Here is a 56,378-nt window from a genome sequence, read left to right as displayed (position 1 = left end):
CTCCATCATCGTTTTTGCCGCAGCAAAATCACCCTGCTTGGCCTGTTTCAGCGCCGCATAAGCCAGGCTGCGCGCCTGACCGGAGTTGATGATAAGCCCCATCACCACTTCTTCGAGTTCTTCAGCCTCTGACGGCGTACCCGCTACGTTTTCGAGATCCAACATACGTTTTCCTCTGGTTCAGCCCGGCATGGGGAGACCATGCCGGATTAAATTTAAAATTTCAGTGCGTTAGCGATTTCTTCTTCGCTTTCTTCTTGCTCAATTGCATTCTGCGCTTTGTTGGCGACAACCACGAAAGGCAGATAAATCAGCGTCGCGACGCCCAGGTTGAACAGTGCGACCAGCAGAGCGGCAACGCTGCCGTTGGTGTTAAAGAACGCGCCCAGACCGGTTGGCATCGTCCACGGCGCGATGTTGGTAATCGGCGGGATAATCCCCAGGTAATACGCAATCAGCGTAATGGCGGCCAGAATCGGCTGAACCAGAATGAACGGGATAAACATCACCGGGTTCATAATAATCGGCAGGCCGAACAGAATCGGTTCGTTAATCTGGAAGATACCGGACGGCAGCGCCAGTTTTGCTACCTGGCGGTAATCCGCACGACGCGAGGCCAGGAAGATAGCGATAATCAGACCCAGCGTCGCGCCACTCCCCCCGAGGAAAATATAGGAATCGAGCATCGGTTTCGCCCAGACGTGGAACGTCTTCCCGGCTTCCAGCGCCGCATCCACGGAACCAAACTGCTGATAGATGGCGATGTTTTCCAGCGCCCACGGGGTCATAATACCGCTGTCCAGCGCGGTCAATGCCAACGAGCCGTGAATACCAAAGAACCACAGTAACGGAACAAACAGCACATAGGCCCAGCCGACCACGCTGCCCAGCGATGCCAGCGGTGTAGAAATGGTATCCATAATGATCTGGTGGAAGTTAGAACCGTAGTTCGCCAGCGCCCACGCAATGATCCCCATAATGGAGAGAATAATAAAGCCAGGAATTAACGCCGAGAATGAACGGGAAACCGACGCAGGGACGCTGTCCGGTAATCTAATGACCCAGTTGCGGCGCACAATAAAGGTAAACATTTCCGCCACGACCAGACCAATAATAATACCGGAGATAATATTCGCACCGCCCAGCCAGTTCGCGCCAACCGCATAAGCTTCGCCTACGCTATATGGCGTAACGGTCATAAAGGCCGCCACGGATAACAGCCCCGCCGCCAGCGCATCAACTTTACGCTCTTCCGCCAGCGCCATTCCGATAAAGAACGGCGCCATTAACGACATAATACCGAGCGTACCGTTATAGACGTTTCCGCCAATGCCTTTTAAACCATTCAATGTTTCAATGGTGGAAGCATCAAGCCGAATACCTAAAGAATAAAAAAACGACCCCTCCCCAAAGCTCAGGAAAACGTTGTTGATTAATACAAACATGGCCCCCGCAAGGGTTAACGGCATTAAGCGAATAAAGCCGTTTTTGATTGCATTAACGTGCGGCTGCTTTCCTATTTTAACAGCAAAAGGAAGGAGTACCTTTTCAAGTGAAGCAATGACGTTACTCATAGAAAAATACCCTTAAATACCGCAATAAAATATTGCGGTGAATGTTTATGAAATAACTCTTTGACGGGAAAAATTAAAACAAAAAAAATTAATTTGCGGCGGCTTTTTTAATTGCTGCGACAGCAGCCTTAAGCACGCCTAAACCATCGACTTTGCCGTACAGCAGCGAGTCAATCACTTCCACAGGTTTGTTGGGTAACAAACGTTGAATTTCGGGTAACATATAAGCAATTTGTGGGCCTAATAACACGACATCCGCTGAAAGACCTTTTTCTCCTGCCAGCGTCTCAGGAAATGCTTCAATAATAACCGGCACTTCATATTTCTCAGCCTGAGCGCGCATCTTCGATACCAGTAAAGAAGTCGACATGCCCGCAGAACAAAACAGATAAATGTGTTTCTTTTCCATAAAAACGATCCTCATATGCGATTATCTGTTAGCCAGCCATTCCGCAAGCCTTAACCTGCATCCATGCACTGGACAACTTGCGTAACCGAATTTACTTTTTTAGGTGGCTGAAATGAGTATACGGGATAGAACTGGCGGATGGTATTTCTTTGACTAACAAAATTGTCTCTCATTGACCTGGTGTTATGACCCCTCTCACATTTCAGGCAAATATTTCGCGACAATAAATAAGATTATCCCAGGAACAAAAAAACCGGCACACAGGCCGGTTCATACATATGCTCAGGCAATATACAGTTGTTACTGCTTCGGAGCCTGCGGATCGGTGTCATACTCTGCACAGCTCTGGTAGCCGGAGTTAATCACATGGCCAGTATCATCCAGCGCGACAAAATAGGTTTCAGCTTTACCATCACGTTGACCCAGGATGTAGGTCTGGCAAGTACCGCGCGCGTGAATCATGCTCACTTCAGATGAAGGCTTACCGGCGATCTGCTCAACCTGCGACCGGCTCATCCCTTTTTTCACATCTTTTACTACAGGCTGGACAAATTGGTCTTTTGTACGATCGTACGCCGTACACCCTGCCAGCATAGTCATTACCGCCGCTGCACTCAGAATTCCTGCTATATTCTTGTTCATTTTCCGTCCTCTTGTTTATCAGCGTGTTATATAAGCCTGGAATACATCAGGGCTTTTTTCAAGCCCACAATCGATGCAACAAATCTTTCAGAAAATTCCAATTAAACAAAACGATGTCGTTTTAATGCCGTAAATTGCGCCACTCAGGCCGTGGAGTCTTGTCGTTTAGAGAGCAAAGCGTTAGCTTTAACGCAGTATATTTATTCTGAAAATCTTCGGAGGGGTTAAATGACGCTACAGCAAGAGATAATCCGGGCGCTTGGCGCAAAACCGCACATTAATGCAGAAGAGGAAATTCGCCGCAGCGTAGATTTCCTGAAAGCGTACCTGAAAACATATCCCTTCCTGAAATCCCTGGTACTGGGTATCAGCGGAGGGCAGGATTCGACGCTGACGGGCAAATTGTGCCAGACCGCAATTACTGAACTGCGTGAAGAGACAGGGAACGACGCCCTGCAATTTATTGCCGTGCGTCTGCCATTCGGCGTGCAGGCCGACGAGCAGGATTGTCAGGATGCGATCGCGTTTATTCAGCCGGACAGAGTCCTGACCGTCAATATTAAAGGCGCCGTTCTGGCCAGCGAGCAGGCGTTGCGTGAAGCAGGCATTGAATTAAGCGATTTTGTTCGCGGCAACGAAAAAGCCCGCGAACGCATGAAGGCACAGTACAGTATCGCCGGAATGACCAACGGTGTGGTGGTCGGCACCGATCATGCCGCCGAAGCGGTGACGGGCTTCTTCACGAAATATGGCGACGGCGGTACCGATATTAACCCGCTTTTCCGTCTGAACAAGCGCCAGGGAAAACAACTGCTCGCCGCGTTGGGTTGCCCGGAACATTTATATAAGAAAGCGCCAACGGCGGATCTCGAAGACGATCGCCCTTCTCTGCCGGACGAAGCGGCGCTGGGCGTCACCTATGACAACATTGATGATTATCTGGAAGGGAAAACGCTGGATGCCAGCATCGCGAAAATCATCGAAGGTTGGTATATCCGAACGGAACACAAGCGTCGCACACCCATTACGGTATTTGACGATTTCTGGAAGAGATCATAATCGCCGGATGGCGACGTACCGTCTTATCCGGCCTACATCGCTGTATAACGCCCGTAGGCCCGATAAGCGAAGCGCCATCGGGCGCGAACGTACCGCCTTATCCGGCCTACATCGCTGCATAACTCCCGTAGGCCCGATAAGCGAAGCGCCATCAGGCGCTGTCCTGTTGCACTTACTGGACGGTGTCCGGTGTATAACCCGGCAACCACGTAATCTCGCTAAACAACAGCTGTCCTTCTGGCTTCAACAACCGTAACGTGTGTTTCCCGTCATGCCAGCAGGCGCCCTGATCGGCAGTCAGGAGCTTGTCTCCCAGTTGCCAGGCACCGCTAATAACAAACACAACGCCACCGCGCGAACCGAAGGTCGTAAACGTGCGATCGGCAACCCTGACCTTCGCCTTACAGCGATCGCGTCGGGTCATGATATTGAGATCCATCGACATTTGCCCTTCCGACAGCGTGGCTTTCACAACGCTATCGCCTGCAAACGTGAACGGCTGATGTCGCTTGAGGGTATGGGTAAACGTATTCACGCCTTCCAGCATCACCTCTCCGCCTTCCAGTAACGTAATAACGCGCTCAACCCCAGGAAAAAGGGAAAACTCCCCGTTCCCGGCGATAGACGCAATACTGGCGCGCCAGTGAAAATCCCGCGTCGCCGGAGGAAAACAACAAATCTCGCGCGTTTCGCCCGCACCATTGCGCCAGAGGTTTACCGGCATTTTACGGATATCAAAGTATTCCATTATCACTCCCGAGAAGGACGCAGCGCCATAATATGGCACATTGTTGTTATCGGCAGCAGTGAAGATTTACCTTAACGAGAAGAAAAGAAAAACCGCCGATCCTGTCCACATCGAGAAGAGATGTTGTGAACAGGACCGGCGATCTTGAATGCGTTAGCGTAACGCTGAGGGATTACTCAGCAGGTGGTGTTGGCATTTTACCTTCCGGCGCCGGACGTTCTGTCAGACGCTTCTCAAAATTGGCATTAAACTGTTTTTTCTGTTCCGGCGTCAGAATGTTGTAGATCTTATTCTGCGTTTCCATGTGCGCCAGCATATTGGCTTTGCGCTGTTCTTCCATCTTCGCAATCTGCGCTTCAGCTTTCGCCTTATCGAAGCTGTCGCTGGCGATGATATCGTGCATTGCGCGGCGCTCTTCCAGCGGCGGACGTTTCATCTGGTCACGCTGACCTTTCATAATGTCGCGGATTTGCTGTTTCTGCGCGTCGGTCAGGTTCAAATCTTTGAACATCATGTCATGATGCGGACCGAATTTGCCTTTGTGGTGCATCATCGGCTTCGCATCTGCCGGAGCAGCGGTAGTGGTATCAGCCGCGTGAGCCAGGTTCGCAGCGCCCAGCGCCAGGGTAGAGGCAACAAACAGTGCAGTTAATTTACGCATAATCTATGTCCTTCCTTTCAGTTATTCTTTCGGCGTAGCGCCGTGTTGACGAGATAAACTTTACCGCCTTAATCGTCAATTAGTCAGAGCAACGGTAAAACAATGAAAGTGTAAAAAACAATTTTTCGTCAATTATGAAGAAAAAAAGAATAAATCGAGGAGAGTTGCAATATTTTATTGCAAGCGGATGATTTTGCAGGAAATATGAAGAACTATACCTGACCGATGACTATTAATAAAGCAGTTTACCAGGATTAATCCGTAATAAATCGCGATAGCACACAAAAATAAGACCCTCAGACGTTCGCCTGAGGGGAGAAATAATTACGCGAGTTTTTCCAGCATCAGGCCAGCGCGTAAACCACAGGCCACATTAGGGTTAGGAAAGAGAACATATTCAACATCATGGGTAACGATCACCTGCTCATCGCCATCCTGCGCCAGTAGCGTTCCTTCTTTGAACGGCGTGAAATTCAGCGTCTGGTTATCCATACAGAGAACAAACGCATCGCTGCGGCGTGTAATTTGCGCCACCACGCGATAGCGAACCGGCCTCGTTCCCCCTTCCATCGGCTTTTCTCCCGCCAGCAACGTTGCCAGCGCCTGCGCGGTGGGGGTAAATTGCGTCAGATCGTTGTGCCCAAACGGCAGCGCTTTGCCCAGCTCCAGCGTGCAGGACAACGCGCCAAAATGCTCACAGCTAAAATGCGTAAAGGTGCCGCCCGGCGTTTGATGAAAAACCAGCGCCTCCAGCCCTGCCGCCCCCAGCCATGACAAAAAGTGTTCATCCCAGGGGATCGGCCGTTGCGGCAAAACGCCAAACCGAACGTGGCGGGAGCCGCGAATCGCAGTATGCAGATCGAGATGCCAGCGTATCCGCGTTTTGCGGCGGGAATAAAAATCCTCCAGCAGTTGTTCCAGCTCGCGGGCGCGCAGCGTTTCCCCGCTCTCCTCGAACATCTGCCAGCGCCCGCCGAACATACGGTTCATATCGCTATGGCAATAGCGTACCCCCTCTGCCAGCGCCGGAGGATTCCCCAGAATCACCAGCAATCGCCAGCGCAGGGGGATTTTCCCTTCAAACAGCGCCGAAAGGAGTGCGTCCAGCATTTCCACAGGCGCCGTTTCATTGCCGTGGATGCCCGCAGAGAGTACCAGAGCGCGGTCAACCTCAACGGCAGGCGTAAGTTCAAGCACACCAGGCATCTGCCAGCGCCAGTGAAAGCTCTCCGTTTCCCCTTGCGTAATATCGGGGGATATTCCTGCCAGCGTCTGCGCCAGAAAGTTATCCATTCCCTGCGCCCTCCTGCTGGAAGGGATACACCGATCCCAGGTTAAGCAGTTGCGTCAGCGTATCAAGCGCCTCCCGCCCTTCACGCAGCAATTGCGGATCGGCCAGATCGGCGGCGGTGAGGCGGTCGCGATAATAACGATCCACCCAGTCATTGAGCGTGCTGAACAGGGTATCGTTCATCATCACCGCCGGATTCACCGCCCGCAGCTCATCCTCGGTCAATACCACGCGCAAGCGTAAACAGGCCGGGCCGCCGCCGTTCGCCATACTTTCGCGCAGGTCGAACACGCGCAGATCGCTGATGGGGTTATCAGCCGCCAGCAACGTGTTCAGATACCGCCACACACCGGCATGTTCCCGGCACTCCTGCGGCAGAACCAGCACCATCGAGCCGTCATCGCGGCTTAAAAGCTGGCTATTAAACAGGTACGTGGCGACGGCATCCTGTACGGAAACCTCCCGGGCAGGCACCTCAAGCGGCATAAATCCCGCCACGCGCGACCGGAGCTGGCGCATCAGCTCGCCCTGCTTTGCGAACGCCTGTTCATGGCAGAACAGCACCTGGCGGTTCGACACCGCAATCACATCGTTGTGGAATACGCCGAGATCGATAACGTCTGGGTTCTGCCGGGCAAAGATAACCTGATGCGGATTCACCTGGTTAAGACGCGCCACCGCTTCACTGGCCTCGCGGGTTTGCCGCGCCGGATAGCGCACCGGACGCGTGTCGACGCCCTCTTCACGCCCATAGACAAACAGCTGAATGCCCGGCGCGCCATAATCACCGCCGAGCCGGTTATGGTTGGCAGCGCCTTCATCCCCCAGCAGCGCCACCTGCGGCAGCGCGTCGTGCACTGCGAAAAACTGCGCGTCGCGGAAGATGGCCCGCAACAAAGACGCCGTGGTCGGCGCCTCCAGCGCGCGGTGAAATTTGTTGTTCAGGTTCGCCACCGTCAGATGCACTTTGCCGTCAAGCGCGTCCGCTGAAGGACATACCGTCGCCGCATTCGCCACCCACATCGGCGAAGCGGAGCTGACGCTGGAGAGCCAGTGAGGTGCCTGGCGCGCCACTTTCTCCAGCACCTGCTCGTCCTGCCCGCTAAAACCTAGCTGACGAAGCACGGGAATAAACGGCCGCTCGTGCGGGGGGATGACCGCCTGAGGGAACCCCGCATCCGCCAGCGCTTTCATCTTGAGTAAGCCCTGCTTCGCCGCCAGGCGGGGATTCGACACCTGAAAGCGGTGCTGTATCGACGCCTCATTACCAAAGGACAGCCCGGCATAGTGGTGGGTTAACCCCACCAGACCGTCAAAATTCACTTCATGCGCTTTCATACTGGTTCCTCGCGAGAGAAGTCCAGCCCCGGACTGAGCGAATCGGGCAGTACAAGCGTCGGCGATTCCAGGCTCGCCATCGGCCAGGCGCAATAATCTGCCGCATACCAGGCGCTGGGGCGATGGTTCCCCGACGCGCCAACGCCGCCAAACGGCGCCGTGCTGGCCGCTCCGGTCAGCGGTTTGTTCCAGTTAACAATACCCGCACGCGCCTCCAGCAGTAGCTGGTCGAACTGCTTACGATCGGGAGACACCAGCCCGCACGACAAACCGAAGCGGGTGTTATTCGCCATACGAATGGCTTCATCAAAGCGCTCATAGCGCCAGACGCTCAGTAACGGGCCAAACACCTCGTCATCAGGGACCTGCTTCACGCCGGTCATTTCGATAATGCCCGGCGTCAACAAGGACGTTCCCGCTTTCAGCATACGTGGGGCCAGCAGCGTTCGTCCGCCCATCGCCTCAAGACGCTGCCAGGCCTCATACACATGACGCGCAGCCGGTTCGGAAATCAGCCCGCCGATGAACGGCTGCGGTTCATCATCCCACTCACCCGGCGTTAAACGCTGACTCACCTCCAGCAGGCGCGCCAGAAACGCGTCGCCCTGTTCCCCGCGTTTCACCAGCAAACGGCGGGCGCAGGTGCAACGCTGTCCGGCGGTGACAAACGCCGACTGAATCGTGAGGTGTACCGCCGCATCAATGTCCTCTGGATTCTCAATGATGAGCGGGTTATTCCCTCCCATTTCCAGCGCCAGGATTTTTTCCGGTTGCCCGGATAACTGACGGTGCAACTGATACCCCGTATTCGCGCTGCCGGTAAAGAGCAGGCCGTCAAGCGCGTCCAGCGCGCTGAGCGCCTGTCCCGTTTCGCGCCCTCCTTGCACCAGGTTGAGTACGCCAGGCGGCAACCCCGCCTGTTGCCACAGTTTCATCACCGCTTCGCCAGTCCACGGCGTTAGCTCGCTCGGTTTAAAAATCAGGGTATTTCCGGCCAGCAGCGCCGGAACGATATGGCCGTTGGGTAAATGGCCGGGAAAATTGTATGGGCCAAACACCGCCAGCACGCCATGCGGACGATGGCGCAATGTCGCCGCCCCGTCCGGCAATTCGCTTTGTTGTTCTCCCGTCCGGGCATGGTATGCCTTCACCGAGATAGCGATTTTATTGATCATCGCCGTCACTTCCGTCGCCGCTTCCCAGCGAGGCTTCCCGGTTTCTCGCGCAATAATTGCCGTCAACTCCGCTTTATGAACCTCCAGCAAGGCGGCAAATTTTTCCACGATGGCCTGCCGCGCGGCGAAAGGCAGCCTGGCCCAGGCCGGAAACGCTGCACGCGCCGCACGCCCTGCCTCAGCGACCTGTGTCGCATCCGCGTCGCTGCCCTGCCAGAGCACTTCGCCATTCACCGGATTCGTTTTGACCCGGCGCTCCCCCTGACCAGTTACCCAGTCGCCATTTATCCATAAAGTCATGCGGTTTTCTCCTCAGCGCAAAGACGTACCAGACGAACGCGATCTCCCGCGTGGCATTTGAGCGCATCAAGTTGCGCCGCAGTCAGCACCAAACGTTGCGTATCCGGGTCGGTACGAATCAGCATGGCGCGAAAGTGATGATAATTTTCATTGGCGACCAGACACGCCGGAAACTCGCCCGGCGCGGGCTGGCCTTCCACCACGTCCAGCAGGCGGCTTTTACGGATTGCCCGAACCCGATCAATGTCGCACTCCAGCGTCGGGCCGCCGTCGAAAATGTCGATATAGTTGCGGTAGCGGAAACCTTCTTTCTCCAGTACCGTTCTGGCCGGCGCCGTTTGCGGATGTACTTCGCCAATCACCGCCTGGGCTTCTTCCGATAAGAAATGGGTGTAAATAGGGTGCTTCGGCATCAGTTCAGCAATAAACGCCTTCTGTCCGGTGCCGCATAAATAGTCTGCCCGGCTGAATTCCATGGAAAAAAAGCGCTCTCCCAGGCTTTCCCAGAACGGCGAGTAGCCGTGTTCGTCGATCACGCCGCGCATTTCCGCCACAACCTTTTCATTAAATTTGTCGCGAAACGCCGCCATAAACATAAAGCGTGATTTAGAGAGCAAATAGCCGTTGCCCTCTTTACGCCAGTCGGGATCGAGGAACAGCGTGCACAGTTCGCTGCTCCCGGTGTGATCGTTACTGAGAAACAGCGTCGGCAGCGCGTTATAGACATTCAGCTCTTTAGAAGCATGCACCAGCGTGCCAACGCGATAGTTGTACCAGGGATCGTTCAACCCCACGGCCACCTCAATCGCACAAATTCCCGCAACGCTTCCCGTATCGCTGTCCTCCAGCACGAACACGTAACCCTGTTCGCTTTTCGGCAGTTCGCCACGCCACGTTTTTAGCGCGCGCTCAATACGCGACGTCAGCGTCGCTTCATCTGCTGGCAGAGAGGTCAGGCCGCCGCCGGTTTTACTGGCAAGCTGCATCAACGCACTGACATCACGTCGTTCGACGGGGCGGATCACCATCATGACGAACCTCCTGCTTTGATGCGTTCACAGGCCAGCGCAAAGCGATCCAGCCCGGTTGCCACTTCCTCTTTGCTGACGTTTAACGCAGGTGCGAAACGCACCACGTTAGCGCCCGCAATCAACACCATCACTCCGGCTTTTGCGGCTTCCTGTGAAATAAGTTTAGCTTTTCCGGCAAACTCAGCCTCCAGAACACAGCCAATAAGCAGCCCCAGTCCACGAATTTCACTGAACAATCCGAAGCGTTCATTTATGGCGTTCAGGCGTTCGACAAACCAGTCATGGCGTTGCTTAACGCCGTTCAGCATTTCCGGCGTATTGACGATTTCCAGCAGCTTTCCCGCCACCGCAGAAGCCAGCGGGTTGCCGCCGTAGGTGGTTCCGTGAGTGCCTACCGTCATCACGCAGGCGCATTTTTCAGTGGCCAACAGCGCCCCGATGGGGAAACCGCCGCCCAGCGCTTTCGCAGTGGTAAGCAGATCGGGGGTGACGCCATAATGCATGTAGGCATACAGCTCGCCGGTACGCCCAACCCCTGTTTGTACTTCATCAAAAATCAGCAAGGCATTGTGTCGGTCGCACAATTCGCGCAGCCCCTGTAAGAATGCTTTCGTGGCCGGGAGCACGCCCCCTTCGCCCTGCATGGGCTCCACGATCACCGCGCATGTCGTGTCATCAATCAGTTCGCTGGCCGCGTTGAGATCGTTATACACGGCATGGCGGATATCCGGCGGCAGCGGAGCGAAATCCTGTGAATACGCGGGCTGCCCGCCTGCGCTGACGGTAAACAGCGTGCGGCCATGAAAGGCATTTTTGAATGCCACAATCCCGCTTTTATGCGTGCCAAAACGATCGTGCGCATACTTACGCGCCAGTTTCAGCGCCGCTTCGTTGGCCTCCGCGCCGGAGTTACAGAAGAAGACGCGTTCAGCAAAGGTGGCGTCAATCAGCATCTTCGCCAGTCGCAGCACCGGCTCATTGGTGTAGCCATTTCCGGTATGCCAGAATTTGCTCGCCTGCTCATTCAGCGCCTCGCGTAAAGCCGGGTGCGCATGGCCGAGCGCATTCACCGCAATTCCCCCGGCGAAGTCGATATACTCTTTCCCCTGCTGATCCCACAGGCGTGAGCCTTCTCCACGAACCGGAATAAAAGGTGCCGGGGCATAGACCGGCATCATCCATTCATCAAAATTTTCACGCGTAATTGACAGAGACATAGCGACCTCTTCCGGTAAATAAAAAGTTATTTATATGTTAATAAAATGAGTGTTTGCGCTGTAAATGTAGATTGCACTGTTCGTGCCAGCCAGAGGAAAAAATGCATAAACCGGTTTTGGAAACGAAAAATCAACGGGTTACAACCCGCCGGTATTCACTATTGCTGCATAAAAAGTGAATATATTTGCGAAGAAAAGAACAAATAAGAGGAAAAATCGAAATATTATTCAGTCGCCAAATATAATTCTGGAATTGTGATCGTAGACGAAATTTATCGGAAATTATTGCATCGTTATGACGCACTCCGCCCTGAAACAGTGCAGTTTTTGCTCCATCGTTAAGGCCATTGGCAGTTATCGTTTGATTCGCGCGACAAGTGGCAGTCAGCCCGTCTAATTTCTGCTACCATCCTTGCACTATTCACCTTGCAAAGTGGCAGCGACTATGAAATTTGTCTCTTTTAATATCAACGGCCTGCGCGCCCGTCCTCATCAACTGTCAGCCATTGTCGACAAGCACCAGCCTGACGTGATCGGCTTGCAGGAGACAAAAGTTCACGACGATATGTTCCCTCTCGAAGAGGTAGCAAAGCTCGGCTATAACGTCTTCTATCACGGACAGAAAGGCCATTACGGCGTCGCGCTACTGACCAAAGAGACGCCTGTTTCTGTGCGCCGTGGTTTTCCCGACGACGGCGAAGAGGCGCAGCGCCGTATCATCATGGCGGAAATCCCGTCGCCGCTGGGCAGTATCACCGTCATTAACGGTTATTTCCCGCAGGGCGAAAGCCGTGACCACCCGCTGAAATTTCCGGCAAAAGCGCAGTTTTATCAGAACCTGCAAAACTACCTGGACAACGAACTGAAACGCGACAATCCGGTGCTGATCATGGGGGATATGAATATCAGCCCAACCGATCTGGATATCGGCATTGGCGAAGAGAACCGCAAACGCTGGCTGCGTACCGGTAAGTGCTCTTTCCTGCCGGAAGAGCGCGAGTGGATGGATCGCCTGATTAGCTGGGGGCTGGTGGATACCTTCCGTCACGCGCACCCGGAAACGGTCGATAAATTTTCATGGTTTGATTACCGCTCAAAAGGTTTCGACGACAACCGGGGGCTGCGCATCGACCTGCTGCTGGCGAGCAATCCGCTGGCCGAACACTGCGTTGAAACCGGCATTGACTATGAAATCCGCAGCATGGAAAAACCCTCCGACCATGCGCCCGTCTGGGCAAAATTCCGGGTCTGATAAACGCAGGTGAACGCGAAAAAACGACTGCTCTCAGGTTTTTTAATCATCTGTATCGCCGGGGTGGTGTGGGCTTTGCCCCCCGGTTTTCTCTCCCTTGATACCCTGAAACGCTATCACACGATGCTGGCGGCCTGGCAGCAACAGTCGCCATTCCTGAGCGCCGGTCTCTATTTTCTGGTCTATACGCTGGTGGCGGCCTTATCGATTCCCGGCGCTGCGCTGCTGACGCTGCTCGGCGGCGCGCTATTCGGACTCTGGCAAGGAACGCTGCTGGTCTCCTTCGCGTCAACCCTCGGCGCTACGCTCGCCATGCTGGCCAGCCGCTACCTGCTGCGGGAGTGGATCTCCCGCCGGTTCGCACGCCAGATGCAAACCGTAAATCATGGTATGGCGCGCGACGGCGCCTTTTATCTGTTTGCGCTACGCGTAATGCCGCTGTTTCCCTTTGTTCTCGTTAATTTACTCGCCGGGTTGACGTCAATCCGCGTACGTCAATACTGGTGGATCAGTCAGGCGGGCATGTTTCCGGCAACGGTGATTTATCTCAACGCCGGACGCCAGCTCAGCCAGTTGACATCAATACGCGACATCATTTCCCCCGGTATGCTGGCGGCCTTTGCCCTGCTGGGGCTGTTACCACTGGCCTCCCGTTGGCTGGTTAAGCGTTTTTTACGATCCTAATTTCAGGAGCGATCATGCGTCGTACTCTATTACTGGCGGGTCTGCTGTTGACGGGCCATGTGCAAGCCGTCGAAAACTGGCAGGCGGTGAAAGATGAAGCCAAAGGCCAGACCGTCTGGTTTAACGCCTGGGGAGGCGACAATGCCGTTAATCAGTATCTCGACTGGGTCAGCGGCGAGATGAAAACGCATTACGCCATTAACCTCAGGATTGTCCGGCTTGCGGATGCCGCCGATGCCGTGAAACGCATTCAGACTGAGTCCGCCGCCGGGCGTAAAACCGATGGTTCCGTCGATCTGCTGTGGGTAAATGGCGAAAACTTCCGCACGCTGAAAGAAGCCGGACTGCTGCAAACCCACTGGGCGGAAACGCTGCCAAACTGGCGCTATGTCGATACGCGCAAACCGGTACGCGAGGATTTTTCCATGCCGACGCAAGGGGCGGAGTCACCCTGGGGCGGCGCGCAGTTAACCTTCATTGCTAGCCGGGATATTACGCCGCAGCCGCCGCAAAGCCCGCAGGCGCTACTCGCTTTTGCGAAAGCCCATCCCGGTACTGTCACCTACCCACGGCCGCCGGATTTTACCGGGACGGCGTTTCTGGAACAGCTGTTACTGGCGTTAACCTCTCAACCGGATGCGCTCAAGGTCGTGCCGGATGACGCGACGTTCGATTCCGTCACCGCGCCGCTATGGGCATACCTCGATGCGCTGCATCCCAGCCTGTGGCGGAAGGGAAAAGACTTCCCTCCCTCTCCCGCCCGGATGGACGCGCTGCTGCAAGCCGGTTCGCTGCGCCTGTCTCTGACGTTTAATCCCGCTCATGCGCAGCAAAAGATCGCCAGCGGCGAACTGCCCAAAACCAGCTACAGTTTCGGTTTTTCACAAGGAATGATTGGCAACGTGCATTTTGTCACAATCCCGGCAAACGCCCGCGCCAGCGCAGGCGCAAAGGTGGTTGCCAATTTCCTGCTCTCCCCCGACGCGCAGTTGCGCAAAGCCGATCCGGCGTTCTGGGGCGATCCTTCCGTGCTTGACCCGCATAAGCTGCCCGCCGGGCAGCGGGAAGCGTTACGGTCGCGCATTCCTGACGGGTTGCCGCCTACGCTGGCGGAACCGCATTCCGCATGGGTGAACGCGCTGGAACAGGCATGGCTACGCCGCTACGGTACGCAGTAACCCTGCTGGTCTGGGGCGTGATGGCGGTCATCTGGCTGCCGCTGGTTCCTGCCGCATTCACGCTTATCACGCCCGCGCTCTCCGCTACGCACTGGCTGGCGCTGTTTAGCGATCCGCAACTCCCGCAGGCGCTGCGGGCAACGCTGGTCTCCGTCACCCTGGCGGCAACCGGCGCGCTGGCTATTGCGCTGACGATCGTCGTCGCGTTGTGGCCTGGCGCAAAATGGGCGCGTCTTTGCGCCCGCCTCCCCTGGCTACTGGCCATTCCCCATGTGGCCTTTGCCGCCAGCGCCCTGCTGCTTTTTGCCGAAGGCGGGATGCTTTATCGCCTTTTCCCCTCGCTCACGCCGCAGATGGATCGCTATGGCATCGGGCTTGGGCTCACGCTGGCCGTCAAAGAGAGCGCCTTTCTGCTCTGGGTTCTGTCGGCATTATTAAGTGAAAAACAGCTTTCGCAGCAGGTCATCGTGCTGGATACCCTGGGCTACAGCCGTCTGCAATGCCTGAGCTGGCTGCTGTTACCCGCCGTTGCGCCAGGATTAGGCGCGGTGATGCTGGCGATTGTCGCCTGGTCATTATCGGCAGTGGATGTCGCGATGATTCTGGGGCCGGGCAATCCACCTACGCTGGCAGTGTTAAGCTGGCAATGGCTGAGCCAGGGCGACGCCGACCAACAGGCCAAAGGCGCTCTCGCCAGTTTACTGCTCGTGGCGTTGCTTATGCTGTTTGCCCTGTTCGGCTATCTCATCTGGCGGGGATGGCAACGCACCCTTCCTGCCATCAACGGTTTTCGCCGCCAGCGCTTATCAGGCAGAAGCGGAAAAACGTTGGCGCTGACGCTGCCGTTAAGCGGCATGCTGTGCGTGGCGCTGCTGGCTTATATGGCTGAACCTGCGTCGGTGAACCGCGAAGCGCTGGTGAACAGCCTGCAAATGGGGCTGGCGTCCGCCGTGCTGGGGTTGATGACGCTGTTCTTATGGCTGGAATGGGGGCCGCAAACCGGGCACCGCTGGGTCTGGCTGCCAATACTGCTGCCTGCGCTGCCGTTGGTCGCCGGGCAATACACTCTGGCGCTGCTCGCCGGGCAAGACGGCCAGTACGCTACCGTTATCTGGGGGCACCTGCTATGGGTTATCCCGTGGATGTTATTCGTCCTCAAACCCGCCTGGCAGCGCATTGACCCGCGGCTGGTGCTGATCGCGCAAACGCTGGGCTGGACGCGGGTTCGTATCTTCTGGCGCATCAAGTGCCCACTTTTACTGCGCCCCGCATTGTTTGCCTTCGCGGTCGGTTTTTCCGTCAGCATCGCCCAATATATGCCGACACTCTGGCTGGGCGCCGGACGCCATCCTACGCTCACCACAGAAGCCGTGGCGCTCAGCAGCGGCGGCAGTACCACAATTCTTGCATCGCAGGCGCTATGGCAACTGCTGTTACCCCTGCTGGTTTTCGCGCTGACGGCGCTATGTTCACGCGTCATTGGCCACTATCGTCAAGGACTCCGCTAATGCTCATCGTTCAACATCTCACGCTGCGCCAGGGCAATCACCGCTTATTGAATCAGGTCGCCTTTCAGGTCAAAAAAGGTGACATTGTCACGTTAATGGGGCCTTCCGGTAGCGGAAAGTCTTCGCTGTTTTCGTGGATGGTCGGCGTACTGCCGTCTCAGTTTCAGGCCTCCGGCGAGCTCTGGCTCAACGAACGACGCATCGATACGCTCCCCACCGCGCAACGTCAAATCGGTATTTTGTTTCAGGATGCCCTGCTGTTTGACCATTTCAGCGTCGGACAGAACTTACTGCTGGCGCTGCCTGCCGCGATAAAAGGGGCGGCCAGACAAACGGAAGTGCGGCATGCTCTTGAGCGCGCCGGGCTGGACGGGTTCAGCCGCCGCGATCCGGCGTCATTGTCCGGCGGCCAGCGCGCCAGGGTGGCCCTGCTTCGCGCGCTGCTGGCGCAACCGCAGGCATTACTGCTGGATGAGCCGTTCAGCCGACTGGACGCCGGGCGCCGCGACGCCTTCCGCCGGTGGGTCTTTGCCGAAGTACGGCAACAAAATATTCCGGTGGTACAGGTGACGCACGATATCCAGGATGTCCCTCCCGGCGGCACGGTGCTCCAGATGGAGGCGTGGGCGTGAATATGCCGACAAACTGCGTTAACGCAAAGTTTTTCCCTGCCAGCCAGCAGAGAATGGCGCCCTCTTATTTTAACGTCGGGCTATTCGATGAAACGTGTTTCTCAAATGACCGCGCTGGCACTGGCTTCAGGACTCGCCTGCGCTTCCTCCTGGGCTGCTGATATGGCGCAGTCGCTTACCTTCAGCCAGCTACAGCAAAAACAGGGCGCCGCGATTGATACGCGCCAGAGCGCTTTTTACAACGGCTGGCCGCAAACCCTTAATGGCCCTTCCGGTCACGAACCTTCTGCACTGAATCTGTCAGCCTCCTGGCTCGATAAAATGAGCGACGAGCAGCTCGCCGCCTGGCTGCAACGGCATAAGCTCAGGAAAGACGCCCCGCTGGCGCTGTATGGCAATGACAGTGGCGTACAGGCGGTGAAATCACGTTTACAGAAGGCAGGCTTCAGCCAGATTGCTACGCTGAGCGATGCGCTGACCGATCCTTCCCGACTGCAAAAGCTCCCTCACTTCGAGCAATTAGCATACCCACAGTGGTTGCATGCCCTTCAACAAAACCAGCCGGTTACGGCTAAACCGGCGGGAGACTGGAAGGTGATTGAAGCAGGCTGGGGCGCGCCGAAATATTATCTGCTCAGCCACATTCCCGGCGCCGGATACATCGACACCAATGAGGTGGAAAGCGAACCGCTGTGGAATAAAGTCTCTGACGCGCAGTTGAAAGCGATGCTGGCGAAACACGGTATTCGCCATGACACGACGGTTATTCTGTATGGCCGCGACGTGTACGCTGCGGCGCGCGTTGCGCAGATTATGCTCTATGCGGGCGTGAAGGACGTTCGTCTGCTCGACGGCGGTTGGCAAACCTGGTCCGATGCGGGTCTGCCGGTTGAACGCGGCATGCCGGCTGACGTGAAGCCGGAACCCGACTTTGGCGTGGCGATCCCGGCGCAGCCGCAGTTAATGTTGGATATGGAACAGGCCCGCGCCCTGCTGCACCGTCAGGACGCATCACTGGTCAGCATCCGTTCCTGGCCGGAATTTATCGGCACCACCAGCGGATACAGCTATATCAAACCAAAAGGCGAAATTGCCGGCGCGCGCTGGGGACATGCGGGCAGCGACTCCACGCATATGGAGGATTTCCATAACCCGGACGGCACCATGCGTAGCGCAGAGGATATCGCCGCCATGTGGAAGCAGTGGGATATCCTGCCGGATCAGCACGTTGCCTTCTATTGCGGCACCGGCTGGCGCGCCTCCGAAACGTTTATGTACGCGCGGGCGATGGGCTGGAAAAACGTCGCCGTGTATGACGGCGGTTGGTACGAATGGAGCAGCAATCCGAAAAATCCGGTGTCCACCGGCGAGCGCGGCCCGGACAGCAGTAAGTAGTCGTAATGCGCCTGATGGCGCTGCGCTTATCAGGCCTACAGGGAGGCTCTTTTTCCAGGCCGGATAACCTTCAGCGTCAGGTATCCACTCCAGACCCTTGTCAGGGTGGTCATCCAGCACAACGCGCCAAATACCCACGCCAGAACGGGAAAATAGCGCGGAAACAGGCAGCTCAGAACAAAAAGCAATATTGTCTCGGTGCCTTCGGTCAACCCGCCCAGATAGTAAAACGATTTGTGCGCATAGCCCGGATTATCAATCTGATGCTTCGCCGCCAGCGCCGCAAACGCCAGAAAACTGCTGCCCGTACCGATAAACGCAAACAGCAGCCAGCCCCCTGCCAGCGCGTTTTGTTCCGGTGCGGCCAGAATAAAGCCAAACGGAACCAGTGCGTAAAACAGAAAGTCGAGGGTGATATCAAGAAATCCCCCCGCATCGGTTAACCCTCTGCGCCGCGCCAACGCGCCATCCAGCCCGTCGAACAGGCGATTCAGCACAATGGCCGCCAGCGCGGCCAGATACCAGCCCAGCGCCAGAAACGGCAGCGCCAGCACACCAATGGCAAATCCGAACAGCGTCAGGCCGTCCGGGGTGATCGCCGGTTTATCGAGATACGCAGCACCGCGGTGCAGGAGCGGTTTAACCCGTGGGTGCAGATGCCGATCAAACATGTGGCGCCCCTTTCAATGCGTCACACAGCCCTTGCGAAGGAATATCCAGCGCGGCATTAAAACGCGCCGACAGGTTCTGAAAGGCGATCAGCGCCGTCATTTCGGTAATCGCGTCGTCAGTAAAATAGCGTTTCATCATCGCCTTGAGCGCCTCATCAACCTGCGGCGGCGTGGCGGTCACGGCCTCGGCATAAGCCAGTGCGACACGCTCCTCCTCGCTGAATAGCGTGGACGATTGCCACCCGGCAACGGCCTGTACTTTATCCAGCGCCCCACACCGTTCGGCCAGACGTAAACTGTTGGCATCCACACAGAAGGCGCAATGGCACACCTGCGAAACGCGCGTCATCAACAACGCGCGCATCACCGGCGTTACCCGCGCGCGCTTACGTTCCAGAAACCCGACAAACAGCGCCACCAGCCAGAACAGAAACGGCATTCGCCCCCACCAGCGCGTGGGGTGCAGAACGTCGCCGTAATGTTTTTTCTGCGTAGCGACGAGAGGTTTCAGACTGGAAGGGATATGGGTCAATGGGCTAACCCAGGGTTGTGGATCGTTCAACGCTTGCTCCTGAAGACTTTAGGTCACGCAAAGATAAGGATAGTATGTCACTTTCCGTTGTTGAACCTTGATGAATATGATGAAAACCATTGATGTCGTCGCCGCAATCATTGAGCGTGACGACAAAATATTGCTGGCTCAACGCCCGGAACACGCCGATCAGCCGGGTATGTGGGAGTTTGCCGGAGGCAAAGTGGAGTCCAGTGAGACGCAGCCTCAGGCGTTGATTCGCGAACTGCGTGAAGAGTTGGGTATTGAGGCGGTTGTCGGGCGCTATATCGCCAGCCATCAGCGCGAAGTCTCTGGCCGGCTGATCCATCTGCACGCCTGGCACGTCCCGGCGTTTACCGGCGCCGTCACCGCGCATTATCACCAGAACATGATCTGGTGTTCGCCAAAAGAGGCGCTGCGTTACCCGCTTGCGCCTGCGGACATTCCGCTGTTAGAGGCGTTTATGGCTTTACGCGACGCCAGACCAACGGATTCGTGCTGAGCGTTTTTTCGTCGCGCTGGCATTGCAGCAGCACGCCTTCGGCTTTGATCACCGCCCCTTCCGAATAGTTTTGATCCTGGTAGACGCAGCACTGATTGCAGGGCTGCGCACGCTGCCCGCTGGAGCTGAACACTTCGGGCGGGACGTTAACCTCCACATCCGGGCGATAATGCTGATTCGCCAGCGCGGCAAAAGAGACCATCGCCGCTGCTGCCGCGATAAATAAACGATGCATAGCGTTTCCTTGTTATGAAGCCTACCTTCAGTATAACGGTCGTAAGCGACTGAAACTTTAGCCACTCCATCCATCGCTTTTTATTATGACGCGCGCGCCGTTATTAATTTCCCTGGCACGCCATTTTTTTTTCTTGCTTACCGTCACACTGCTGGTGGTATAGTCAAAAACTGCATAAACACGAAACACAACATTATAAATATAACCATATCAATACATAAGAGGTTCTTATATCTATGGATCAGACATGTTCTCTGGAGTCGTTTCTAAACCATGTTCAACAGCGTGACCCCAATCAGACCGAGTTCGCGCAGGCCGTTCGTGAAGTAATGACCACGCTGTGGCCTTTCCTTGAGCAAAATCCTCGTTATCGTCAGATGTCATTGCTGGAACGTTTGGTTGAGCCAGAACGCGTGATCCAGTTCCGCGTGGTGTGGGTGGACGATCGTAACCAGGTGCAGGTTAACCGTGCCTGGCGCGTACAGTTTAATTCCGCCATCGGCCCGTATAAGGGCGGGATGCGTTTTCATCCTTCCGTTAACCTCTCGATCCTGAAATTCCTCGGCTTCGAGCAGACGTTTAAAAATGCGCTGACCACGCTGCCGATGGGCGGCGGTAAAGGCGGCAGCGATTTCGATCCTAAAGGCAAGAGCGAAGGCGAAGTGATGCGTTTCTGTCAGGCGCTGATGACGGAGCTCTATCGCCATTTAGGGCCAGACACTGACGTACCTGCTGGCGATATCGGCGTGGGCGGACGTGAAGTGGGCTTTATGGCCGGTATGATGCGTAAGCTCTCCAACAACAGCGCCTGCGTGTTCACCGGGAAAGGCCTCTCGTTTGGCGGTAGCCTGATTCGCCCGGAAGCCACCGGTTATGGCCTGGTGTACTTTACCGAAGCGATGCTCAAACGCCACGGTCTGGGTTTTGAGGGTATGCGTGTGGCGGTGTCCGGTTCCGGCAACGTGGCGCAGTACGCTATCGAGAAAGCAATGGCGTTCGGCGCTCGTGTGGTGACGGCTTCGGACTCCAGCGGCACCGTCGTTGATGAGAGCGGCTTCACCGAAGAAAAACTGGCGCGCCTGTGCGAAATCAAAGCCAGCCGTGACGGGCGCGTGGCGGATTACGCCCGCGAGTTTGGCCTGCCCTATATGGAAGGCAAACAGCCGTGGTCAGTGCCGGTTGATATCGCCCTGCCGTGCGCAACGCAGAACGAACTCGACGTGGACGCCGCGCGCGTGCTGATCGCCAACGGCGTGAAAGCAGTGGCGGAAGGCGCCAATATGCCAACCACCATTGAAGCCACCGATCTGTTCCTCGAAGCTGGCGTGCTGTTCGCGCCGGGTAAAGCGGCCAACGCAGGCGGCGTGGCGACCTCCGGTCTGGAGATGGCGCAAAACGCCGCGCGAATGAGCTGGAAAGCCGAGAAAGTGGATGCGCGTCTGCACCACATCATGCTGGATATTCATCATGCCTGCGTGGAATACGGCGGCGAAAACAAACATACCAACTATGTTCGCGGGGCGAATATCGCAGGCTTCGTCAAAGTGGCCGACGCGATGCTGGGCCAGGGCGTGATTTAATTTTCCGTGGCATGCAGGCCTGATAAGCGTTGTAGGCCTGATAAGCGCAGCGCCATCAGGCATTGCCAGATGGCGGCGCAAGTGCCTTATCCGGCCTGTGCGTTATACGCTCGCCTCTTCTGACGGCGGGCTTTTTTTCGCCGCTCGCTTACGGGGCGCGCTCTTTTTCTTCTCGCCGCCACCGCCTGGCGCGACAATGCCCCGGAACTGACGTACCGGCGTGCGTTTAGCCTGATCGATCAACTGAAAAAGCGTGCCGACCAGCGGCTGCATAAAATCCTGATAGCGGCACTGCTTTTCACTGATTTGCGTCAGGACAGACTCCCAGTGCGCCGTCATATCCGGTCGGGCAGCCATCTCCGGTAACGAGTGAATCAGGGCTTTCCCGGCATCCGTTGAATGAATGTAACGCCCTTTCTTGGTCAGGAATCCGCGCCTGAACAGCAGTTCGATAATGCCCGCGCGCGTCGCTTCGGTTCCCAGCCCGTCGGTCGCTCGCAGGATCTTTTTCAGATCTTTATCCTGCACGAAACGGGCAATCCCGGTCATGGCGGACAGCAGCGTAGCATCGGTAAAATGGCGTGGCGGCTGGGTCTGACGCTCAACGACCTCGCCCTTTTCGCACAGCAGTTCGTCGTCTTTCGCCACCACCGGTAACGGCGTACCGTCGTTCTCTTCGTCACGCTCTTTATTGCCCAACAGCGTTCGCCATCCGGCCTCCGCCAGAAAACGCGCTTTGGCGACGAATTTCCCCTTCGCAATCTCCAGTTCAATGACGCATTTGCGAAATACCGCGTCCGGGCAGAATTGCATCAGGTACTGGCGTGCGATCAGGTTGTACACCTTCGCTTCATTGTCGCTGAGGGAAATTGATGAACTGCGCGCAGTCGGGATGATCGCGTGGTGAGCGTCAACTTTTTTATCATCCCAGCAGCGGTTTCGCGTGTCCGGGTCAACCACCGGCTGCGGCAACAAATCCGCGGCATGCACGCCAATGGCGTTCATCACCGCATGGCGTCCGGCAAAATGTTCTTCCGGCAGATAGCGGCAGTCGGAACGCGGATAGGTAATTAATTTGTGGGTTTCGTACAACTTCTGGCAGATATCAAGCACGTTCTGCGCGCTCAGGCCAAAGCGTTTCGCCGCTTCAATCTGCAACGCCGACAGCGAAAACGGCAGCGGGGCAGATTCTGATTCCCGTTTATCGTTATAGCTGGTGACGATCGCGGGCTGACCGTTAATACGATTCACCACATGCTCCGCCAGCGGGCGATGCAGCAAACGCCCCTCTTCATCCTGATACGGTTCGCACGCTTCACTGGGTTGCCAGATGGCGGTAAACCGCTCCTCAGCTGGCGTGACGATATGCGCTCTCACTTCAAAGAAATCTTTGGCGACGAAGTTCTCGATCTCTTCATCGCGGCGAACCACCAGCCCGAGAACCGGTGTCTGAACACGCCCTACCGAGAGCACGCCCTGGTAACCCGCGTTGCGCCCGAGAAGGGTATACGCGCGGGTCATGTTAATGCCGTACAGCCAGTCGGCGCGCGCACGCGCCAGCGCGGAGACGCACAGCGGCACAAATTCGCTGTTGGCGCGCAGCCGGGAAATCGCACGCTCCACCGCCTGCGGGTTAAGATCGTTGATCAGGCAACGCTGCACCTGCTGGCGTTTTTCCGGGGACAGTTGCAGATAATCCAGCACCTCGTCCACCAGCAGTTGCCCTTCGCGATCCGGGTCTCCCGCGTGAATCACTTCGCTTGCGTCATGTAAAAAGCGCTTAATGACATTGAGCTGCTTCGTCACGGAAGGTCGAGGCTGGAGCTGCCACTTTTCCGGCACAATCGGCAGATCGGCCAGATTCCAGCGCGCATAACGACCGTCATACGCGTCCGGCTGCGCCTGTTCAAGCAGATGGCCGATGCACCAGGTCACCACCTGTCCATTCCCGCATTCGATAAAGCCGTCGCCTTTGCGGTGCGGCTTTGGCAGCACATCCGCAATGGCGCGGCCCAGACTCGGCTTTTCGGCAATAAACAACCGCATCGAATTAACGGATCTCTACCATGGCGCGACCGCCACGGGCGTCAACCAGTTCACCAATCGCCGTCAGTTCAATACCAAACTCCGTCGCGGTGACTTTCACTTCCTCTACCGCTTCCGGCGTGACCGCCAGCAGCAGGCCGCCAGACGTTTGCGGATCGCACAGCAGATCACGCACCTCGCGCGGCATGTCGCCCATCAGATGGCCATAGCTGGCGAAATTACGCTCCGTCCCCCCCGGCACTGCGCCAAGTTTAATGTACTCTTCGACGCCCGGCAGTTTTGGAATGTCCTGATAGCAGATCCGCGCCTGCACGCCTGCGCCCTGGCACATTTCGCTGAGGTGCCCCAGCAGACCAAAACCGGTCACGTCGGTCATTGCTTTCACGCCGTCGATATGGGCAAACGACGCCCCCGCAATGTTCATCCGGCACATCACTTCTGTCGCCAGCCCCTGATGTTCCGGCTTGAGCAGTGATTTTTTCTCGGCGGTGGTCAACACGCCAATGCCCAGCGGCTTGGTGAGGAACAGTTTGCATCCGGCCTGCGCGGTGCTGTTTTTCTTCACGCGCTCGGTCGGCACCACGCCGGTGACAGCCAGACCGAAAATGGGCTCAGGCGCGTCGATAGAGTGCCCGCCCGCCAGCGCAATACCCGCCTGACGACAGGCAAAACGCCCGCCTTCGGTGACTTCCCGGGCAATTTCCGGCGACAGTTTGTTGATGGGCCAGCCCAGAATGGCGATCGCCATAATCGGTTTGCCGCCCATCGCGAAGATATCGCTGATGGCGTTGGTCGCCGCAATACGGCCAAAATCAAACGGATTATCGACAATCGGCATAAAGAAGTCGGTGGTGCTGATGATGCTGGTGCCATTACCCAGGTCGTATACCGCCGCGTCATCGCGGGTTTCATTGCCCACAAGCAGGTTCGGGTCGACAAACTTCGCCTGCTCGCTGTGCAGGATGGTTTCCAACACTTTAGGGGAAATTTTACAACCGCAACCGGCTCCGTGGCTGTATTGCGTTAAACGAATAGCGTGCTCGCTCATGGACATCTCCTGTCATTGCAATCGGGCTATGGTAGCGCTCATTCCATGACGTGGTAAGAGAGAGTGTCTGAATTCCGGCGTCTTTGCTCATAATCCAGACAGTTTTGCCGAATAATCGGCAGGCGCTCATCGAAAAAGCCGCCTGCCGGGGCCATGACGCTTAGAAATACGTCACGAAAGGCGTCGGGTCCGGCACGCTGATGGTCGTTGACGCTTTCAGCTGCGGCGTGCCCAGATAGAGGAAGCCTACAATTTTATCCTGTGCGCGACAGCCGAACGCCTCGCGAACCACCGGGCTTTCGGTTAACGCGCCGCTGCGCCAGATGCCGTTGAAGCCTTGCGCAATCGCCGCCATCTGCATCGCCATAACCGCACATCCTGCTGACATCTCCTGCTCCCACAGCGGCACTTTGTGGTTCTCCTCGCATTTCGCCACCACCGTGATGATCAGCGGCGCGCGAAATGGCGCGGTGCGCGCTTTCTCTATCGCTTTCTCATCGCCTTCCGCCGCAATGGCGCCCTGCTCCAGAACAGCGCTGAAGCGCTCACGCCCCTCACCTTCAATCACAAAAAAACGCCAGGGTTGCAGGGATTTGTGATCGGGTACGCGCATGCCCGCGCGCAGAATATTTTGTAACTGTTCACCCGCAGGCGCGGGTTCGGCCAGACGAGAGGCGCTACGACGGTTTACAAGTAATTCGAGTGCGTCCATTTGGTTAACTCCAGCAATGATATTTATTCACAAAATTAACACGAGAGGGGATTTAGTTACAGCACAGGCAGTGATTCCTGCTGACAAGTGCCTGCCTGGTCATTACGATACCCACATCTTATACGCTTTCTCTCTGAGTATGACGGAGATAGCGGAATGTTAATCTGGTAGGGAGAATACATGCGAACCCTGTGGCGATTTATTGCCGGATTTTTTAAGTGGACATGGCGACTGCTGAATTTCGTCCGGGAACTGGTGCTCAACCTGTTCTTCATCTTTCTGGTTCTGGTGGGCGTCGGTATCTGGATGCAGCTTAGCGATGGCAACACCAGCCAACAAACTGCACGCGGCGCGCTGCTGTTGGATATTTCCGGCGTGATCGTCGATAAACCGTCCAGCACCAACCGCCTGGGCGTCATTGGCCGACAGCTGTTTGGCGCCAGCTCTGACCGCCTGCAAGAAAACTCACTGTTTGATATCGTCAACACCATTCGTCAGGCGAAAGACGATCGCAATATCACCGGCATCGTGATGGATCTGAAAAACTTCGCGGGCGCCGATCAGCCTTCCATGCAGTACATCGGGAAAGCGCTGCGCGAATTTCGCGATAGCGGCAAGCCGGTCTTTGCCGTAGGCGACAGCTACAGTCAGGGGCAATATTACCTGGCGAGCTTCGCCAATAAAATCTGGCTTTCTCCGCAGGGTACGGTCGATCTGCACGGCTTCGCAACCAACGGCCTGTATTACAAATCCTTGCTGGATAAGCTGAAAGTCTCCACGCATGTCTTCCGCGTCGGCACTTATAAATCCGCCGTGGAACCGTTTATCCGCGATGATATGTCGCCTGCCGCGCGCGAAGCGGACAGCCGCTGGATTGGCGAGCTGTGGCAAAACTACCTGAACACCGTTGCGGCGAACCGTCAGATCCCCGCGCAGCAGGTCTTCCCTGGCGCGCAGGCTATGCTCGACGGGCTGAGCAAAGTGGATGGCGATACCGCGAAATACGCGCTCGACAACAAACTGGTGGATGCGCTGGCGTCTAACGCCGAAGTGGAAAAAGCGCTGACCAAGCAGTTTGGCTGGAGCAAAGCAGAAAACAACTATCGGGCCATCAGCTATTACGATTATTCGCTGAAAACGCCTGCGGATACCGGTGACGGTATTGGCGTCGTGTTCGCCAATGGCGCGATTATGGACGGTGAAGAGACGCCGGGCAACGTTGGCGGCGACACGACAGCGTCGCAAATCCGCGATGCGCGCCTGGACCCGAAAGTGAAAGCGATTGTGCTGCGCGTAAACAGCCCCGGCGGCAGCGTCAGCGCCTCTGAAGTCATTCGCGCCGAACTGGCCGCTGCGAAAGCCGCAGGCAAGCCGGTTGTGGTGTCGATGGGCGGAATGGCGGCATCCGGCGGTTACTGGATCTCCACCCCGGCAAGCTACATTGTGGCGAACCCGAGCACCCTGACAGGCTCAATCGGCATCTTTGGCGTTATCAACACCGTTGAGAACAGCCTGGATTCGATCGGCGTGCATACCGATGGCGTCGCCACCTCGCCGCTGGCGGACGTTTCTGTCACCAAATCGCTGCCGCCTGAAGTGCAGCAGATGATGCAGCTCAGCATTGAGAATGGCTACAAACGCTTTATCACGCTGGTTGCCGATGCGCGTAAGAGCACCCCGGCGCAGATTGATAAAATCGCGCAGGGGCATGTCTGGACCGGTCAGGATGCAAAAGCGAATGGTCTGGTAGACAGTCTGGGTGACTTTGACGACGCCATCGCCAAAGCCGCAGAGCTGGCTAAACTGAAGCAATGGCATCTTGAGTATTATCAGGATGAACCGACATTCTTCGACAGAATCATGGACAGCATGTCCGGCTCCGTGCGCGCAATGCTGCCGGAAGCCATTCAGGCGATGCTCCCGGCGCCGCTGGCGACAGCCGCCAGCGCGGTAAAAGCAGAGAGTGATAAACTGGCTGCCTTTAACGATCCACAAAACCGTTATGCGTTCTGCCTGACCTGCGCGAACGTGCGCTAAATTGCCATTGCCGGATGGCGATGCTATCGCGTCTTATCCGGCCTACGAGTTTCGCGTAATTTGTAGGCCGGATAAGGCGCAACCGCCTCCGGCAATATAAGAGACTTCACTTCGTAAGAACATTGCCATGCAGAAGAAATCGATTTACGTTGCCTATACCGGCGGTACGATTGGTATGCAGCGCTCGGAACAGGGTTACATTCCAGTATCAGGCCATCTCCAGCGCCAGCTGGCGCTGATGCCCGAATTTCACCGCCCGGAAATGCCGGACTTCACCATTCATGAATATGCCCCGCTGATGGACTCATCCGATATGACGCCGGAAGACTGGCAGCATATCGCAGAAGACATCAAAGCGCGTTACGCCGAGTATGACGGCTTTGTCATCCTCCACGGCACGGACACGATGGCGTTTACCGCCTCGGCGCTCTCCTTCATGCTGGAGAATCTGGGTAAGCCGGTAATTGTGACAGGGTCACAAATTCCGCTGGCGGAACTGCGCTCCGATGGGCAGATTAATCTGCTGAATGCCCTGTATGTCGCCGCGAATTACCCCATCAATGAGGTCACCCTCTTTTTCAATAATCGGCTGTTTCGCGGCAACCGCACGACAAAAGCGCATGCCGATGGCTTTGACGCGTTCGCCTCCCCCAACCTTCAGCCGCTGCTGGAAGCCGGAATTCATATCCGTCGCTTAGGTACGCCGCCCGCGCCGCACGGCGAAGGCGAGCTGATTGTTCACCCAATCACGCCGCAGCCTATTGGCGTCGTCACCATTTATCCGGGAATTTCTGCCGAAGTGGTGCGTAACTTCCTGCGCCAGCCGGTAAAAGCGCTGATCCTGCGTTCTTACGGCGTCGGTAACGCGCCGCAGAACAAAGAGTTCCTCAAAGAACTGGAAGATGCGAGTTCACGCGGTATCGTGGTGGTTAACCTGACGCAATGCATGTCCGGCAAGGTGAATATGGGTGGGTATGCCACCGGCAACGCGCTGGCGCATGCGGGCGTGGTCGGCGGCGCGGATATGACCGTTGAAGCAACGCTGACTAAGCTGCACTACTTGTTAAGCCAGAATCTGGATACACAGACCATTCGTACCGCGATGACGCAAAATCTGCGCGGTGAACTGACGCCAGACGAATAAGGAGCTTTTCATGACGACCCGGGCCTTACTGCTGGTTGATTTGCAGAATGATTTTTGCGCCGGCGGCGCACTGGCCGTCCCTGAAGGCGACAGCACCGTGGACGTAGCAAACCGTCTTATCGCCTGGTGTAAAGCGCGCGGCGACGCGGTGATCGCCAGCCAGGACTGGCATCCTGCCGGACACGGCAGTTTCGCCAGCCAGCATCAGGCACAGCCCTACAGCCAGGGACAACTGGACGGTTTAGCGCAAACCTTCTGGCCCGATCACTGCGTACAAAATAGCGACGGCGCGGCCCTGCATCCCCTGCTCAGGCAGAACGCCATCGACGCGGTTTTCCATAAAGGCGAGAATCCGCAGGTGGACAGCTACAGCGCCTTTTTTGATAACGGACGCCGCCAGAAAACCGCCCTGGACGCCTGGCTTCGGGAGAACGGCGTACAGACGCTGATCGTTATGGGGCTGGCGACCGATTACTGCGTGAAGTTTACCGTGCTGGATGCGCTGCAACTGGGTTATACGGTGAATGTGATTACCGACGGCTGCCGTGGTGTGAATATTCAGCCGCAGGACAGCACGCACGCCTTTATGGAGATGGCGGCCGCCGGCGCCACGCTGTATACGCTGGCTGACTGGGAAGAGACGCAGGGTTAGGTATTCTTACTGCCTGATGGCGCTTCGCTTATCAGGCCTACAAAGCGATGACCAGTAGGCCTGATAAGCGAAGCGCCATCAGGCTACCAACAAAAAAGCGCTACATTACAGTTTCAGCGTCGCAATCGATTTTGGCGCAATGCCAAAATCCTCTTTCAACTGCTGCTTACTTTTCATCACCATCTGACCGTTGGTATCAATGGTCATATGCTGCGCGTCGGTATTGTGCCGCGCCTGCCAGAGCATCACCAGTTGCATGCTGTTCTCTTTTTGCTCCGGCGTCAGCGCAACGCCGTCCGGCCATTTTCCCAGCTCAACGGCGGTAGATAAGCGCTGATAAACTTCCGGCGTCATGCTGTCGATCATCTCATCAAGATTCATGATAAGTCCGCTCCTGTGGAATAATTTGCTGAATCGTTTTTTCAGCCCTTAGTTTGTTCGCCGTTTTCATCATCGGTGAAGCTTAATGAGGCCGAATTGACGCAATAACGCTCACCCGTCGGCTGTGGGCCATCCGAAAAGACATGTCCCAGGTGCGCATCACAGTTGCCGCAGCGAATTTCTATACGCTGCATCCCGTGGGAAAAGTCCTTAATGTAACGGATAGATTCTTCACTGACCGGCTCGTAAAAGCTCGGCCAGCCGCAGCCGGAATCATACTTGGTTTGGGAATGAAACAGCGGCGCGTCGCAGACCAGACAGTGGTAGACGCCATCACGCTTATTATGCAGCAAACGCCCGGTAAATGGCGGTTCCGTACCGTGATTCTGCGTCACGTAGAATTGCATTTCGGACAACTTTTTTTTCAGATCTTCCGCAGAGGGTTGATTAGCCATTTGCTCACATCTCGCTTTAGCCATACTCACATTGCGTGACCGATTCTAACAAAACATTAACACCCCAGTGTGAACTTTTGTTCTAAACTTGATCCTTGCGAAATGGCAGCTTATGAATCGTGATCGGAATCACGTTTTTATCTCAGTTGCCCTTTAAAATTCGGGGCGCCGCCCCCATGTGGTTTCAAGCCGAAAGGAAGAGTGAGGCGAGTCAGCCGTGCAAAGCTTGTACAGAGGATTGATTTGTCGCAATGATTGACACGATTCCGCTTGACGCTGCGTAAGGTTTTTGTAATTTTACAGGCAACCTTTTATTCACTAACAAATAGCTGGTGGAATATATGACTATCAAAGTAGGTATCAACGGTTTTGGCCGTATCGGTCGCATTGTTTTCCGTGCTGCTCAGAAACGTTCTGACATTGAGATTGTTGCAATCAACGATCTGTTAGACGCTGAATACATGGCTTACATGCTGAAATATGACTCCACTCACGGTCGTTTCGATGGCACCGTTGAAGTGAAAGACGGTCATCTGATCGTTAACGGTAAAAAAATCCGTGTTACCGCTGAACGTGATCCGGCTAACCTGAAATGGGACGAAGTTGGTGTTGACGTAGTTGCTGAAGCTACCGGTATCTTCCTGACTGACGAAACCGCACGTAAGCACATCACTGCTGGCGCGAAAAAAGTGGTTCTGACAGGTCCGTCCAAAGACAACACTCCGATGTTTGTTAAAGGCGCTAACTTTGACAAATACGAAGGCCAGGACATCGTTTCCAACGCATCCTGCACCACTAACTGCCTGGCGCCGCTGGCTAAAGTTATCAACGACAACTTCGGCATCATCGAAGGTCTGATGACCACCGTTCACGCGACCACCGCTACTCAGAAAACCGTTGACGGTCCGTCTCACAAAGACTGGCGCGGCGGCCGTGGCGCGGCTCAGAACATCATCCCGTCCTCTACCGGTGCTGCTAAAGCGGTAGGTAAAGTGCTGCCGGAACTGAACGGCAAACTGACTGGTATGGCGTTCCGCGTTCCGACTCCGAACGTATCCGTTGTTGACCTGACCGTTCGTCTGGAAAAAGCGGCTTCTTACGAAGACATTAAGAAAGCGATCAAAGCTGCTTCCGAAGGCCCGATGAAAGGCGTTCTGGGTTACACCGAAGACGACGTAGTATCTACCGATTTCAACGGCGAAGTGTGCACTTCCGTGTTCGATGCTAAAGCAGGTATCGCGCTGAACGACAACTTCGTGAAACTGGTCTCCTGGTACGACAACGAAACCGGCTACTCCAACAAAGTTCTGGATCTGATTGCTCACATCTCCAAATAAGTTGAGATGAGAAATTGATCCCAAAAGGCGACCTCCGGTCGCCTTTTTTTATGGCTAAGAGTTTTCAACTCCAAGGATTGCATCATGATTAACACAATTTTCGCTCTCCCGGTCATCGAACAAATTACCCCTGTCCTCTCCCGCCGCCAGCTCGACGAGCTTGACGTGATCGTCGTCGATCACCCGCAAGTTAAGGCGTCTTTTGCACTCCAGGGCGCACATTTGCTCTCCTGGAAACCAGCAGGCGCCGAAGAAGTGCTGTGGCTGAGCAACAACACGCCGTTTAAAACAGGCGTTGCGCTGCGTGGCGGCGTACCGATCTGCTGGCCGTGGTTTGGCCCCTCTGCGCAGCAGGGTCTGCCGTCTCACGGCTTTGCCCGTAACCTGCCGTGGGCGCTGAAAGCCCACAACGAAGACGACAACGGCGCGGTACTGACATTTGAGCTACAGAGCAGCGAGGCGACTCGCCAGTACTGGCCGCACGATTTCACCCTGCTTGCGCGCTTCAAAGTGGGTAAAACCTGTGAGATCGAACTGGAGGCCCACGGCGAATTCGAAACCACGTCTGCCCTGCACACCTACTTTAACGTCGGCGATATCGCCGCAGTTAAGGTCAGCGGCCTTGGCGACCGTTTCATTGATAAAGTGAACGACGCCAAAGAAGATGTGCTGGCAGACGGCGTCCAGACGTTCCCGGATCGTACTGACCGCGTTTACCTGAACCCGGAAGCCTGTAGCGTTATCCATGATGATGCGCTGAACCGCAACATTGACGTCATCCACCATCACAACATTAACGTTGTGGGATGGAACCCTGGCCCGGCACTCGCCGCCAGCATGGGCGACATGCCGGATGATGGCTACAAAACCTTTGTCTGTGTGGAAACGGCTTACGCCACCGCGCCGCAAAAAGCCAGCGAAGAAAAACCGTCTCGCCTGGTGCAAACAATTCGCGTCGCAAAACGTTAAGGGTTGACTGATGCCGGATGACGATGCTGACGCATCTTATCCGGCCTGCAACCTGTCGGCGCCGCCGTCTGCATACATCTCTGCGCTGGCATTCTCACCCATGTACCACGTCCTGTCATCGCATCCTCCCCATCAATGCACCACCGCAAAGCAAAACAGAGCGCAAGCGCCCTGTTTTGATGCACGAATTGCACTGTAAAAATGCACAATCAGAACTTATAGGTGATCCCGGTTGAGATCAGGCCGGTCCAGGATTTATCAACCATCGGGCTGTCGGTCACTTCATCCGACAAACGGGTATAACGCGCTGTACCGTAAACGCTCCAGTCCCCGAGGAAGTTGTAGTTAGCGCTGATTTCCAGGTACGGGTTCCAGCCGCTTTCTGGATCGTAGCTACGCAGGCCGCTGCGCGAGGACTCTTTGCGCGAAACGCCATAGTAGTATTCGTTCTGGTTTTCGCTGTTCCACTGCACGCCAATACCCGGCGTCAGCGTCAGCGCGCCATTGGTATAGCGGTACAACCAGGCCAGATCCCACACGATGCCGTTGCTGTTATCCAGCGTATCGCCCGCCAGCGTGGTGCGCAGGAAACCGTATTCGGTATTGTGGATGTAAGACAGGCCCGCCATCATGGTGCTCTTACGCTTGTCGAGTTCGCGCAGTCGGCGATCGTCGCTGTCACCCGGCTTAAAGTACAGCGGAGACCAGTACGCGGTAATCGACAATTTATCCGCTTTGTCGTTCCACAGGTAGTATCCGCCGCCCAGGCCCCGGAACCAGAAGTTATCACTTTCATAGTTGATAACCGGCACCGGATACACATCAGCATCGTAATCTTTGTAAGGATGTTCAACCACACCAACGCCAGCGCCCAGCGTCAAGTCGTTTTCAGCTTGCGCTACGCCAGCTGATGTGGCGATAAGCACGCCAAATGCCAGAAGTTTGAGTTTGGTCACAATCCATATTCCTTATTCAAATGTTTAGCGCCAAAAGTGTAACTGCCAATACGTTTCAACCCAACTATTTTACTTATTCGTTTCACTCTCTGTAACCGGTTAATTTCTCAATAGTGGATGACAGTTTGCTTGCAGTCGGATGAACGCGGGATGACTTTCATCTCTTTTCTTTACATAACCATGCACTTTTAGCGGATGAGTTATTGATATGCCATTGAAATTCATTTATGCGCACAGGCAAGTTTTGCAAATGCCATCTACGCTTAATTTTAAGAAGGTGTATCACCGGGCACGTTGATCTCTTGCTCAGCGTTGTGGCATGAGAGTTGCTGTTTAATCAGTAGAGACGTCGTTCAGTTACCTCTTCCGGGAGCCTCTACTATTCATATGAACGGCTCTTACCATGTGCTAAAAAACGAAAGGACGGCATACCATGAATATATTCGATCACTATCGCCAGCGCTATGAAGCTGCCAAGGACGAAGAGTTCACACTGCAGGAGTTTCTTACCACTTGTCGGCAAGATCGCAGTGCTTATGCCAACGCGGCAGAGCGGCTACTGATGGCTATTGGTGAGCCTGTCATGGTCGATACTGCCCAGGAACCTCGACTTTCTCGACTCTTTTCGAACCGGGTCATCGCTCGCTATCCCGCATTCGAAGAGTTTTACGGCATGGAAGACGCGATTGAACAGATTGTCTCTTATCTGAAACACGCGGCTCAGGGGCTGGAAGAGAAGAAACAGATCCTGTATCTGTTGGGGCCTGTAGGGGGCGGTAAATCGTCGCTGGCCGAGCGACTGAAATCTTTGATGCAGCATGTGCCTATTTATGTTCTGAGCGCCAACGGTGAGCGTAGTCCGGTAAACGATCACCCGTTATGCCTGTTTAATCCGCAGGAGGACGCGCAGATTCTGGAAAAAGAGTACGGCATTCCGCGCCGCTATCTCGGCACCATTATGTCGCCGTGGGCCGCGAAACGTCTGCATGAGTTCGGCGGGGATATTACCAAATTCCGCGTCATCAAAGTCTGGCCGTCCATTCTGGAACAGATTGCTATCGCCAAAACAGAACCCGGCGATGAAAACAACCAGGATATTTCCGCGCTGGTCGGCAAGGTGGATATTCGTAAACTCGAACACCACGCGCAAAACGACCCGGATGCCTATGGCTATTCCGGCGCGCTGTGCCGCGCTAACCAGGGGATCATGGAGTTCGTCGAGATGTTTAAAGCACCGATTAAAGTGCTGCATCCTCTGCTGACCGCCACTCAGGAAGGTAACTATAACGGGACGGAAGGTATCTCCGCCCTGCCGTTTAACGGTATTATTCTTGCCCACTCGAACGAATCCGAATGGGTGACTTTCCGCAACAACAAAAATAACGAAGCCTTCCTCGACCGTGTTTACATTGTGAAGGTGCCGTATTGCTTACGCATTTCCGAAGAGATCAAAATCTACGAGAAACTGCTGAATCACAGTGAGCTGACTCATGCGCCATGCGCGCCGGGTACGCTGGAAACCCTGTCGCGCTTCTCGATTCTTTCTCGTCTGAAAGAGCCGGAAAACTCGAGCATCTACTCGAAAATGCGCGTCTATGATGGCGAAAGCCTGAAAGATACCGACCCGAAAGCGAAGTCCTATCAGGAATACCGGGATTACGCCGGCGTCGATGAAGGGATGAACGGTCTGTCCACGCGTTTCGCGTTTAAGATCCTCTCCCGCGTGTTTAACTTTGACCATGCCGAAGTGGCCGCCAACCCGGTGCATCTGTTCTACGTACTGGAGCAGCAAATCGAGCGCGAACAGTTCCCGCAGGAGCTGGCTGAACGCTATCTGGAGTTCCTGAAGGGTTATCTGATCCCGAAATACGCCGAGTTTATTGGCAAAGAGATCCAGACCGCCTATCTGGAATCCTATTCCGAGTACGGACAGAACATTTTTGATCGTTATGTCACCTATGCGGATTTCTGGATTCAGGATCAGGAATACCGCGACCCGGATACCGGCCAGCTCTTTGACCGCGAGTCACTGAACGCTGAACTGGAGAAAATCGAAAAACCGGCGGGCATCAGCAACCCGAAAGATTTCCGTAACGAGATCGTCAACTTCGTTCTGCGTGCCAGAGCGAATAACAGCGGTCGCAATCCAAACTGGACCAGTTACGAAAAACTGCGCACGGTTATTGAGAAGAAAATGTTCTCGAATACCGAGGAGCTGCTGCCGGTGATTTCGTTTAACGCGAAAACCTCAACCGACGAGCAGAAAAAACACGACGATTTTGTCGACCGCATGATGGAGAAAGGTTATACCCGTAAGCAGGTTCGCCTGCTGTGCGAATGGTATCTGCGCGTACGGAAATCGTCTTAACAGCATAAATGGCCCGGAAAATTTTATCCGTTTACCGGGCCAACAATTCTTTTGTACGCGAAACCATTCAAGAGGTATCAAGGCGGCAAATGAGTGAATCCCCAGGAGCGTACATAAGTACGTGACTGGGGTGAGCGAATACAGCCAACGCAGAGACAACTTGAAGGATGAAGCGTAAGTTGGCAAATGCAGTACGGGGGGCTTATGACCTGGTTTATTGACCGGCGTCTTAACGGTAAAAACAAGAGCATGGTGAACCGCCAGCGCTTCTTACGCCGTTATAAAGCGCAAATTAAACAGTCGATCTCCGAGGCCATTAATAAACGTTCGGTGACCGATGTAGAGAGCGGCGAGTCCGTCTCAATCCCGACAGATGACATCAGCGAACCGATGTTTCATCAGGGACGGGGCGGCTTGCGCCATCGCGTACACCCCGGCAACGATCATTTCGTACAGAACGATCGCATTGAGCGTCCACAAGGTGGCGGCGGTGGTTCCGGGAGTGGGCAAGGCCAGGCCAGTCAGGATGGTGAGGGTCAGGATGAATTCGTCTTTCAGATTTCCAAAGATGAGTATCTGGATCTGCTCTTTGAAGATTTAGCGCTGCCTAACCTGAAAAAAAATCAGCAACGGCAGCTTACTGAGTATAAAACCCACCGCGCGGGTTTTACCTCCAACGGCGTTCCGGCCAACATCAGCGTGGTGCGTTCCCTGCAAAACTCTCTGGCGCGCCGCACGGCGATGACTGCGGGTAAACGTCGGGAGCTGCGCGCGCTTGAGGACGACCTGGACATCATCACCAAAAGCGAACCCGCGCAGTTGCTGGAAGAGGAGCGGCTACGTAAAGAGATTGCTGAACTGCGGGCAAAAATCGACCGTGTCCCCTTTATCGACACCTTTGATTTACGCTACAAAAATTATGAAAAGCGCCCTGACCCTTCCAGCCAGGCCGTGATGTTCTGCCTGATGGACGTATCCGGCTCGATGGATCAGGCCACCAAAGATATGGCCAAACGTTTTTATATCCTGCTCTACCTGTTCCTCAGCCGAACCTATAAGAACGTTGAAGTGGTCTATATCCGCCACCATACGCAGGCAAAAGAGGTGGATGAGCATGAGTTCTTCTACTCCCAGGAAACCGGGGGCACTATCGTCTCCAGCGCCCTGAAATTGATGGATGAGGTAGTGAAAGATCGCTACGACCCGGCGCAGTGGAATATCTACGCGGCGCAGGCTTCGGATGGCGATAACTGGGCAGATGACTCTCCGCTGTGTCATGAGATTCTGGCGAAAAAACTGCTGCCGGTGGTGCGCTATTACAGCTATATCGAAATCACCCGCCGCGCCCACCAGACCTTATGGCGCGAATATGAGCATCTGCAATCGACTTTTGATAACTTTGCGATGCAGCATATCCGCGACCAGGATGATATCTATCCGGTCTTCCGTGAACTGTTCCAGAAACAAAGTACGACAAGTAAAGACTAGAAATCAGTCCGTCAGGTCAGTAAAAAGCCAGAACCGTGTTCTGGCTTTTCTTTATTTCCCCTTAACCGAACAGCAGGCAATGTAATTCAACTGATGGCGTTGTGATTTAAAGAAGCGAAACATCTTGATAAAACGGCTGCGATTGTCACGGATGCACAGCCCGTTATAAACAATTTTAAGCGCCCCTTTCAGCCCTTCATCGCGAATCAACCCTCGCGGAGACATCAGCGACATTTCACCGTTCTGCTGTAAAACCTGCTCAAACCCGGAATCCAGCAACAGATCGCGCCAGCCTTGTTTGGTCATCGGGCTTACATTCGATTTCACCACATGCTGAAGCTGGTTCTGCTCACCTTCCGCCAGCTTCTGGCTGGTCAGCATAATATCGTGCGTTAAGAGACGGCCACCCGGCTTCAGAACCCGATAATATTCACCGATCAGCTTTGCTTTCGCTTTGTCGGCATACATGGTGAGCATGGCCTCGTTAATCACGACATCGAAACTGTTATCGGCAAAGGGTAAGCTGTTGGCATTGGCGGCCATGACATGGATGTGATTTTCCAGCCCGTGCGCCGCGACATTGTTCCGCGCGTTTGCCAGCGCGTTTTTATCCATATCGATGGCGTAGACCGAACAACCAAAACGTTGCACCAACTCAATGGCGGTCGTCGCCATATTGCATGCCACTTCCAGCACCTGGCTGCCCGGCGTCAGCTGAGACTGGCTGAACAGCCACTCCGTCGCCTCAATGCCGCCCGGACGCAGACGGGTTTTGCCCAGGCTTGCTAAAAATGTATGGCCCGCTTTTTCATTCGCACTCATCGCGCACCTCCTTCCTGATAAGTTGCATTATAAATACAACATTAAGAGAAAAAGGGGAAGTATGAGAATGATTTTTATTTCATAACACAAAAGAGGACGAAGGCGCTGTTAGAGAGAACATCGCCACTGTGATAAACTGAAGCGTCGCCCTTTGAAAACTGTTATTCATCATGAAATTGCATCATAAAGCGCTCAGGCTCTTTATCTCCGCAAGCGTCATTGTACTGACGTCCTCTTTTCTGGCTTATGAACTGATCGCCAGTGACAGGGCGATGAATGCCTATATGGGCTACATCATCGAAAAGGCAGACTCTTCATTTTTGTATGACAAGTACCAGAATCAGAGCATTGCAGCTCATTTAATGCGCACGTTCACGGAGCCCAAAACACCGCCATCCGATGAACAACAATATGCGTTATGCCGCGGATTTGAAACAGGTCGCAATACCCACGGCATCAATCTCACCACTCATAATAACCCATCGCTACATGGAACACTGCAAACCGCCGAGGCAAACTGCGCGATCGTAGCTGACGACGCTCCTCTGTTGTTCGCTTTTGATCAGGCGGTGGCGGCGAATCGTAACCAGAAGGATTATGGTAAAGGGCTGGGCACTGTAGAAGATAAATTCCACTACTATCTGGATATTAAAAAACGCTACGTCTATTTTTATAACCTGATTGACTCCAGACAATTTTTTATGCACCACTGGTCTTTTCTGCGAAAGGGAACGCTGGGAATCAACCGTAACGATATTGATGGTCAGTTCACAGGGCGAACAGTGCTCTCAAGCATTTATCAGGACGATCTTACGGAAAAAAATGTGATGAGTTTTTTAACTCCCGTTTATCTACATGGAAAGTTAAAAGGCATAGTAATGGTGGATATTAACCAGGATAACCTGAAGAATATTTTTTACACTCAGGATCGTCCACTGGTCTGGCGCTATCTGGACGCGACTCTGTTCGACCTTAATTCAGAGAAAAAAATCATCGTCCATCAGAGCGAAAATAACCTCTTTAATTATGTTAATTATGTTCACGACCTGCCAGGCGGAATCCGTGTCACATTATCTCTCGACATCCTGTATTTTATTGTCTCATCATGGAAACTGTTCGCCTTTTACCTGCTCGTTACCGCTACGTTACTGAACATGGTCAGAATGCATTTTCGCCTTTACCATAATGTCAATCGTGAAAATATCAGCGATGCGATGACCGGCCTCTATAACCGTAAAATCCTGACACCGCAGCTTGAACAGCGTTTGCAGCGACTGGTCAACACAGGCACCTCCGTGACGTTTATCGCCATCGATCTGGATAGGTTGAAAGTCATTAACGACACGCAGGGGCATCAGGAAGGCGATCGCACAATTACATTGCTGGCAAAAGCCATTGAAGCATCGGTGCGTAAAACAGATTATGCAATAAGATTGGGAGGTGATGAATTTTGTGTAATTCTTATCGATTCAGTTGTACCGGCAACAACTTTACCTGAGCGTATTGCCAATAAGTTGCGAATCATCGCGCCAGATAAGGTGATTAGTTTTTCCGCTGGACTTTATCATATGCAACCTGAGGATACGATCCAGGACGCATACAAGGCCTCTGATGAGCAACTCTATCTCAACAAACAACAAAATCATGCACGTTTGTGATACCCTTTTGCCGTTAAAACTTCATCGCAATATTGGGAGTGAATGATGAATGAAGTCGCTAAGGGAATCACGGCTCACCAGCGTTTGATTACCCTTTTATCGCAGGAAGGCGCCACTTATCGTGTACTCAGCCACGAGGCGGTCGGTAAGTGCGAAGCGGTTTCGGAAATTCGCGGCACCGCACTGGGCCAGGGGGCAAAAGCGCTGGTATGTAAAGTGAAAGGCAATGGCGTCAATCAACATGTCCTGGCGATCCTTTCCGCTGACCAGCAGGCCGATCTCGCCCAACTCGCAAACCATCTCGGCGGACTAAGAGCTTCGCTTGCCAGCCCTGCCGAGGTGGATGCGCTGACCGGCTGCGTCTTTGGCGCGATTCCCCCTTTTAGCTTCCATCCTAACCTGAAGCTGGTGGCCGATCCGCTGTTGTTCGAACGCTTCAACGAAATCGCGTTTAACGCCGGCGTACTGGAAAAATCGGTCATTATGAATACCGACGATTACCTGCGCATTGCGCAGCCGGAACTGGTCAACTTTCGCCGAGCGCAATAACGGCTCAGAAACGTCTTTCCAGCACCAGTACGGAAATCACAATCACCGCGGCAATAGCGAAAAATGATGAGGTAATGATCAGTGTTTCAATCAGCATATGATCGTTCATGGTTTCACCCCGTTGTGACAGAGAAAACGGCTCACCTGTTATTGATAAATCGAATTAATGGCAATTTAATGACAGCAAGCCTGATCTGCCCGGAAAATTCTCCTCAGGCATTCGCCTGAAAATGTACCGTTATTGATAAAAAAGCCTGTTCACTCACGTATTTGCGCGTACAGTAAGCAGGCTTATCTTTCTCTGGCAAGGAAACCACGATGTTTGATGTCACTCTGCTGATCCTGCTTGGACTGGCAGCGCTGGGCTTTATCAGCCATAACACCACTGTCGCCGTTTCAATTCTGGTGTTGATCATTGTCCGCGTTACCCCACTCAATACGTTTTTCCCGTGGATTGAGAAACAGGGGCTGACCGTCGGGATCATTATCCTGACTATCGGCGTCATGGCGCCGATCGCCAGCGGTTCGCTGCCTCCCTCTACGCTCATTCACTCCTTCGTCAACTGGAAATCACTGGTTGCCATCGCCATTGGCGTCTTCGTCTCCTGGCTGGGCGGGCGCGGCGTTACGCTGATGGGAAGCCAGCCGCAGCTGGTCGCGGGTTTACTGGTGGGGACGGTACTGGGCGTCGCGTTGTTCCGGGGCGTGCCGGTCGGCCCGCTCATTGCCGCAGGCCTGGTGTCGCTGATTATTGGGAAGCAGTAAGCCCGGCCAGATAACGGCCCGGCGTTTGCCCCAGCCCCTTTTTAAACATGGTGATAAACGCGGTCGTTGAATCATAACCCAGCGTTTGAGCGACGTGCTGCACGCTGTGTCCGTCAATCAGCGCCTGCAACGCCAGAATAAGCTGCAACTGGTGACGCCAGCGACGAAAGCTCAGGCCGGTTTCCTTTACCACCAGTCGGGCAAGATTGCGTTCGCTCATGGCGAACAGGCTCGCCCACTGCCCCAGCGTTTGCCAGCGTGCTGGTTCACGCGCCATCGTCTCCACCATTTGACGTATTTTGGGATGCCCAGAGACCGGGAGCTGCATCTGCTCCTGTGGTTGCTGCGGAAGCTCATCAAACAAGACCTGTGTCAGGCGCTGCGTCATTGGCTCGGTACGCTGAATATCCGTTCTCGCGGCAAGCGCCAGAATCAGCTCCCGACACAATGGCGTTATTTTTAGCGTACAGCAGCGATCCGGCATCACGACCGCATCCGGCTCAATAAACAGAAAACATAATTCCGCCCCCGCCGTGACGTGGTTACTGTGGGGAATTTCGCCGGGAACCCATACCGCATACTGTGGCGGCACCATCCACATGGCGCTTTCTACCTCGCAGGTAATAGCGCCATGCAGCGCCAGGATCAGTTGCCCTTTTCGATGGTGATGCAGCGGACTGAAAAGCTCATCTTCGCGAGCGCGAATGCAAAAGGCCACAGCCGCATCATGGTGAAGGTCAGGCTCGTAGCCATCCAGTCTCAGGCCAATCATCATATTGTCCGATTTTAGCGATAAACTGTCATTTTAGCTTGATTGATCCAGAGAGTAAAAACGGTAAGGTATCGCCTCGCCTGTTGATATGAGAAAACAATGACTATTTCCCCTTCATTACGCGGCAAAAACGGTGCATTACTGATTGCCGGTATTCTGATGATTGCGACGACGCTGCGCGTTACCTTCACTGGCGCTGCGCCGTTACTGGAGACGATTCGTGCGGATTACGGGCTAACTACCGCACAAACGGGCCTCCTGACCACGCTTCCCTTGCTGGCTTTCGCGCTGGTCTCTCCGCTGGCGGCAAACATTGCGCGTCGGTTCGGCATGGAACGTAGCCTGTTTGCCGCCATGCTGTTGATTTGCTTTGGTATTGCCGTGCGCTCGCTGCCTTCTGCCGGCTTCCTGTTTACCGGCACAGCCATTATTGGTTGCGGTATCGCGCTGGGAAACGTGCTGCTCCCCGGGCTGATTAAACGCGATTACTCACAGCATGTGGCAAAACTGACCGGCGCCTATTCATTGACGATGGGCGCCGCAGCAGCGGTGGGTTCGGCAATGGTCGTACCGCTGGCGTTGCATGGCTTTGGCTGGCGCGGCGCGCTGTTAATGCTGATGCTGTTTCCCCTGCTGGCCTTTCTTATCTGGCTGCCGCAGTGGCGCAACACGGCCACCGCCAACCTGAGCAGCTCCCGCGCGTTACACTCGCGCGGCATCTGGCGATCCTCCCTCGCCTGGCAAGTCACCTTATTCCTCGGCATTAACTCGCTTATCTATTACGTTATCATCGGCTGGCTGCCCGCGATTTTAATCAGCCACGGCTACAGTGAAGCGCAGGCCGGATCGCTACACGGCCTGCTGCAACTGGCGACGGCTGCGCCGGGACTGTTGATTCCGCTCATCCTGCACCGGTTCAAGGATCAGCGCAGTATTGCCGCGCTGGTATCGCTCATGTGCGCTCTCGGCGCGGCCGGGTTCTGGTTTGTGCCGGAACAGGCGGTGCTGTGGACGATTCTGTTTGGGTTTGGCTCTGGCGCGACGATGATTTTGGGACTGACGTTTATCGGGCTGCGCGCCAGTTCCGCACACCAGGCGGCGGCGCTTTCGGGCATGGCGCAATCTGTCGGCTATCTGCTGGCGGCATGTGGGCCGCCGTTGATGGGTAAGATTCATGATGCCAACGGCGACTGGCACATCCCGCTAATTGGCGTGGCGGTTCTGGCGGTCGCGATGGCGATATTCGGCCTTTATGCCGGACGCGATCGGGAGATCGCAGCAAAATAACCGAACGGGCAGGCATTGACCTGCCCTTGTTTTTATCCCCGTGCGGCTCGCAGCATCGCCTGCACCAGGGGAACGGGTTTTCCCGCCAGCGCGCCACGTTCATGCTGAAAAAGCGTACCAACGAAAAAGGGATGCGTTACCAGTTCCACGGCACGGATGTCTCCCGCCTCATCCCACCCGGTAACCCGCAAATCGCCATTCTCAAGTTCAGCGGCAAAATCCTCTGATACCCCGTAGTTGCAGTGATACCCTTCGGAGATAACGTCCTGCCCGTAGGCTTTGGCGACCAGCGTATTCGCCCTCAGTTCGATATCATCCGTTTTTTCCACCAGCGAGCAGCTCAACGGGGCGATAACCATCCGGCCGGAAGCATCAGTTTCGGCGTGCGCCGCATCGCGCCAGCCCAGCACGTTGCGGGCATACTCGAGGATCGCGTGCTGGAATCCGCCGCAGGTTCCCAGAAAAGGAATGCTGTTTTCACGGGCATAGCGAATAGCAATCAGTGCCCCTTCGGTATTTTTATAGGGACTGCCGGGAACAACCCAGATGGCATCATAGCCCACCAAATCTTCGTCACTATTGATGTCGGGCGTCGTCAGCCAGTCATAGTCCGCCATTAACTCCAGCACGGCGGCCGCATCATCAATAGCAAGGGGGATGGCCTGGTGCGCCACGATATCGGGGTTGTAATCACCCACCAGCGCAATACGTAGCGTGTCTTTAACAGGGGAAAGTTCCATGAGGCGTTCCTTATGTCAATGCAATGAGGGACAACATAAGGAACCTCAGACTACCGATCTTTTACTGTTATCACAATCCCTTAAATTGAGGAGGTTCGAAGTGCTATAGTGATGACGTTCTACGTTTCAGAAACAGCCTGCTACGTCAGCATGACGCGGCACGATTTTCCGGCAATCAGATTAATGAAGTCATGGCCTGGATTGAGGAGAGAAAAGGATGAAAATTCAGTGTAAACGCGTCTACGACCCGGCAGAAAAAAGCGACGGCTACCGTGTACTGGTTGACAGGCTGTGGCCGCGAGGGGTCAAAAAAACCGATCTGGCCTTTGACGAGTGGGATAAAACGCTGACGCCTTCATCTGAATTACGCAAGGCCTTTCACTCTGAAGTGATTGATTTCAAGAACTTTACTGAGCAATACCGGAGTGAACTCGACCAACAGAAGCAGGAAGGTAAACGGCTGGCGGATATTGCCCGCCAGCAGACGCTGACCCTGCTATATGCGGCAAAGAACACAGAGCAGAATCACGCACTTGTCCTGGCCGACTGGCTACGCGGATTGTGATTCGCACACAAAATCCGCCAAAACACGGCGCACGCGCAAAGCGATGCGCCGGGTGTCACTTACCGCTGGCAGGATGATCTCTGCGCCAGAGATCCCACTCTTCAATCACTTCACCGCCGGGTAGTTTACATTCCGTGCGTACCCCTTGCGGGCTTTGAACGGGCACTCGCGTACCGCCCTTCTGTTCGCAATAGACGGCAGCCGGGTTTGCCATACCTATCTGCGGAGGTTTCGGCGCCTCGGGCTGGGATGACGACGAACAGGCGGAGAGCGCCAACGCGCACGGCAGCGCGACAAACATGAATCTCATATGAACTCCCGTTAACATTACACCCCGACAGGTTAACCCGCCTGCCGTTGTATCTCCATGTTTTCTTGCGATGCGTATCAGAATGAAAAGCGTGACGTTAAAACATCTTTTGTCACGCACGACGCCCTGCTATCCTTGCTCGTCTTCCTATAACGAGAACGGGTGATAGCATGAAATTAGGCATTATTTTTCCTGTCGTAATTTTCATCACGGCGGTGACTTTTTTGGCATGGTTTTTCATCGGCGGCTACGCCACGCCGGGGGCGTAACGATGAAGAAAACGACGCTCATCATGATTGGCATTGCGATTATCGCGGTGGCAGGAACCAACCTGGGCTGGTGGTAACGGGCTTATCAAAATAATAAAGGCCACCAACGGTAGCCTTTTAGTCTTACGAACTACTTCGCTTAACTTTTGATTTTTCTGTAGATAAACAGAACGACAATCGCGCCGATAACCGCTACGGCAAAGCTGCCAAAGTTGAAGCCGTCAACTTTGCCAAACCCGAAGAACGTGCTGATCCATCCCCCTACCACGGCACCGACGATCCCCAGGATGATCGTCATGAAGAATCCGCCGCCATCCTTACCAGGCATAATCCACTTCGCCAGAATACCTGCAATAAGCCCAAAGATAATCCATGAAATAATGCCCATTTTTTCCTCACTTATGTTTGTACGTTAGCGGTTTACTCGCCGTTAAAAAGAATAGCACATCATCAGAGAATTGAAATTTGTGATAAATGTCACTTTTATTATTTTTTATTTACTCCCATAAAAGTTGGGGTTGCAAGTTTAGATGATAAAGATTATCTTTCTCATTACTGAATAGTTGAGCAAATCACTCAGGTATTCAGTACGACATTGCTCACATTGCTTCCAGTATTTTTGCCCGCCTCACTGAGTGCGGGCTTTTTTTTGACGTTTACTCGTCATTTATGACGAATCCGCTGTCATTTTCTTCATCTTTCCGCAGACAAGCCCCGCCGCGCCTGAGTTTCTGTTTCTGGCACGGTTTGTGCTTTAACAGCCCGTCGCTACGACAAACCGAAGCCAGCGCCATGTTGCGCGTCGGCTTCGACTACAATTCGCGCTATTTCAGCTTTTAACAGGTCTGTTATTGATGAAAAAAATCACCAGTGTGTGCCCGTACTGTGGGGCCGGGTGCAAGCTCAAGCTTGTTGTTGAAAATAACAAAATTATCCGTGCCGAAGGCGCAGAGGGTGTAACCAACCAGAACCAGTTATGCCTGAAAGGCTACTATGGCTGGGACTTCCTTAACGACACGCGGCTTCTGACGCCACGTCTGACCCGCCCGATGATCCGCTATCAAAAAGGCGGAAAATTTACCCCCGTCAGTTGGGATGAAGCAATCCGCTATACCGCACAACGCTTATCCGCCATTAAAGAAACCTTTGGGCCCCGCGCCATTATGACGACGGGCTCTTCCCGTGGGACAGGGAATGAGACCAACTACGTCATGCAGAAATTCGCCCGCGCCGTACTCAATACCAACAATGTCGATTGCTGCGCCCGCGTATGCCACGGCCCTTCCGTCGCCGGGTTGCAGGAGACGCTGGGTAATGGGGCGATGAGTAACTCCATCAGCGATATAGAGAACTCCAAATGCCTGCTGATTTTCGGCTATAACTGCGCAGACTCTCACCCTATTGTCGCGCGCAGAGTCATTAAGGCCAGGCAGAACGGCGCCAAAATTATCGTGTGCGATCCCCGGCGCATTGAGACCGCCCGTATTGCCGATCAGCACCTGCAACTGAACAACGGTTGCAATATGGCGCTGGTTAACGCCTTTGGCTACGTTCTGCTTGATGAACACCTTTACGACACGGAGTACGTACAAAAGCACACGGAAGGACTGGAGGCCTACCGGGAGACCGTAAAAGATTACGCCCCGGAATCCGTCGAACATTTAACCGGCATCCCTGCCCAGCAGGTGCGTCAGGCGATGCGAACGTTCGCCGCCGCCCCTTCCGCTACGGTCATGTGGGGAATGGGCGTGACCCAGTTTGGTCAGGCTGTCGACGTCGTGCGCGGTTTGTCGAGCCTGGCGCTGCTGACGGGCAATCTGGGGCGTCCTGACGTCGGCGTCGGCCCGGTACGCGGTCAGAACAACGTCCAGGGAGCGTGCGATATGGGCGTTCTGCCTAACCAGTTCCCCGGCTACCAGGACGTGACGGATGCAGCCGCCAGAGAGAAATTCGCGCAAGCCTGGGGAATCGATGCCAGCCTGATGGATGACAAAGTCGGCACGCGTATTACCGAGGTGCCGCACCTGGCGATGGAAGGCAAAATTAAAGCCTACTACATCATGGGGGAAGATCCGCTGCAAACCGAGGCCGACCTGGGGCTGGTGCGAGCCGGTTTCGAGGCGCTGGACTTTATCGTGGTGCAGGATATTTTCATGACCAAAACGGCAGAAATGGCGGATGTTCTCCTGCCCGCGACCTCATGGGGCGAACACGGCGGCGTCTTCACCTGTGCCGACCGAGGCTTCCAGCGGTTTGAAAAAGCCATCGACCCCACCGGAGATGTGAAGCGCGACTGGGAGATTATCAGTCTGCTGGCGACCGAAATGGGCTACCCGATGCATTATGAAAGTAACCAGCACATCTGGGATGAGATGCGCGAACTGTGTCCGCTTTTCTACGGTGTCACCTGGGAGAAAATGGGCGATATGGGGCATGTGCAGTGGCCGTGCCCGGATCTTGACCACCCCGGCACACCGTATCTTTACGCACATAGTCAGTTTGATACGCCCAGCGGCAAAGGCAAGTTATTCGCCGCACCGTGGCGGGCTCCGGCGGAAGTTCCTGATGATGCGTTCCCGATGGTACTCTGTACCGTTCGCGAAGTGGGACACTATTCCTGCCGCTCAATGACCGGCAACTGCGCTGCGCTACAGGCGCTGGCAGATGAACCTGGCAACGTGCAAATCAACACGAACGACGCGGAAAAACTGGGGATTCGTCATCGCGAACTGGTGTGGGTGAGTTCACGTCGCGGTAAAGTCATCAGCCGGGCCGATGTTTCAGATCGCATTAACCAGGGGACGGTCTATATGACCTATCAATGGTGGATAGGCGCCTGTAACGAACTGACTCAGGATAATCTTGATCCGATTTCGAAAACGCCTGAAACCAAATACTGCGCCGTGAAGGTCGAAGCCATTACCGATCAGCGCTGGGCGGAAAACCATGCTGCCCAATCGTACAGCGATATGAAGTCGCGTTTATGCGAGGCAATTGCATAAGCCGCGCTGTGCCTGTTAGCCCGGGTTCGGGAAAAAGAACCCGGGCGTTTTCATCCGCGAACCTCAATATTCCGCATGCTGTGGTTCCGCCGTCTGCAACGCAATATATTCATCTTGTTTATCGCGTTTCATAAACGTCAGCGTAACCAAAAAAAGCCCGATCATGAACGGCAATTCGTACAGTTCTTCAATCAAATCGGTGTATTGCTTACTGTGCAGGAACAGCGGCGCCAGTAACCGATGATGCTCCACCGTATCGGAAATTAAAAACGCACAGGCAGTAACAGTTAGCAACCACAGCGGCAGGGATTCTTCACGCAGCCGACGCGCAATTTCCTGGCGCAAAGTCTTTGAGATCAATACCGGAAGCACAAGCGCGGCGATCAGGACGACGGAAATCCCCCGGAAGATCATTTTGGGATGTTCAGGAAAGTAGTCGCGCCCCCAGCTGGTGCTTCGCCCTAACAACACCAGCCACCACACCACCGCCCAAAGCCAAAACTGCTTTGCGCCGTCAGGGCGAGACAACGGCCTGATATACCAGGCGGTAAATAGCGCACCAAACAGTAGCCATAGCGCCTGCCCATTTTCAATCCATAACACCACGACGCCATTTAGCAGAGGTACGTGCCAGTTCGCAGTGAAAGGAATAACCAACGCAACAAGCGCAAGGACGAGAGCCGACGAGGTTAATCGAGTATCAAATTTCATGGTGGTCATTTTCTGTTCAGTGTTTGATGCTCAATCATATATTTTATGAATGCCAGAGCATTAACAAACAATGCGATGTTCTTAAGGTTTCCTTAATATTTCTTTTCAATTAATTTCAGTTGTCAGGTACATGCTGATATCAGGCGAAAAAAAAACCGCCCAGCGTCGTGATAGCGCTGTGCGGTTTAGCGTAACGGTTAAAAAATCGCGGTCGCAGGCTTCCCGAACGGGATCACCAGCCGCAAACGTCGTGCTCGTTTTCGGTGTCGTATGAGCGCACGGTGTTCACCAGATCTTTCACCACTTCTGCCGCAACGTCCGGGACCAGCAGTGTCATCGGCGCTTCAGTTTCATAATCAACTGAAACACCGTTGCTGTTATTGGTTACGGTAACGGTATAGGTCGCTTTGCCCATGATTTACTCCTTCCCGGTATGAATGACTTTTCGTTGGCTGGCGCTTTCCATCAGCACTTCCGGTGCAACAAAAAAGTCGATGTTAAAGTAGGTATCGTCGCTCATCACTTCGATGTTGTGCCATTTTTCCGGGGGAAAAACACCGAACTGACCGGCTTCAATGATCATCACTTTTTCCGGTTCCGGGCTGTGTTCATCTGCGTATCCGAGATATTTGACCGCCCCCTGCATAACCGACAGGCGAGGATAAACCCCTGGTCGGGTTCCTTTATCAAGGTGGCGTTCGAAAATTCCGGCTGGCGCGGTGTCTTTATTCCAGAACGGAGTGGAGCGTGTATGGATATGATTTTGTGGAATTTGAAGCATTTTATTCCCTCTTCCAGTAACAACCAGCGATCTTACTGAATCGCTGCTGTAAAAAGGGTACGCCTCATAAGATGTGTTTTAAATACCATTTATTGGTTATTTTTTTCCGTCGCGCGTGGCGGTGAGCATCATCTTTAAGTAAAAAGTAAAAACGGAAGGCCCACAGAGTGCGCGGGCCTGATGGCGTTATGACTGAAGCGTCGCCAGACGTGCGGCAAAACCAACGAAAATCAAACCGATAAGGGAATTCCCCACCTTCGCCAGTTTCTTTTTCGTGCGAATGTACTGCGTTACAAAAGCGCCCGAAATAATCAGGAAGCTCAGATAGAAAAAGCTCACCACTTCAAGCGTTGTCGCCAGGATAAAAAATGACAGCCCCGCGTGCGGCGCATTGACGTCAATAAACTGGACGAAAAACGAAACGTAAAAAAGGATGGCTTTGGGATTGGTCAGGCTCAGTATTAAGGCACGTTTAAAGATTGCGCCAAACGGAACCTCATCATGCGCCACTTCGCTCCCTTTCGATTTAAGCGTGGCGTAAAGGATCTTCGCACCAAGATACAGCAGATAAAAAGCGCCGAGATAACGAACGATATTAAACAGCACCGGCGTTGTTTTTATTAATGTTGCGACGCCCGCATACGCCAGAAACATCAGCACCGCATCGCCAATGAACACCCCGCTGGCGGCGAGATATCCGCCTTTCATCCCTCGCCCGACGCTGTTTTTCAGCACAAATATCGTATTAGGCCCCGGCACCAGCACGATAAAAATGGCCCCAACCAGATACGTCCAGTAGTTCAGAACTCCATACTCTGCGAACACGTTAACCTCTTCCTGAAAAAAACAGATACGCTTTACTGCGAAACAATATGCTAACGAATGAACTGAATGATGGGAAGGGAAATCATAGCGTTGCGTTATATCATGATATTTACCGGCAAAGGCGCCTTACTTATGACAGATATCGCTCTTTTGGGACACCGTCGCAACACGATGGCGGGTCCTGCCGGACCCGCCATAATGACAACATCTTAGTGGTGCAACATCTCGTCGACGACCTCTTCGGCCTTCAGCTGGTACGGATAATAGGTTGGCCAGTTATCCATTTCTTCAAGCAATGCCTGCTGGGAGGTGTTCCCCATAAAGATATGGAAATGGCTCGACTTACGCGGCGCGATAATATGATCGCTGAACTGCACATATTTAGGCGCGTTGCTCTTTGCATCTTTACACTCAAACAGATAGCGAACGCCTTTTTTACCGGATGCGTAGGTCAGGATTTTGTGTCCGGCATAATCGTATTGGCAGGACTCAACCTGATTACCGGTGTGAAATTCCATGACGCCATTCTCAATGCCGATAGTATCCACATTGGTGGCGTAGCCTTTACGGTAATAGGCCTTAATCTCCTCGGCCGTTTTGCTGTTATCTTTCTCCGCTTTCTTTTTAAATACCGGATCAAGCTCCCCGCTTACCAGATACGGATAAACAGACTGCCACATACCGTCCCAGTCCGTTAGCGCCCTGTCCTTCACGTTTTTATCGTCAAAAACGCCTTCTGCCGCCTTTTGCTCCATCTCCGTTAGCGGTGCGCCATGTGAATGGTGCCCATGCGCAAGCGCGTGTCCGCTAACCAGAAGCATTCCCAGAGCTACTGCTAATTTTTCAAAATGAATCGCCAAAATATCACCCTCAATCAGTGCGTAAAGATGGAATGTTATAATATAACATCACCATTAATTCAACTCTGAATGAGAAGCATAAAAAACGGGAGCACACAGGCTCCCGCTTATTCCAACAAACTAACAGTCCCCGGCGTTACAGAGTGACAATCTCTGGCTCATCAAATACCGTGAGCGTTGGGGCTTCGCCGGTAAATTTCTCTGCGTATACCAGGGTCGTATTCCCCGCGCAGCCGTTCGCCAGCCTTGACGTCGGGATGTCCGCCGTCAGCACGTTGGCGCCGCCGTTTTTACAGATGCCATTCTCGATATCAGGCCAGGCGCCTTCATGGATACAGATGATCCCCGGCTTGATCCCGTCGCTGACGTGCGCCCCGACCAGAACCTGACCACGACCATTCCATACACGTACCAGGTCGCCCTCGACAATGCCCCTTGCCTTCGCATCATCTGGATGAATCGTCACCGGCTCGCGATCGGCAATGGCATACTCTTTTCGCAACGACGCATAGTTCAACTGACTGTGCAGACGGTGTGCCGGATGGGCGGTCAGCAACTGTAGCTGATCCTTATCCGCAGACCCTTTCCACTCATCTGGTTCAATCCATGAAGCATGAGGCGGACAGTCTTTGTAGTGATAACCTTCAATGGTTTTTGAATAGATCTCGATCTTACCGCTTGGCGTACCGAGCGCATTCATGACCGGATCATGGCGGAAATCGGCATAACGCACATACTTGTTGTTCTTTTCGTTCTCGCGCATTTCAATCAGCTTATTCTGCTGCCAGAACGCATTGAACTGAGGCATTGCCACACGTTGAGCGCGAGCCGCCTTTTGCGCGGCGTCGTAGAATTGCTTCAGCCACGCCATCTCATCTTTACCTTCGGTATAGACCGCTTTGCCGCCGGGTTTGAGCATCTCAGCTAAATCAGCAAAGACGTCAAAGTCATTACGGGCCTCAAACTGCGGCGCAATCACCTGCTTCATGGGCACCAGATGCTGGTTGCTGTAGTCTCCGGTCATCGTGAGATCGTTACGTTCAAACGATGTGGTGATCGGGAGAACAATATCGGCATGTTTCGCCGCCGCCGTCCAGTAACACTCGGAAATCACCACCAGCTCGGGCTTCTGCCACGCTTTGATTAAGCGGTTGGTATCCTGATGATGAGTAAAGTTCGCGCCGCCTGCCCACCAGATCATTTTGATATCCGGGAAGGTCTGCTCTTTACCATTATGCTGATATTTTCCTCCCGGGTTTTCCAGCGCCTCCACAATTCGCGCCACAGGCAGGTTCACCACCGCATCCGATACCGCCCAGTCGTTCCCTGCCGACGATCCCCCCTCAATTTGCGCCGATATCGCAGGCAGTACACCACCGGTACGCGTCGGGTTCCCGCCGTTGGAATAGTGATAGGAGAAACCGAAACCGCCGCCTTCCGTCCCAATTTGCCCCAGCATCGCGGCCAGCGTCACCAGCATCCAGTGTTTTTGCTCACCGTATTGCTGACGTTGAATCCCCCAGCCCGCCATCAGCATGGTTTGGTTGCTGGCAAAAATTTCCGCCAGTTTCTCAATCTGTTCTGCGGGTACGCCACAGACACCGGATGCCCATTCAGCGGTTTTCTCAACGTTGTCGCTCTTGCCGAGCAGATACTCTTCAAACTGCGGATAACCGGTGGTGTATTTTTCCAGGAACGCTTTATCGTGACGCTCTTTTTTCACCAGCGTATGCGCAATCCCCAGCATCATCGCCACGTCAGTTCCCATATGCGGGGCGATCCACGTTGCATTGTCGCCAAAAAACTCAATGGTTTCTGAGCGCATTGGGTCGATCGCGATAACGGTTTTTCCCGATTTCTTCAGCAGATTAAAATACTCAAGCCCCTGCTCATCCGTACTGCTCCAGGCAATTTTTAACGTGTTGAGCGGGTTCATCCCCCACAGCACCACCACCTGGCTGTGCTCAAGCACCATCGGCCATGTCGTCTGTTGTTCGTATACCTCAACCGATCCCACAACATATGGCATGATAACCTGCGCCGCCCCGGTGGAATAATCCCCGGTATGGCCTGCATATCCCCCGGCCATACTCATATAGCGTTGCAGCAACGTTTGCGCTTTATGCAGAACGCCACTGGAGCGCCAGCCATAGGAACCCGCAAAAATGGAGGACGGACCATAGCTGCTACGAATACGGCTATGCTGCTCATGAATGAGTTTCAGCGCCTGTTCCCAGCTCACCCGCACAAAGGGATCGCTTCCCCGTTTACCGTCCGCTTTACCTGGATTTTCCAGATAGCTTTTACGCACCATTGGGTATTTTACACGGGCGTTGGTATGTACCTGATCCGGCGCGGTTTGCTGCAATGAGTTCGGTATAGTTTTAGGCAATGCGCCTTTTGAAGAGACAACTTTGCCGTCTTTGACCTCCACATATACGGCCCCCCAACGTGCGGCAGTCAGGATGGCGCCGCCATTTTGGTTTTCGGCCCAGGCAGGCATTGGGATCACCGAAGAAATCGCCATAGTCCCGGTTGCCGCTCCAGCCGTCTTGATAAAGTCACGTCTTGTGAGTTTCATGATTTCTCCTGGTATTATCACTATTCATGCATATCTTTCGCGTTGTACTGGAAGTAACGGCTCAGGATATCCAGTTCGTTTTCACTGATGTTGGTACGAGCCCCCATCCCTTTCGCCACAGAGGGCCAGGCATTGAGGGTAAAATGCTTCGCAGGAATCGGCGCATGGCAGCCTGCGCAATACACATTGTCGAGTTTGCGCGCGTAGTCCCACATCGGTTCGCGGCTGGCGAGCGCAGAGCCGCTCCACTCGCCCTGTAGCGCCACATCCCGCCACGCGTTACCGTAATCATCTTTTTTCCAGTCAGAGAGAATGTGGAGTGATTGCTGCCCTTTCTCACTCAGACTGGCAAGGATCAACCGCTGGCCTGCCGCGTAGTAAATAACCTGCTCGCTCCCCTGCATCTGGCTCCCGCGGATCTCCACCAGCCGTGACGTTTCCGTCGATTTCAGGACATGCATTTGCGTGGCCGGATAGACCGTTGCCAGATCGCCAAGTGCGGTATTGCTTACGGCATAGAGCGTTTTTGCAGATGCGGGGGTGGATGCAGACTGGGCCTCAAGCGCTTTGAGGGCGCTGTCGTCCATTGTTATTTCGGGTGGGAAGTGGGCGACGCCTTTGTGGCAATCAATACAGGTTTGTTTTTCCTGAATGCCCATTTGGTGCATTTTGCGGGCATCAGCGCTTTGCGCGTCAAGATCCATCGCATCCATGCTATGACAGCTACGACAGGTTGCGGAGTCGCTGGCTTTCAACTGCGCCCAAACGGTTTGCGCCATCTCCAGACGATGTTCTTCAAACTTCTCTGGCGTGTCGATTTTTTTGGTGATGAACTGATGATAGACATCTTTCGAGGCAAGGAGCTTGGCTACCAGGTAATCCACTCCGCCTTCCGGGATATGGCAATCCGCGCATTCCGCACGAATCCCCTTCTGATTCTGGAAGTGAACCGAGCCCGTATACTCCTCATAAGGCGCCTGCATCGTATGGCAAGACAGACAAAATTCAGTGCTCGATGTTTTATGTAACGTCCATTGCCCCGCTAAAACAATTACTGCGCCAAGAACGATGCAAAGCAGCATCGTCCATAAAATGGTTTTATTTATTTTTCTCATTCTTCATTCTCGTCAGACAACTACCCTTTTAGAGGTAGACAATAATTAGACCGAGCAGGTTAATTATTGATATCCATCAAGCGTGGATGTGAATAAGAATTAGCATGCAAGTAAATTTGAAGGGGATCGCAGATTACACAACAACGGAATATATGAGTATAAAATCGTTAAAACACAGAAAGTTACACTGTATTATATAGATATTTAAACCAGTATTAAATTAAATATCAGGAGAAAGTTTCAAATAATTAAGATGGCGATTCAAGAGAGCGAAAATACCCCGTCGTTATATAACTAAATATACAATGAAATAAAGTAAAACGGAACCCATTACTGCTTCATAACGATATTCACGGTAAAAATCATTCTCCTGACAGCCATCATGTCGGTAACACCTTCTGGTGGACGTTTTGTGTCTACATTCTTACGACTTGCGGACTCGTTCACATAACTTTGATCTGATTACTTCTTATACAACCGATAAGTCCAGTACACTTAAGGTGGAGATAAAACAAACAGGAGGTGGTGAATATGTATCGTTCTATTCTGGTGCCGATTGATATCTCAGAAGCCAGCTTGACCCGTCAGATCATCCCGCAGGTTGAGGCGCATGCTAAAACCGCAAAGGTGCATTTTTTGGCCGTAATACCTTCTGTCCCGTTCTATGCCTCACTGGGTCTGGCCTACTCCAGCGAGTTCCCGGATAGAAGCGGTCTTCAGTCAAAGGCCGCCGTCAAACTGGAGGAAATTGTTAAACAATTCAATATCCCCGAGGGCAGGAGCCAGTCCCATGTTGTCTACGGCCCGCCCAAAGATCAGATCCTCAAACTGGCGGATGCGGTAGAAGCCGACCTGATTATCATTGCGTCGCATCAACCGGGTTTCAGCACCTATCTGCTGGGTTCAACTGCTGCGGCCGTTGTTCGCCATGCAAACTGCCCTGTTCTGGTTGTACGCTAATACCGCTCGCTAACCCTGGCGAAAACGGGAGCCAACAGGCTCCCGTTCTTGTATCACATCTGTTTTCTGATGAATGACTCCCGATAAAAACAGCCTTATAAAACGAATGGTTGAATCATTAAATGATAATGGTTATCATTCTCTTGCTGTAAATACCTTAGCGCCTAATACAGGTATTGAAAGCACGACATTGCTCACATTGCTTCCAGTATGATTTTGCCCGCACTCTGTTGCGGGCTTTTTTTGCCAGAGTATTCATGCTCTCAGGGAAAAGGGCATGTGAGTCGTTAAACATTAAAAGGATATTTATGAACATAAAGAGAGTTGCCGGCACGATTTCAATCGTATTGTTGACGGCTTGTGTCGACTCAGAAGTACAACCCGCGCCCTCTTCCGCCAGCCCAATTTGTCAGGGATTCGGCTGCGTAAAAACTCCCGGGAAACTTCCCAGCCGCGCCGCCACCCATAAACCGACAAAAGAAGAAAGAAACCGTGTGATCCGAGGCGAGAAACCCGATTTTGGCTCCGAAGAGTGGAGTGTCGGGGGTACGCTGCCTGGCTGGTGATTGCAGGTGCAG

Annotated in this window: 56 protein-coding genes and 1 pseudogene (1 of these 57 only partly in view); 24 read left to right on the top strand and 33 right to left on the bottom strand. The window is 54.0% G+C overall.

Annotated features, from left to right (window positions below; all coding sequences use genetic code 11):
- The 4 genes from chbA to osmE form a co-directional block, all read right to left on the bottom strand.
- Nucleotides 1-165, bottom strand: the beginning of a protein-coding gene (gene chbA / locus OGY62_RS13735; RefSeq protein WP_012132627.1) for a PTS N,N'-diacetylchitobiose transporter subunit IIA. The gene continues 186 nt to the left of window position 1, outside the view; the window shows 165 of its 351 coding nt (coding positions 1-165); it begins with the start codon at nt 163-165; its stop codon lies off the left edge, out of view.
- Nucleotides 166-215: 50 nt separating this feature from the next.
- A complete protein-coding gene (gene chbC, locus OGY62_RS13730) occupies nt 216-1,574 on the bottom strand; it encodes a PTS N,N'-diacetylchitobiose transporter subunit IIC (protein WP_012132628.1) in 1,359 nt (452 codons plus the stop codon).
- Nucleotides 1,575-1,662: 88 nt separating this feature from the next.
- Nucleotides 1,663-1,983: a PTS N,N'-diacetylchitobiose transporter subunit IIB gene (gene chbB / locus OGY62_RS13725; protein WP_024130389.1), complete on the bottom strand. Its 321-nt coding sequence runs from the start codon at nt 1,981-1,983 to the stop codon at nt 1,663-1,665.
- Between the two features lie 300 nt (nt 1,984-2,283).
- A complete protein-coding gene (gene osmE / locus OGY62_RS13720) occupies nt 2,284-2,625 on the bottom strand; it encodes an osmotically-inducible lipoprotein OsmE (protein WP_012132630.1) in 342 nt (113 codons plus the stop codon).
- A 228-nt stretch (nt 2,626-2,853) separates the two neighbouring features.
- On the opposite strand from osmE, the gene nadE reads away from it, so the two are divergent.
- Nucleotides 2,854-3,684: an NAD(+) synthase gene (gene nadE, locus OGY62_RS13715; protein ID WP_012132631.1), complete on the top strand. Its 831-nt coding sequence runs from the start codon at nt 2,854-2,856 to the stop codon at nt 3,682-3,684.
- A gap of 172 nt (nt 3,685-3,856) precedes the next feature.
- Here nadE and ves read toward each other — a convergent pair whose 3' ends face one another.
- The 7 genes from ves to astC all read right to left on the bottom strand — a co-directional run bounded on the left by ves (nt 3,857) and on the right by astC (nt 11,445).
- Nucleotides 3,857-4,432: an environmental stress-induced protein Ves gene (ves, locus tag OGY62_RS13710; RefSeq protein WP_047457383.1), complete on the bottom strand. Its 576-nt coding sequence runs from the start codon at nt 4,430-4,432 to the stop codon at nt 3,857-3,859.
- A 172-nt stretch (nt 4,433-4,604) separates the two neighbouring features.
- On the bottom strand, nt 4,605-5,093 hold the full coding sequence (gene spy, locus OGY62_RS13705) for an ATP-independent periplasmic protein-refolding chaperone Spy (protein ID WP_047457387.1): 489 nt from the start codon (nt 5,091-5,093) through the stop codon (nt 4,605-4,607).
- Between the two features lie 324 nt (nt 5,094-5,417).
- Nucleotides 5,418-6,386 (bottom strand): succinylglutamate desuccinylase, encoded by a 969-nt coding sequence (astE, locus tag OGY62_RS13700; RefSeq protein ID WP_104868733.1) that lies wholly within the window; start codon nt 6,384-6,386, stop codon nt 5,418-5,420.
- A complete protein-coding gene (astB, locus tag OGY62_RS13695) occupies nt 6,379-7,722 on the bottom strand; it encodes an N-succinylarginine dihydrolase (protein ID WP_112002378.1) in 1,344 nt (447 codons plus the stop codon). Before astB ends, astE begins: the two co-directional genes overlap by 8 nt.
- Entirely contained in the window at nt 7,719-9,197 is a 1,479-nt protein-coding gene (gene astD / locus OGY62_RS13690) for a succinylglutamate-semialdehyde dehydrogenase (RefSeq protein ID WP_071258196.1), read from the bottom strand. Before astD ends, astB begins: the two co-directional genes overlap by 4 nt.
- Entirely contained in the window at nt 9,194-10,228 is a 1,035-nt protein-coding gene (astA, locus tag OGY62_RS13685) for an arginine N-succinyltransferase (protein ID WP_012132639.1), read from the bottom strand. Before astA ends, astD begins: the two co-directional genes overlap by 4 nt.
- Nucleotides 10,225-11,445 carry a succinylornithine/acetylornithine transaminase gene (gene astC / locus OGY62_RS13680; RefSeq protein WP_115181697.1) on the bottom strand — a complete coding sequence of 407 codons (1,221 nt, stop codon included), beginning with the start codon at nt 11,443-11,445 and terminating at the stop codon, nt 10,225-10,227. Before astC ends, astA begins: the two co-directional genes overlap by 4 nt.
- 445 nt (nt 11,446-11,890) lie before the next feature.
- On the opposite strand from astC, the gene xthA reads away from it, so the two are divergent.
- The 6 genes from xthA (at nt 11,891) to OGY62_RS13650 (ending at nt 18,094) form a co-directional block, all read left to right on the top strand.
- Nucleotides 11,891-12,697, top strand: coding sequence for an exodeoxyribonuclease III (gene xthA / locus OGY62_RS13675; RefSeq protein WP_060816196.1), 807 nt, complete (start codon nt 11,891-11,893; stop codon nt 12,695-12,697).
- 9 nt (nt 12,698-12,706) lie between these two features.
- A complete protein-coding gene (locus tag OGY62_RS13670) occupies nt 12,707-13,381 on the top strand; it encodes a TVP38/TMEM64 family protein (RefSeq protein ID WP_012132644.1) in 675 nt (224 codons plus the stop codon).
- A 14-nt stretch (nt 13,382-13,395) separates the two neighbouring features.
- Nucleotides 13,396-14,559, top strand: a complete 1,164-nt coding sequence (locus tag OGY62_RS13665) for an ABC transporter substrate-binding protein (RefSeq protein WP_286460095.1) — start codon at nt 13,396-13,398, stop codon at nt 14,557-14,559.
- Nucleotides 14,532-16,067 carry an ABC transporter permease family protein gene (locus tag OGY62_RS13660; RefSeq protein WP_286460094.1) on the top strand — a complete coding sequence of 512 codons (1,536 nt, stop codon included), beginning with the start codon at nt 14,532-14,534 and terminating at the stop codon, nt 16,065-16,067. The genes OGY62_RS13665 and OGY62_RS13660 overlap by 28 nt, the downstream gene beginning before the upstream one ends.
- Complete coding sequence (locus OGY62_RS13655; RefSeq protein ID WP_200031035.1) at nt 16,067-16,699, top strand: ATP-binding cassette domain-containing protein; 633 nt, start codon at nt 16,067-16,069, stop codon at nt 16,697-16,699. The genes OGY62_RS13660 and OGY62_RS13655 overlap by 1 nt, the downstream gene beginning before the upstream one ends.
- Nucleotides 16,700-16,786: 87 nt before the next feature.
- On the top strand, nt 16,787-18,094 hold the full coding sequence (locus OGY62_RS13650) for a sulfurtransferase (protein ID WP_286460093.1): 1,308 nt from the start codon (nt 16,787-16,789) through the stop codon (nt 18,092-18,094).
- A gap of 35 nt (nt 18,095-18,129) precedes the next feature.
- Here OGY62_RS13650 and OGY62_RS13645 read toward each other — a convergent pair whose 3' ends face one another.
- Nucleotides 18,130-18,765 (bottom strand): CDP-alcohol phosphatidyltransferase family protein, encoded by a 636-nt coding sequence (locus tag OGY62_RS13645; RefSeq protein ID WP_104868741.1) that lies wholly within the window; start codon nt 18,763-18,765, stop codon nt 18,130-18,132.
- Nucleotides 18,758-19,327, bottom strand: a complete 570-nt coding sequence (locus OGY62_RS13640) for a carboxymuconolactone decarboxylase family protein (RefSeq protein WP_047457415.1) — start codon at nt 19,325-19,327, stop codon at nt 18,758-18,760. Before OGY62_RS13640 ends, OGY62_RS13645 begins: the two co-directional genes overlap by 8 nt.
- A 79-nt stretch (nt 19,328-19,406) precedes the next feature.
- On the opposite strand from OGY62_RS13640, the gene OGY62_RS13635 reads away from it, so the two are divergent.
- A complete protein-coding gene (locus OGY62_RS13635) occupies nt 19,407-19,820 on the top strand; it encodes a pyrimidine (deoxy)nucleoside triphosphate diphosphatase (RefSeq protein WP_112002435.1) in 414 nt (137 codons plus the stop codon).
- On the opposite strand, the gene OGY62_RS13630 is transcribed toward OGY62_RS13635, so the two are convergent.
- Nucleotides 19,780-20,022 carry a YnjH family protein gene (locus OGY62_RS13630; RefSeq protein ID WP_172773950.1) on the bottom strand — a complete coding sequence of 81 codons (243 nt, stop codon included), beginning with the start codon at nt 20,020-20,022 and terminating at the stop codon, nt 19,780-19,782. The two genes, OGY62_RS13635 and OGY62_RS13630, sit on opposite strands and share 41 nt — an antisense overlap.
- 269 nt (nt 20,023-20,291) lie before the next feature.
- Between OGY62_RS13630 and gdhA the strand changes: the two genes are divergently transcribed.
- A complete protein-coding gene (gene gdhA / locus OGY62_RS13625; protein WP_130028428.1) occupies nt 20,292-21,635 on the top strand; it encodes an NADP-specific glutamate dehydrogenase in 1,344 nt (447 codons plus the stop codon).
- Nucleotides 21,636-21,737: 102 nt separating this feature from the next.
- On the opposite strand, the gene topB is transcribed toward gdhA, so the two are convergent.
- The 3 genes from topB to OGY62_RS13610 form a co-directional block, all read right to left on the bottom strand.
- On the bottom strand, nt 21,738-23,681 hold the full coding sequence (gene topB, locus OGY62_RS13620; RefSeq protein ID WP_286460091.1) for a DNA topoisomerase III: 1,944 nt from the start codon (nt 23,679-23,681) through the stop codon (nt 21,738-21,740).
- Between the two features lie 4 nt (nt 23,682-23,685).
- Nucleotides 23,686-24,729 carry a selenide, water dikinase SelD gene (gene selD, locus OGY62_RS13615; protein WP_286460089.1) on the bottom strand — a complete coding sequence of 348 codons (1,044 nt, stop codon included), beginning with the start codon at nt 24,727-24,729 and terminating at the stop codon, nt 23,686-23,688.
- Nucleotides 24,730-24,889: 160 nt separating this feature from the next.
- The gene (locus tag OGY62_RS13610) at nt 24,890-25,441 is read right to left on the bottom strand and encodes an NAD(P)H nitroreductase (RefSeq protein ID WP_012132658.1); all 552 of its coding nucleotides are present in this window, start codon (nt 25,439-25,441) and stop codon (nt 24,890-24,892) included.
- Between the two features lie 180 nt (nt 25,442-25,621).
- Between OGY62_RS13610 and sppA the strand changes: the two genes are divergently transcribed.
- From sppA to pncA, 3 genes are all read left to right on the top strand, one after another.
- Nucleotides 25,622-27,478 carry a signal peptide peptidase SppA gene (sppA, locus tag OGY62_RS13605; RefSeq protein WP_012132659.1) on the top strand — a complete coding sequence of 619 codons (1,857 nt, stop codon included), beginning with the start codon at nt 25,622-25,624 and terminating at the stop codon, nt 27,476-27,478.
- Between the two features lie 127 nt (nt 27,479-27,605).
- The gene (gene ansA / locus OGY62_RS13600; RefSeq protein WP_286460087.1) at nt 27,606-28,622 is read left to right on the top strand and encodes an asparaginase; all 1,017 of its coding nucleotides are present in this window, start codon (nt 27,606-27,608) and stop codon (nt 28,620-28,622) included.
- Nucleotides 28,623-28,632: 10 nt separating this feature from the next.
- Complete coding sequence (gene pncA / locus OGY62_RS13595; RefSeq protein ID WP_058669021.1) at nt 28,633-29,274, top strand: bifunctional nicotinamidase/pyrazinamidase; 642 nt, start codon at nt 28,633-28,635, stop codon at nt 29,272-29,274.
- 105 nt (nt 29,275-29,379) lie between these two features.
- Here pncA and OGY62_RS13590 read toward each other — a convergent pair whose 3' ends face one another.
- Both OGY62_RS13590 and msrB read right to left on the bottom strand, forming a co-directional pair.
- On the bottom strand, nt 29,380-29,655 hold the full coding sequence (locus OGY62_RS13590; protein ID WP_012132664.1) for a YeaC family protein: 276 nt from the start codon (nt 29,653-29,655) through the stop codon (nt 29,380-29,382).
- Nucleotides 29,656-29,696: 41 nt separating this feature from the next.
- Nucleotides 29,697-30,110 (bottom strand): peptide-methionine (R)-S-oxide reductase MsrB, encoded by a 414-nt coding sequence (gene msrB, locus OGY62_RS13585; protein WP_047457431.1) that lies wholly within the window; start codon nt 30,108-30,110, stop codon nt 29,697-29,699.
- Nucleotides 30,111-30,451: 341 nt separating this feature from the next.
- On the opposite strand from msrB, the gene gapA reads away from it, so the two are divergent.
- Both gapA and OGY62_RS13575 read left to right on the top strand, forming a co-directional pair.
- Nucleotides 30,452-31,447: a glyceraldehyde-3-phosphate dehydrogenase gene (gene gapA, locus OGY62_RS13580; protein WP_012132666.1), complete on the top strand. Its 996-nt coding sequence runs from the start codon at nt 30,452-30,454 to the stop codon at nt 31,445-31,447.
- A gap of 84 nt (nt 31,448-31,531) precedes the next feature.
- On the top strand, nt 31,532-32,416 hold the full coding sequence (locus OGY62_RS13575) for a D-hexose-6-phosphate mutarotase (RefSeq protein ID WP_047457434.1): 885 nt from the start codon (nt 31,532-31,534) through the stop codon (nt 32,414-32,416).
- 209 nt (nt 32,417-32,625) lie between these two features.
- On the opposite strand, the gene OGY62_RS13570 is transcribed toward OGY62_RS13575, so the two are convergent.
- Complete coding sequence (locus OGY62_RS13570; RefSeq protein ID WP_012132670.1) at nt 32,626-33,372, bottom strand: MipA/OmpV family protein; 747 nt, start codon at nt 33,370-33,372, stop codon at nt 32,626-32,628.
- Nucleotides 33,373-33,805: 433 nt separating this feature from the next.
- Here OGY62_RS13570 and yeaG point away from each other — a divergent pair, with 433 nt between their 5' ends.
- Together yeaG and OGY62_RS13560 are read left to right on the top strand one after the other, a co-directional pair.
- Entirely contained in the window at nt 33,806-35,740 is a 1,935-nt protein-coding gene (yeaG, locus tag OGY62_RS13565; RefSeq protein ID WP_012132672.1) for a protein kinase YeaG, read from the top strand.
- Nucleotides 35,741-35,944: 204 nt separating this feature from the next.
- Entirely contained in the window at nt 35,945-37,228 is a 1,284-nt protein-coding gene (locus OGY62_RS13560; RefSeq protein WP_058669020.1) for a YeaH/YhbH family protein, read from the top strand.
- 51 nt (nt 37,229-37,279) lie between these two features.
- Here OGY62_RS13560 and OGY62_RS13555 read toward each other — a convergent pair whose 3' ends face one another.
- Complete coding sequence (locus OGY62_RS13555) at nt 37,280-38,050, bottom strand: class I SAM-dependent methyltransferase (protein ID WP_049008788.1); 771 nt, start codon at nt 38,048-38,050, stop codon at nt 37,280-37,282.
- Nucleotides 38,051-38,220: 170 nt separating this feature from the next.
- On the opposite strand from OGY62_RS13555, the gene dgcJ reads away from it, so the two are divergent.
- Together dgcJ and OGY62_RS13545 are read left to right on the top strand one after the other, a co-directional pair.
- Complete coding sequence (dgcJ, locus tag OGY62_RS13550) at nt 38,221-39,708, top strand: diguanylate cyclase DgcJ (RefSeq protein WP_012132675.1); 1,488 nt, start codon at nt 38,221-38,223, stop codon at nt 39,706-39,708.
- A gap of 45 nt (nt 39,709-39,753) precedes the next feature.
- The gene (locus OGY62_RS13545; RefSeq protein WP_012132676.1) at nt 39,754-40,257 is read left to right on the top strand and encodes a YbaK/prolyl-tRNA synthetase associated domain-containing protein; all 504 of its coding nucleotides are present in this window, start codon (nt 39,754-39,756) and stop codon (nt 40,255-40,257) included.
- Between the two features lie 4 nt (nt 40,258-40,261).
- Here OGY62_RS13545 and yoaI read toward each other — a convergent pair whose 3' ends face one another.
- Nucleotides 40,262-40,366, bottom strand: a complete 105-nt coding sequence (yoaI, locus tag OGY62_RS13540; protein WP_096753847.1) for a small membrane protein YoaI — start codon at nt 40,364-40,366, stop codon at nt 40,262-40,264.
- 209 nt (nt 40,367-40,575) lie between these two features.
- Here yoaI and OGY62_RS13535 point away from each other — a divergent pair, with 209 nt between their 5' ends.
- Complete coding sequence (locus tag OGY62_RS13535) at nt 40,576-41,022, top strand: DUF441 domain-containing protein (protein WP_012132677.1); 447 nt, start codon at nt 40,576-40,578, stop codon at nt 41,020-41,022.
- Here OGY62_RS13535 and OGY62_RS13530 read toward each other — a convergent pair.
- Nucleotides 41,005-41,794: pseudogene (locus tag OGY62_RS13530) on the bottom strand (AraC family transcriptional regulator); the annotation flags it as partial. The gene OGY62_RS13535 and the pseudogene OGY62_RS13530 overlap by 18 nt on opposite strands.
- A 99-nt stretch (nt 41,795-41,893) precedes the next feature.
- Between OGY62_RS13530 and OGY62_RS13525 the strand changes: the two are divergent.
- Entirely contained in the window at nt 41,894-43,081 is a 1,188-nt protein-coding gene (locus tag OGY62_RS13525) for a CynX/NimT family MFS transporter (protein ID WP_230011220.1), read from the top strand.
- A gap of 32 nt (nt 43,082-43,113) precedes the next feature.
- Here the strand turns inward: OGY62_RS13525 and OGY62_RS13520 are convergent, their stop codons facing one another.
- The gene (locus tag OGY62_RS13520; protein WP_012132680.1) at nt 43,114-43,821 is read right to left on the bottom strand and encodes a CTP synthase C-terminal region-related (seleno)protein; all 708 of its coding nucleotides are present in this window, start codon (nt 43,819-43,821) and stop codon (nt 43,114-43,116) included.
- Between the two features lie 217 nt (nt 43,822-44,038).
- On the opposite strand from OGY62_RS13520, the gene OGY62_RS13515 reads away from it, so the two are divergent.
- Nucleotides 44,039-44,386, top strand: a complete 348-nt coding sequence (locus OGY62_RS13515) for a DUF488 domain-containing protein (protein ID WP_012132682.1) — start codon at nt 44,039-44,041, stop codon at nt 44,384-44,386.
- A gap of 55 nt (nt 44,387-44,441) precedes the next feature.
- Here the strand turns inward: OGY62_RS13515 and OGY62_RS13510 are convergent, their stop codons facing one another.
- Nucleotides 44,442-44,696 (bottom strand): putative hemolysin, encoded by a 255-nt coding sequence (locus tag OGY62_RS13510; protein WP_024130397.1) that lies wholly within the window; start codon nt 44,694-44,696, stop codon nt 44,442-44,444.
- 170 nt (nt 44,697-44,866) lie between these two features.
- Between OGY62_RS13510 and OGY62_RS13505 the strand changes: the two genes are divergently transcribed.
- Nucleotides 44,867-44,965, top strand: a complete 99-nt coding sequence (locus OGY62_RS13505) for a YoaK family small membrane protein (protein ID WP_024130398.1) — start codon at nt 44,867-44,869, stop codon at nt 44,963-44,965.
- A gap of 139 nt (nt 44,966-45,104) precedes the next feature.
- On the opposite strand, the gene OGY62_RS13500 is transcribed toward OGY62_RS13505, so the two are convergent.
- A complete protein-coding gene (locus OGY62_RS13500) occupies nt 45,105-45,353 on the bottom strand; it encodes a GlsB/YeaQ/YmgE family stress response membrane protein (RefSeq protein WP_012132684.1) in 249 nt (82 codons plus the stop codon).
- Nucleotides 45,354-45,819: 466 nt separating this feature from the next.
- On the opposite strand from OGY62_RS13500, the gene fdhF reads away from it, so the two are divergent.
- Nucleotides 45,820-47,967 (top strand): formate dehydrogenase subunit alpha, encoded by a 2,148-nt coding sequence (gene fdhF, locus OGY62_RS13495; protein ID WP_286460086.1) that lies wholly within the window; start codon nt 45,820-45,822, stop codon nt 47,965-47,967.
- A 63-nt stretch (nt 47,968-48,030) separates the two neighbouring features.
- On the opposite strand, the gene OGY62_RS13490 is transcribed toward fdhF, so the two are convergent.
- From OGY62_RS13490 to OGY62_RS13460, 7 genes are all read right to left on the bottom strand, one after another.
- Nucleotides 48,031-48,678, bottom strand: a complete 648-nt coding sequence (locus tag OGY62_RS13490) for a hypothetical protein (RefSeq protein ID WP_024130399.1) — start codon at nt 48,676-48,678, stop codon at nt 48,031-48,033.
- Nucleotides 48,679-48,910: 232 nt separating this feature from the next.
- Nucleotides 48,911-49,093: a DUF1869 domain-containing protein gene (locus tag OGY62_RS13485; RefSeq protein WP_012132688.1), complete on the bottom strand. Its 183-nt coding sequence runs from the start codon at nt 49,091-49,093 to the stop codon at nt 48,911-48,913.
- Nucleotides 49,094-49,096: 3 nt separating this feature from the next.
- Nucleotides 49,097-49,459 (bottom strand): DUF1971 domain-containing protein YeaR, encoded by a 363-nt coding sequence (gene yeaR / locus OGY62_RS13480; RefSeq protein ID WP_024130400.1) that lies wholly within the window; start codon nt 49,457-49,459, stop codon nt 49,097-49,099.
- 186 nt (nt 49,460-49,645) lie between these two features.
- Nucleotides 49,646-50,284 carry a leucine efflux protein LeuE gene (gene leuE / locus OGY62_RS13475; protein ID WP_012132690.1) on the bottom strand — a complete coding sequence of 213 codons (639 nt, stop codon included), beginning with the start codon at nt 50,282-50,284 and terminating at the stop codon, nt 49,646-49,648.
- Nucleotides 50,285-50,493: 209 nt separating this feature from the next.
- Nucleotides 50,494-51,144, bottom strand: a complete 651-nt coding sequence (gene zinT, locus OGY62_RS13470) for a metal-binding protein ZinT (protein ID WP_024130401.1) — start codon at nt 51,142-51,144, stop codon at nt 50,494-50,496.
- A gap of 136 nt (nt 51,145-51,280) precedes the next feature.
- On the bottom strand, nt 51,281-53,725 hold the full coding sequence (locus tag OGY62_RS13465) for a trimethylamine-N-oxide reductase 2 (protein WP_200024325.1): 2,445 nt from the start codon (nt 53,723-53,725) through the stop codon (nt 51,281-51,283).
- Between the two features lie 20 nt (nt 53,726-53,745).
- Nucleotides 53,746-54,840 carry a NapC/NirT family cytochrome c gene (locus OGY62_RS13460; protein WP_047457454.1) on the bottom strand — a complete coding sequence of 365 codons (1,095 nt, stop codon included), beginning with the start codon at nt 54,838-54,840 and terminating at the stop codon, nt 53,746-53,748.
- Between the two features lie 531 nt (nt 54,841-55,371).
- On the opposite strand from OGY62_RS13460, the gene uspF reads away from it, so the two are divergent.
- Nucleotides 55,372-55,800 (top strand): universal stress protein UspF, encoded by a 429-nt coding sequence (uspF, locus tag OGY62_RS13455; RefSeq protein ID WP_012132695.1) that lies wholly within the window; start codon nt 55,372-55,374, stop codon nt 55,798-55,800.
- Nucleotides 55,801-56,378 lie beyond the last annotated feature (578 nt).

The sequence above is a fragment of the Citrobacter sp. CK198 genome, from assembly GCF_030333295.1.
GTDB lineage: Bacteria > Pseudomonadota > Gammaproteobacteria > Enterobacterales > Enterobacteriaceae > Citrobacter_B > Citrobacter_B koseri.
This window is presented reverse-complemented; position numbering and strand designations above follow the sequence as displayed.

Excerpts from the sequence above, each read along its gene's own strand:
- chbC (WP_012132628.1), bottom strand. The coding sequence starts at position 1,574 with ATGAGTAACGTCATTGCTTCACTTGAAAAGGTACTCCTTCCTTTTGCT.
- chbB (WP_024130389.1), bottom strand. The coding sequence starts at position 1,983 with ATGGAAAAGAAACACATTTATCTGTTTTGTTCTGCGGGCATGTCGACT.
- osmE (WP_012132630.1), bottom strand. The coding sequence starts at position 2,625 with ATGAACAAGAATATAGCAGGAATTCTGAGTGCAGCGGCGGTAATGACT.
- nadE (WP_012132631.1), top strand. The coding sequence starts at position 2,854 with ATGACGCTACAGCAAGAGATAATCCGGGCGCTTGGCGCAAAACCGCAC.
- ves (WP_047457383.1), bottom strand. The coding sequence starts at position 4,432 with ATGGAATACTTTGATATCCGTAAAATGCCGGTAAACCTCTGGCGCAAT.
- spy (WP_047457387.1), bottom strand. The coding sequence starts at position 5,093 with ATGCGTAAATTAACTGCACTGTTTGTTGCCTCTACCCTGGCGCTGGGC.
- astE (WP_104868733.1), bottom strand. The coding sequence starts at position 6,386 with ATGGATAACTTTCTGGCGCAGACGCTGGCAGGAATATCCCCCGATATT.
- astB (WP_112002378.1), bottom strand. The coding sequence starts at position 7,722 with ATGAAAGCGCATGAAGTGAATTTTGACGGTCTGGTGGGGTTAACCCAC.
- astD (WP_071258196.1), bottom strand. The coding sequence starts at position 9,197 with ATGACTTTATGGATAAATGGCGACTGGGTAACTGGTCAGGGGGAGCGC.
- astA (WP_012132639.1), bottom strand. The coding sequence starts at position 10,228 with ATGATGGTGATCCGCCCCGTCGAACGACGTGATGTCAGTGCGTTGATG.
- astC (WP_115181697.1), bottom strand. The coding sequence starts at position 11,445 with ATGTCTCTGTCAATTACGCGTGAAAATTTTGATGAATGGATGATGCCG.
- xthA (WP_060816196.1), top strand. The coding sequence starts at position 11,891 with ATGAAATTTGTCTCTTTTAATATCAACGGCCTGCGCGCCCGTCCTCAT.
- OGY62_RS13665 (WP_286460095.1), top strand. The coding sequence starts at position 13,396 with ATGCGTCGTACTCTATTACTGGCGGGTCTGCTGTTGACGGGCCATGTG.
- OGY62_RS13660 (WP_286460094.1), top strand. The coding sequence starts at position 14,532 with ATGGCTACGCCGCTACGGTACGCAGTAACCCTGCTGGTCTGGGGCGTG.
- OGY62_RS13655 (WP_200031035.1), top strand. The coding sequence starts at position 16,067 with ATGCTCATCGTTCAACATCTCACGCTGCGCCAGGGCAATCACCGCTTA.
- OGY62_RS13650 (WP_286460093.1), top strand. The coding sequence starts at position 16,787 with ATGAAACGTGTTTCTCAAATGACCGCGCTGGCACTGGCTTCAGGACTC.
- OGY62_RS13645 (WP_104868741.1), bottom strand. The coding sequence starts at position 18,765 with ATGTTTGATCGGCATCTGCACCCACGGGTTAAACCGCTCCTGCACCGC.
- OGY62_RS13635 (WP_112002435.1), top strand. The coding sequence starts at position 19,407 with ATGAAAACCATTGATGTCGTCGCCGCAATCATTGAGCGTGACGACAAA.
- OGY62_RS13630 (WP_172773950.1), bottom strand. The coding sequence starts at position 20,022 with ATGGTCTCTTTTGCCGCGCTGGCGAATCAGCATTATCGCCCGGATGTG.
- gdhA (WP_130028428.1), top strand. The coding sequence starts at position 20,292 with ATGGATCAGACATGTTCTCTGGAGTCGTTTCTAAACCATGTTCAACAG.
- topB (WP_286460091.1), bottom strand. The coding sequence starts at position 23,681 with ATGCGGTTGTTTATTGCCGAAAAGCCGAGTCTGGGCCGCGCCATTGCG.
- selD (WP_286460089.1), bottom strand. The coding sequence starts at position 24,729 with ATGAGCGAGCACGCTATTCGTTTAACGCAATACAGCCACGGAGCCGGT.
- OGY62_RS13610 (WP_012132658.1), bottom strand. The coding sequence starts at position 25,441 with ATGGACGCACTCGAATTACTTGTAAACCGTCGTAGCGCCTCTCGTCTG.
- sppA (WP_012132659.1), top strand. The coding sequence starts at position 25,622 with ATGCGAACCCTGTGGCGATTTATTGCCGGATTTTTTAAGTGGACATGG.
- ansA (WP_286460087.1), top strand. The coding sequence starts at position 27,606 with ATGCAGAAGAAATCGATTTACGTTGCCTATACCGGCGGTACGATTGGT.
- pncA (WP_058669021.1), top strand. The coding sequence starts at position 28,633 with ATGACGACCCGGGCCTTACTGCTGGTTGATTTGCAGAATGATTTTTGC.
- OGY62_RS13590 (WP_012132664.1), bottom strand. The coding sequence starts at position 29,655 with ATGAATCTTGATGAGATGATCGACAGCATGACGCCGGAAGTTTATCAG.
- msrB (WP_047457431.1), bottom strand. The coding sequence starts at position 30,110 with ATGGCTAATCAACCCTCTGCGGAAGATCTGAAAAAAAAGTTGTCCGAA.
- gapA (WP_012132666.1), top strand. The coding sequence starts at position 30,452 with ATGACTATCAAAGTAGGTATCAACGGTTTTGGCCGTATCGGTCGCATT.
- OGY62_RS13575 (WP_047457434.1), top strand. The coding sequence starts at position 31,532 with ATGATTAACACAATTTTCGCTCTCCCGGTCATCGAACAAATTACCCCT.
- yeaG (WP_012132672.1), top strand. The coding sequence starts at position 33,806 with ATGAATATATTCGATCACTATCGCCAGCGCTATGAAGCTGCCAAGGAC.
- OGY62_RS13560 (WP_058669020.1), top strand. The coding sequence starts at position 35,945 with ATGACCTGGTTTATTGACCGGCGTCTTAACGGTAAAAACAAGAGCATG.
- OGY62_RS13555 (WP_049008788.1), bottom strand. The coding sequence starts at position 38,050 with ATGAGTGCGAATGAAAAAGCGGGCCATACATTTTTAGCAAGCCTGGGC.
- dgcJ (WP_012132675.1), top strand. The coding sequence starts at position 38,221 with ATGAAATTGCATCATAAAGCGCTCAGGCTCTTTATCTCCGCAAGCGTC.
- OGY62_RS13545 (WP_012132676.1), top strand. The coding sequence starts at position 39,754 with ATGAATGAAGTCGCTAAGGGAATCACGGCTCACCAGCGTTTGATTACC.
- yoaI (WP_096753847.1), bottom strand. The coding sequence starts at position 40,366 with ATGAACGATCATATGCTGATTGAAACACTGATCATTACCTCATCATTT.
- OGY62_RS13535 (WP_012132677.1), top strand. The coding sequence starts at position 40,576 with ATGTTTGATGTCACTCTGCTGATCCTGCTTGGACTGGCAGCGCTGGGC.
- OGY62_RS13525 (WP_230011220.1), top strand. The coding sequence starts at position 41,894 with ATGACTATTTCCCCTTCATTACGCGGCAAAAACGGTGCATTACTGATT.
- OGY62_RS13520 (WP_012132680.1), bottom strand. The coding sequence starts at position 43,821 with ATGGAACTTTCCCCTGTTAAAGACACGCTACGTATTGCGCTGGTGGGT.
- OGY62_RS13515 (WP_012132682.1), top strand. The coding sequence starts at position 44,039 with ATGAAAATTCAGTGTAAACGCGTCTACGACCCGGCAGAAAAAAGCGAC.
- OGY62_RS13510 (WP_024130397.1), bottom strand. The coding sequence starts at position 44,696 with ATGAGATTCATGTTTGTCGCGCTGCCGTGCGCGTTGGCGCTCTCCGCC.
- OGY62_RS13505 (WP_024130398.1), top strand. The coding sequence starts at position 44,867 with ATGAAATTAGGCATTATTTTTCCTGTCGTAATTTTCATCACGGCGGTG.
- OGY62_RS13500 (WP_012132684.1), bottom strand. The coding sequence starts at position 45,353 with ATGGGCATTATTTCATGGATTATCTTTGGGCTTATTGCAGGTATTCTG.
- fdhF (WP_286460086.1), top strand. The coding sequence starts at position 45,820 with ATGAAAAAAATCACCAGTGTGTGCCCGTACTGTGGGGCCGGGTGCAAG.
- OGY62_RS13490 (WP_024130399.1), bottom strand. The coding sequence starts at position 48,678 with ATGAAATTTGATACTCGATTAACCTCGTCGGCTCTCGTCCTTGCGCTT.
- OGY62_RS13485 (WP_012132688.1), bottom strand. The coding sequence starts at position 49,093 with ATGGGCAAAGCGACCTATACCGTTACCGTAACCAATAACAGCAACGGT.
- yeaR (WP_024130400.1), bottom strand. The coding sequence starts at position 49,459 with ATGCTTCAAATTCCACAAAATCATATCCATACACGCTCCACTCCGTTC.
- OGY62_RS13465 (WP_200024325.1), bottom strand. The coding sequence starts at position 53,725 with ATGAAACTCACAAGACGTGACTTTATCAAGACGGCTGGAGCGGCAACC.
- OGY62_RS13460 (WP_047457454.1), bottom strand. The coding sequence starts at position 54,840 with ATGAGAAAAATAAATAAAACCATTTTATGGACGATGCTGCTTTGCATC.
- uspF (WP_012132695.1), top strand. The coding sequence starts at position 55,372 with ATGTATCGTTCTATTCTGGTGCCGATTGATATCTCAGAAGCCAGCTTG.